Annotated in this window: 52 protein-coding genes (1 of these 52 cut by a window edge); 38 read left to right on the top strand and 14 right to left on the bottom strand. The window is 72.0% G+C overall.

All coding sequences use genetic code 11. From position 1 onward, the window contains the following. Positions 1-106: 106 nt before the first annotated feature. From IE308_RS16025 to IE308_RS16000, 6 genes are all read left to right on the top strand, one after another. Positions 107-1,114 carry an ABC transporter permease gene (locus IE308_RS16025; RefSeq protein WP_190218481.1) on the top strand — a complete coding sequence of 336 codons (1,008 nt, stop codon included), beginning with the start codon at positions 107-109 and terminating at the stop codon, positions 1,112-1,114. 69 nt (positions 1,115-1,183) lie between these two features. Then, a complete protein-coding gene (locus tag IE308_RS16020; RefSeq protein ID WP_190218480.1) occupies positions 1,184-2,977 on the top strand; it encodes an ABC transporter substrate-binding protein in 1,794 nt (597 codons plus the stop codon). A 111-nt stretch (positions 2,978-3,088) separates the two neighbouring features. After that, positions 3,089-4,090: an ABC transporter permease gene (locus IE308_RS16015; RefSeq protein WP_110630851.1), complete on the top strand. Its 1,002-nt coding sequence runs from the start codon at positions 3,089-3,091 to the stop codon at positions 4,088-4,090. Then, the gene (locus IE308_RS16010) at positions 4,087-5,184 is read left to right on the top strand and encodes an ABC transporter ATP-binding protein (RefSeq protein ID WP_110630854.1); all 1,098 of its coding nucleotides are present in this window, start codon (positions 4,087-4,089) and stop codon (positions 5,182-5,184) included. Before IE308_RS16015 ends, IE308_RS16010 begins: the two co-directional genes overlap by 4 nt. 23 nt (positions 5,185-5,207) lie before the next feature. Further along, positions 5,208-6,497: an ABC transporter ATP-binding protein gene (locus IE308_RS16005; RefSeq protein ID WP_229908898.1), complete on the top strand. Its 1,290-nt coding sequence runs from the start codon at positions 5,208-5,210 to the stop codon at positions 6,495-6,497. Between the two features lie 64 nt (positions 6,498-6,561). Beyond that, complete coding sequence (locus IE308_RS16000) at positions 6,562-7,215, top strand: trimeric intracellular cation channel family protein (RefSeq protein WP_110630858.1); 654 nt, start codon at positions 6,562-6,564, stop codon at positions 7,213-7,215. On the opposite strand, the gene IE308_RS15995 is transcribed toward IE308_RS16000, so the two are convergent. Beyond that, positions 7,124-8,353: an alpha/beta hydrolase gene (locus IE308_RS15995; RefSeq protein ID WP_190218478.1), complete on the bottom strand. Its 1,230-nt coding sequence runs from the start codon at positions 8,351-8,353 to the stop codon at positions 7,124-7,126. The two genes, IE308_RS16000 and IE308_RS15995, sit on opposite strands and share 92 nt — an antisense overlap. A gap of 98 nt (positions 8,354-8,451) precedes the next feature. On the opposite strand from IE308_RS15995, the gene IE308_RS15990 reads away from it, so the two are divergent. Then, on the top strand, positions 8,452-9,312 hold the full coding sequence (locus IE308_RS15990; RefSeq protein WP_190218477.1) for a thioesterase family protein: 861 nt from the start codon (positions 8,452-8,454) through the stop codon (positions 9,310-9,312). On the opposite strand, the gene IE308_RS15985 is transcribed toward IE308_RS15990, so the two are convergent. Further along, positions 9,299-9,886: a TIGR03086 family metal-binding protein gene (locus IE308_RS15985; protein ID WP_190218476.1), complete on the bottom strand. Its 588-nt coding sequence runs from the start codon at positions 9,884-9,886 to the stop codon at positions 9,299-9,301. The two genes, IE308_RS15990 and IE308_RS15985, sit on opposite strands and share 14 nt — an antisense overlap. 101 nt (positions 9,887-9,987) lie before the next feature. Between IE308_RS15985 and IE308_RS15980 the strand changes: the two genes are divergently transcribed. Beyond that, positions 9,988-10,959 (top strand): helix-turn-helix transcriptional regulator, encoded by a 972-nt coding sequence (locus tag IE308_RS15980; RefSeq protein ID WP_190218475.1) that lies wholly within the window; start codon positions 9,988-9,990, stop codon positions 10,957-10,959. A gap of 14 nt (positions 10,960-10,973) precedes the next feature. Here the strand turns inward: IE308_RS15980 and IE308_RS15975 are convergent, their stop codons facing one another. Then, positions 10,974-11,603 carry a TetR family transcriptional regulator gene (locus IE308_RS15975; protein ID WP_190218474.1) on the bottom strand — a complete coding sequence of 210 codons (630 nt, stop codon included), beginning with the start codon at positions 11,601-11,603 and terminating at the stop codon, positions 10,974-10,976. 122 nt (positions 11,604-11,725) lie between these two features. On the opposite strand from IE308_RS15975, the gene IE308_RS15970 reads away from it, so the two are divergent. The 3 genes from IE308_RS15970 (at position 11,726) to IE308_RS15960 (ending at position 13,447) form a co-directional block, all read left to right on the top strand. After that, positions 11,726-11,893, top strand: a complete 168-nt coding sequence (locus tag IE308_RS15970; protein WP_110630870.1) for a hypothetical protein — start codon at positions 11,726-11,728, stop codon at positions 11,891-11,893. A 53-nt stretch (positions 11,894-11,946) separates the two neighbouring features. Then, positions 11,947-12,213: a DUF4190 domain-containing protein gene (locus IE308_RS15965; protein ID WP_110630872.1), complete on the top strand. Its 267-nt coding sequence runs from the start codon at positions 11,947-11,949 to the stop codon at positions 12,211-12,213. A gap of 70 nt (positions 12,214-12,283) precedes the next feature. Further along, positions 12,284-13,447, top strand: coding sequence for a cysteine desulfurase family protein (locus tag IE308_RS15960; RefSeq protein ID WP_110630874.1), 1,164 nt, complete (start codon positions 12,284-12,286; stop codon positions 13,445-13,447). Positions 13,448-13,696: 249 nt separating this feature from the next. Here the strand turns inward: IE308_RS15960 and IE308_RS15955 are convergent, their stop codons facing one another. After that, the gene (locus IE308_RS15955; RefSeq protein WP_190218473.1) at positions 13,697-14,401 is read right to left on the bottom strand and encodes an N-acetylmuramoyl-L-alanine amidase; all 705 of its coding nucleotides are present in this window, start codon (positions 14,399-14,401) and stop codon (positions 13,697-13,699) included. A 60-nt stretch (positions 14,402-14,461) separates the two neighbouring features. Between IE308_RS15955 and mnmA the strand changes: the two genes are divergently transcribed. Then, a complete protein-coding gene (gene mnmA / locus IE308_RS15950; protein WP_190218472.1) occupies positions 14,462-15,595 on the top strand; it encodes a tRNA 2-thiouridine(34) synthase MnmA in 1,134 nt (377 codons plus the stop codon). A gap of 21 nt (positions 15,596-15,616) precedes the next feature. Here the strand turns inward: mnmA and IE308_RS15945 are convergent, their stop codons facing one another. Then, entirely contained in the window at positions 15,617-16,399 is a 783-nt protein-coding gene (locus tag IE308_RS15945; RefSeq protein ID WP_190218471.1) for an alpha/beta fold hydrolase, read from the bottom strand. A 37-nt stretch (positions 16,400-16,436) separates the two neighbouring features. After that, positions 16,437-16,760, bottom strand: coding sequence for a DUF427 domain-containing protein (locus tag IE308_RS15940; protein ID WP_110630882.1), 324 nt, complete (start codon positions 16,758-16,760; stop codon positions 16,437-16,439). Between the two features lie 50 nt (positions 16,761-16,810). Here IE308_RS15940 and IE308_RS15935 point away from each other — a divergent pair, with 50 nt between their 5' ends. The 10 genes from IE308_RS15935 (at position 16,811) to gatB (ending at position 28,378) form a co-directional block, all read left to right on the top strand. After that, positions 16,811-17,350 carry an LOG family protein gene (locus IE308_RS15935; protein WP_110630885.1) on the top strand — a complete coding sequence of 180 codons (540 nt, stop codon included), beginning with the start codon at positions 16,811-16,813 and terminating at the stop codon, positions 17,348-17,350. 17 nt (positions 17,351-17,367) lie between these two features. Then, positions 17,368-18,066: an SDR family oxidoreductase gene (locus IE308_RS15930; RefSeq protein ID WP_190218470.1), complete on the top strand. Its 699-nt coding sequence runs from the start codon at positions 17,368-17,370 to the stop codon at positions 18,064-18,066. Between the two features lie 32 nt (positions 18,067-18,098). Continuing rightward, positions 18,099-19,106 carry a methionine synthase gene (locus IE308_RS15925; protein WP_190218469.1) on the top strand — a complete coding sequence of 336 codons (1,008 nt, stop codon included), beginning with the start codon at positions 18,099-18,101 and terminating at the stop codon, positions 19,104-19,106. A 15-nt stretch (positions 19,107-19,121) separates the two neighbouring features. After that, on the top strand, positions 19,122-21,317 hold the full coding sequence (gene ligA / locus IE308_RS15920; RefSeq protein WP_190218468.1) for an NAD-dependent DNA ligase LigA: 2,196 nt from the start codon (positions 19,122-19,124) through the stop codon (positions 21,315-21,317). Positions 21,318-21,584: 267 nt separating this feature from the next. Next, positions 21,585-23,825: a putative bifunctional diguanylate cyclase/phosphodiesterase gene (locus tag IE308_RS15915; protein WP_110630893.1), complete on the top strand. Its 2,241-nt coding sequence runs from the start codon at positions 21,585-21,587 to the stop codon at positions 23,823-23,825. Positions 23,826-24,040: 215 nt separating this feature from the next. Next, complete coding sequence (locus IE308_RS15910) at positions 24,041-24,541, top strand: cupin domain-containing protein (RefSeq protein ID WP_190218467.1); 501 nt, start codon at positions 24,041-24,043, stop codon at positions 24,539-24,541. Between the two features lie 268 nt (positions 24,542-24,809). Next, positions 24,810-25,106 (top strand): Asp-tRNA(Asn)/Glu-tRNA(Gln) amidotransferase subunit GatC, encoded by a 297-nt coding sequence (gene gatC, locus IE308_RS15905; protein WP_004925108.1) that lies wholly within the window; start codon positions 24,810-24,812, stop codon positions 25,104-25,106. Positions 25,107-25,111: 5 nt separating this feature from the next. Beyond that, complete coding sequence (gene gatA, locus IE308_RS15900; protein ID WP_190218466.1) at positions 25,112-26,611, top strand: Asp-tRNA(Asn)/Glu-tRNA(Gln) amidotransferase subunit GatA; 1,500 nt, start codon at positions 25,112-25,114, stop codon at positions 26,609-26,611. Beyond that, positions 26,608-26,847 (top strand): hypothetical protein, encoded by a 240-nt coding sequence (locus IE308_RS15895; protein ID WP_110630899.1) that lies wholly within the window; start codon positions 26,608-26,610, stop codon positions 26,845-26,847. Before gatA ends, IE308_RS15895 begins: the two co-directional genes overlap by 4 nt. A gap of 16 nt (positions 26,848-26,863) precedes the next feature. Then, positions 26,864-28,378: an Asp-tRNA(Asn)/Glu-tRNA(Gln) amidotransferase subunit GatB gene (gene gatB / locus IE308_RS15890; protein ID WP_190218465.1), complete on the top strand. Its 1,515-nt coding sequence runs from the start codon at positions 26,864-26,866 to the stop codon at positions 28,376-28,378. Positions 28,379-28,435: 57 nt separating this feature from the next. Here gatB and IE308_RS15885 read toward each other — a convergent pair whose 3' ends face one another. After that, on the bottom strand, positions 28,436-29,212 hold the full coding sequence (locus IE308_RS15885) for an SAM-dependent methyltransferase (RefSeq protein WP_190218464.1): 777 nt from the start codon (positions 29,210-29,212) through the stop codon (positions 28,436-28,438). Between the two features lie 72 nt (positions 29,213-29,284). On the opposite strand from IE308_RS15885, the gene IE308_RS15880 reads away from it, so the two are divergent. From IE308_RS15880 to IE308_RS15850, 7 genes are all read left to right on the top strand, one after another. Then, the gene (locus IE308_RS15880; RefSeq protein WP_110630905.1) at positions 29,285-29,593 is read left to right on the top strand and encodes a hypothetical protein; all 309 of its coding nucleotides are present in this window, start codon (positions 29,285-29,287) and stop codon (positions 29,591-29,593) included. Positions 29,594-29,785: 192 nt separating this feature from the next. Then, a complete protein-coding gene (locus IE308_RS15875) occupies positions 29,786-32,020 on the top strand; it encodes an MMPL family transporter (protein ID WP_190218463.1) in 2,235 nt (744 codons plus the stop codon). After that, positions 31,998-32,573 carry a GNAT family N-acetyltransferase gene (locus tag IE308_RS15870; protein WP_190218462.1) on the top strand — a complete coding sequence of 192 codons (576 nt, stop codon included), beginning with the start codon at positions 31,998-32,000 and terminating at the stop codon, positions 32,571-32,573. The genes IE308_RS15875 and IE308_RS15870 overlap by 23 nt, the downstream gene beginning before the upstream one ends. Positions 32,574-32,608: 35 nt before the next feature. Then, on the top strand, positions 32,609-33,181 hold the full coding sequence (locus tag IE308_RS15865) for a hypothetical protein (RefSeq protein WP_190218461.1): 573 nt from the start codon (positions 32,609-32,611) through the stop codon (positions 33,179-33,181). Positions 33,182-33,357: 176 nt separating this feature from the next. Then, on the top strand, positions 33,358-33,543 hold the full coding sequence (locus IE308_RS15860) for a hypothetical protein (RefSeq protein WP_190218460.1): 186 nt from the start codon (positions 33,358-33,360) through the stop codon (positions 33,541-33,543). A 62-nt stretch (positions 33,544-33,605) separates the two neighbouring features. Then, the gene (locus IE308_RS15855; protein ID WP_190218459.1) at positions 33,606-36,647 is read left to right on the top strand and encodes a helix-turn-helix transcriptional regulator; all 3,042 of its coding nucleotides are present in this window, start codon (positions 33,606-33,608) and stop codon (positions 36,645-36,647) included. 38 nt (positions 36,648-36,685) lie between these two features. Beyond that, entirely contained in the window at positions 36,686-36,871 is a 186-nt protein-coding gene (locus IE308_RS15850) for a DUF6191 domain-containing protein (RefSeq protein ID WP_110630918.1), read from the top strand. Positions 36,872-36,884: 13 nt separating this feature from the next. Here the strand turns inward: IE308_RS15850 and IE308_RS15845 are convergent, their stop codons facing one another. Both IE308_RS15845 and IE308_RS15840 read right to left on the bottom strand, forming a co-directional pair. Next, positions 36,885-38,054, bottom strand: a complete 1,170-nt coding sequence (locus IE308_RS15845) for a PQQ-dependent sugar dehydrogenase (RefSeq protein ID WP_190218458.1) — start codon at positions 38,052-38,054, stop codon at positions 36,885-36,887. Between the two features lie 109 nt (positions 38,055-38,163). Continuing rightward, the gene (locus IE308_RS15840; RefSeq protein WP_110630922.1) at positions 38,164-39,162 is read right to left on the bottom strand and encodes an aldo/keto reductase; all 999 of its coding nucleotides are present in this window, start codon (positions 39,160-39,162) and stop codon (positions 38,164-38,166) included. Positions 39,163-39,236: 74 nt separating this feature from the next. Between IE308_RS15840 and IE308_RS15835 the strand changes: the two genes are divergently transcribed. The 6 genes from IE308_RS15835 (at position 39,237) to serA (ending at position 49,157) form a co-directional block, all read left to right on the top strand. Then, complete coding sequence (locus IE308_RS15835) at positions 39,237-40,178, top strand: 2-hydroxyacid dehydrogenase (protein ID WP_110630924.1); 942 nt, start codon at positions 39,237-39,239, stop codon at positions 40,176-40,178. A 435-nt stretch (positions 40,179-40,613) separates the two neighbouring features. Next, positions 40,614-43,604 (top strand): putative bifunctional diguanylate cyclase/phosphodiesterase, encoded by a 2,991-nt coding sequence (locus IE308_RS15830; RefSeq protein ID WP_373314507.1) that lies wholly within the window; start codon positions 40,614-40,616, stop codon positions 43,602-43,604. A gap of 218 nt (positions 43,605-43,822) precedes the next feature. Next, complete coding sequence (locus IE308_RS15825; protein WP_190218457.1) at positions 43,823-45,673, top strand: acetolactate synthase large subunit; 1,851 nt, start codon at positions 43,823-43,825, stop codon at positions 45,671-45,673. Between the two features lie 21 nt (positions 45,674-45,694). Further along, entirely contained in the window at positions 45,695-46,219 is a 525-nt protein-coding gene (gene ilvN / locus IE308_RS15820; RefSeq protein ID WP_030942875.1) for an acetolactate synthase small subunit, read from the top strand. Positions 46,220-46,341: 122 nt separating this feature from the next. Next, positions 46,342-47,340, top strand: a complete 999-nt coding sequence (gene ilvC / locus IE308_RS15815; RefSeq protein ID WP_110630930.1) for a ketol-acid reductoisomerase — start codon at positions 46,342-46,344, stop codon at positions 47,338-47,340. 227 nt (positions 47,341-47,567) lie between these two features. Then, positions 47,568-49,157: a phosphoglycerate dehydrogenase gene (serA, locus tag IE308_RS15810; RefSeq protein WP_190218456.1), complete on the top strand. Its 1,590-nt coding sequence runs from the start codon at positions 47,568-47,570 to the stop codon at positions 49,155-49,157. Between the two features lie 74 nt (positions 49,158-49,231). Here the strand turns inward: serA and IE308_RS15805 are convergent, their stop codons facing one another. Then, positions 49,232-50,767, bottom strand: a complete 1,536-nt coding sequence (locus IE308_RS15805) for an MFS transporter (protein ID WP_190218455.1) — start codon at positions 50,765-50,767, stop codon at positions 49,232-49,234. Between the two features lie 97 nt (positions 50,768-50,864). Here IE308_RS15805 and IE308_RS15800 point away from each other — a divergent pair, with 97 nt between their 5' ends. Continuing rightward, on the top strand, positions 50,865-51,455 hold the full coding sequence (locus tag IE308_RS15800; protein ID WP_190218454.1) for a TetR/AcrR family transcriptional regulator: 591 nt from the start codon (positions 50,865-50,867) through the stop codon (positions 51,453-51,455). A gap of 12 nt (positions 51,456-51,467) precedes the next feature. On the opposite strand, the gene IE308_RS15795 is transcribed toward IE308_RS15800, so the two are convergent. Then, positions 51,468-52,649 carry a PucR family transcriptional regulator gene (locus IE308_RS15795; protein ID WP_190218453.1) on the bottom strand — a complete coding sequence of 394 codons (1,182 nt, stop codon included), beginning with the start codon at positions 52,647-52,649 and terminating at the stop codon, positions 51,468-51,470. Between the two features lie 162 nt (positions 52,650-52,811). Between IE308_RS15795 and IE308_RS15790 the strand changes: the two genes are divergently transcribed. Together IE308_RS15790 and pruA are read left to right on the top strand one after the other, a co-directional pair. Continuing rightward, positions 52,812-53,738 (top strand): proline dehydrogenase family protein, encoded by a 927-nt coding sequence (locus tag IE308_RS15790; RefSeq protein ID WP_190218452.1) that lies wholly within the window; start codon positions 52,812-52,814, stop codon positions 53,736-53,738. 48 nt (positions 53,739-53,786) lie between these two features. After that, a complete protein-coding gene (pruA, locus tag IE308_RS15785; protein ID WP_190218451.1) occupies positions 53,787-55,418 on the top strand; it encodes an L-glutamate gamma-semialdehyde dehydrogenase in 1,632 nt (543 codons plus the stop codon). A gap of 75 nt (positions 55,419-55,493) precedes the next feature. Here the strand turns inward: pruA and IE308_RS15780 are convergent, their stop codons facing one another. The 3 genes from IE308_RS15780 to IE308_RS15770 form a co-directional block, all read right to left on the bottom strand. Next, positions 55,494-55,700 (bottom strand): DUF5988 family protein, encoded by a 207-nt coding sequence (locus tag IE308_RS15780; protein WP_110630948.1) that lies wholly within the window; start codon positions 55,698-55,700, stop codon positions 55,494-55,496. 84 nt (positions 55,701-55,784) lie between these two features. Then, positions 55,785-56,669, bottom strand: a complete 885-nt coding sequence (locus tag IE308_RS15775; RefSeq protein ID WP_190218450.1) for an alpha/beta fold hydrolase — start codon at positions 56,667-56,669, stop codon at positions 55,785-55,787. A 96-nt stretch (positions 56,670-56,765) separates the two neighbouring features. Further along, positions 56,766-57,158: the final stretch of an NADP-dependent oxidoreductase gene (locus IE308_RS15770; RefSeq protein ID WP_190218449.1), read on the bottom strand. The gene runs 603 nt beyond the window's last position; the window shows 393 of its 996 coding nt (coding positions 604-996); the start codon falls outside the window, past its right edge; it ends in the stop codon at positions 56,766-56,768.

Genomic DNA, 57,158 nt, shown 5'->3' with positions numbered 1-57,158 from the left:
GACTCCGGCGACAGGGGTGTTTCGCCCCTGTGTACGACGGACTGACCACGCCGCTACAGCGGCAAGTGCGGGCCGGCTACCGCCGGTTGAGAGGGGTCCCTGCCAGATGACGGCACCATTGCACGAGCCGACCGCGGAAGCGGCCCCGAGCGCGGCCGACGAAGCGGCGGTAGCCAGCGCCGACGCCAAGGCCGTCCAGGGCCGGTCGCTGGGCCGGATCGCCTGGGAGCGCCTGAAGCGGGACAAGCTCGCCCTGACGGGCGGCGTCGTGGTGCTCGTCCTCATCGTGATCGCCCTGCTCGCCCCGGTTCTCACCAACCTGCTCGGACAGGATCCGAACGAGTATCACGAGAACCTCATCGACCCGCTGTTCGGCACGCCCAAGGGCAGCATGGGCGGCATGAGCGGCGACCACCTGCTGGGCGTCGAGCCGGTCAACGGCCGCGACATCCTCGCCCGCATCCTCTACGGCGCCCGCATCTCCCTGCTGGTCGGCTTCCTGTCAGCCCTGGTGGCGGTCGTCCTCGGCACCGTCCTCGGTGTCCTCGCCGGCTTCTTCGGCGGCTGGATCGACTCCCTGATCAGCCGCATCATGGACGGCCTGCTGGCCTTCCCGCAGCTACTCTTCATCATCGCGCTGGTGTCCGTCATGCCGGACAAACTGCTCGGCCTGAGCGGCTCGAGCGTCCCCGTCCTGGTGATGGTCCTGGTCATCGGCTTCTTCGGCTGGCCCTACATCGGACGAGTGGTGCGCGGCCAGACGCTGTCGCTGCGCGAGCGCGAGTACGTCGAGGCGGCCCGTTCGCTCGGCGCCGGGCGGATCTACATCCTGTTCAAGGAGCTCCTGCCCAACCTCGTCGCCCCCATCATCGTGTACACGACGATGATGATCCCCACGAACATCCTCACCGAGGCGGCACTCAGCTTCCTGGGCGTGGGCGTCAAGCCGCCCACGGCCTCCTGGGGGCAGATGCTCTCGAGCGCGCTCGACTACTACCAGTCGGACCCCATGTACATGGTGGTCCCCGGTGTGGCGATCTTCATCACCGTCCTTGCCTTCAACCTCTTCGGTGACGGCGTCCGGGACGCGCTGGACCCGAAGGGCTCCCGCTGACCTGCCGTACCCCAACGTCCCGTGGCACCTGACACGGGGTCTCTCATCAAATCCGGAGGATCCGAGACCGTGACTACCCAACGCACCTCAGGGCGGCGCAAGCAGGCCTTGGCCGCTGCCATCGGGGTCGCCGCGCTGCTGACCACGGCGGCGTGCGGCGGTGGCGACGACAACGGCGGGGGCTCGAAGACCGGCGCCGCCGGCTTCGACGCCGCGAACAACAAGGTCGCCCAGGCCGACCTGGCCAAGAAGGGCGGCACCCTGAAGTTCGGCGCCGCGCAGGACGCCGACTCGTGGGACACCACGCGTGGCTACTACGGCTTCATGTGGAACTTCTCGCGCTACTACAGCCGTCAGCTCGTCACGTTCAAGACCTCGCCGGGCCAGGAGGGTGCCACCCTCACCCCCGACCTCGCGACCGGCCTCGCCAAGGTCTCGGACGGCGGCAAGACCTACACCTACACCCTGCGTGACGGGGCGACCTGGGAGGACGGCAAGCCCGTCACCTCCAAGGACGTCAAGTACGGCATCGAGCGCGTGTGGGCGCAGGACGTCCTCTCCGGCGGCCCGACCTACCTGAAGGACGTCCTCGACCCCAAGGGCGAGTACAAGGGTCCCTACAAGGACACCTCCGCCGACAAGCTCGGCCTGAAGGCGATCGAGACCCCGGACGACAAGACCATCGTCTTCCACCTCCCGACGCCCAACGCCGACTTCGAGGCCATGGTCGGCCTGACCTCCGCCTCGCCGGTGCGCCAGGACAAGGACACCAAGTCCAAGTACGGCCTGCACCCGTTCTCCTCGGGCCCGTACAAGTTCCAGTCCTACAGCCCGGGCAAGAGCCTCACGCTGGTCCGCAACGAGAACTGGAAGCAGTCCTCGGACCCGGTCCGCAAGGCGTACCCGGACAAGATCACCGTCGACATCTTCTCCAACGCCAACGACCTGGACCAGCGTCTGATCACCGGCGACCTGGACCTCGACATCAACCAGACCGGCATGTCGCCGCAGGGCCGCACCACCGCCCTGAAGCAGCACAAGGCCAACCTGGACAACCCGGTCTCCGGCTTCATCCGCTACGCGGTCTTCCCGCAGAGCGTCAAGCCGTTCGACAACATCCACTGCCGCAAGGCCGTGATCCTCGGCGCCGACCACGAGTCGCTCCAGACCGCGCGTGGCGGCCCGCTGGCCGGTGGTGACATCGGTACCAACATGCTGCCTCCGGGCATCCCGGGCGGCGAGGGCCAGAAGTACGACCCGTACCAGCTCAACGGGGCCAACAAGAACGGCAACGTCGCCCAGGCCAAGGAAGAGCTGAAGCAGTGCGGCAAGCCGAACGGCTTCTCCACCACCATCGCGGTGCGTAACAACAAGCCGGTCGAGGTGGCCACCGCCCAGTCGCTCCAGGCGTCGCTGAAGAAGATCGGCGTCAACGCCCAGATCCACCAGTACGACGGTTCCCAGACCGCCGGCATCATCGGCAGCCCCTCGAACGTCCAGAAGAAGGGCTTCGGCATCATCATCATGGGCTGGGGCGCCGACTTCCCGTCGGTCCAGGGCTTCGGTCTGCCGCTGTGGGACAGCAAGTACATCCTGGAGAGCGGCAACAACAACTACGCGCTGATCAAGGACAAGTCGATCGACGGCCTGTTCGACCAGTACAACAAGACGCTCGACGACGCGGGCAAGACGCAGATCGCCACCCAGATCAACCACAAGGTCATGGACGGCGCCTACTACCTGCCCTTCGTCTTCGAGAAGTTCATCAACTGGCGCTCCAGCCGGCTGGCGAACGTCTACACGACCGACGGCTACAGCGGTCAGTACGACTTCGTCAACCTCGGTCTGAAGTCCGCCTCCTGACAACCGGCACACCCGCCGTACGGCACGAAAGGCAGGTGAAGGCCGGCGCGGCGTGACCGCGGGCCATCGGACGATCTCCGGTGGCCCGCGGTCCGCGGCGGGCCGAGAGCTGTGCTCGCTTACCTCATCAGGCGGTTGTTCGCCGCCGCTGTGATGCTGGTGGTCATCATCACGGTGGTCTTCAGCATCTTCTTCATCGTCCCCAAGTGGGCGGGCGTCGACATCGCCCTGAGCTTCGTGGGCAAGCAGGCCGACCCCGCCGCCGTCGAGGGGGTGCGGGAGAAGCTCGGTCTGGGCGACCCCGTCTTCGTCCAGGTCTGGGAGTTCTTCAAGGGCCTCTTCGTGGGGCGCACGTACTCGGGCGGCGGCGACACGATCAACTGCTCGGCGCCCTGCTTCGGCTACTCCTTCCGCAGTGAGCAGGCCATCTGGCCGGTGCTGAAGGACCGTTTCCCGGTGACCCTGGGACTCGCGCTGGGCGCCGCCGTGCTGTGGCTGATCCTCGGTGTCGCGGCGGGCGTGCTCTCCGCGCTCAAGCGGGGCTCCCTGTGGGACCGCGGCGCGATGGTCGTCGCCCTCGCGGGTGTCTCCCTGCCCATCTACTTCACGGGCATGCTCACCCTGGCGATCTTCGTCTACGGACCGCTGAACTGGTTCAGCTCGGACTACGTGCCCCTCGCGGACGACCCCGCCAAGTGGTTCAGCGCGATGATCCTGCCCTGGGTCACCCTCGCGTTCCTCTACGCGGCCATGTACGCGCGCATCACGCGGGCCACGATGATGGAGATCCTCGGCGAGGACTACATCCGTACCGCGCGCGCCAAGGGTCTGCGGGAGGGCATCGTCATCCGCAAGCACGCCATGCGCTCCACGATGACGCCCATCCTCACCATGCTCGGCATGGACCTCGGCGCCCTCATCGGCGGCGCGATCCTGACCGAGTCCACGTTCAACCTTCCCGGCCTGGGCCGTGAGGTGCTGCTCGCCATCAGGAACCAGGACCTGCCCATCATCGTGGGCGTCACCCTGATCACCTCGCTGGCGGTGCTCTTCGCCAACCTCGTGGTGGACATCCTGTACGCCGTGATCGACCCCCGAGTGAGGCTCGCATGACCGAACTCAGCAAGAGCGGAGCAGCCGTGGGCGAGCCCACGTCCGCCTCGCGTCCGCCGTCCGCCTTCCTGGAAGTGCGCGACCTGAAGGTGCACTTCCCGACCGACGACGGCCTGGTCAAGTCCGTCGACGGGCTGAGCTTCCAGCTGGAGAAGGGCAAGACCCTCGGCATCGTGGGCGAGTCGGGTTCCGGCAAGTCGGTGACCTCGCTCGGCATCATGGGCCTGCACACCGCCGGCCAGTACGGCAAGCGCAAGGCGCAGATCTCCGGTGAGATCTGGCTGGACGGCACCGAGCTGCTGTCCGCCGACCCGGACCACGTGCGCAAGCTGCGCGGCCGTCAGATGGCGATGATCTTCCAGGACCCGCTGTCCGCGCTGCACCCGTACTACACGATCGGGCAGCAGATCGTGGAGGCGTACCGGATCCACCACGACGTCGACAAGAAGACCGCCAGGCGCCGCGCGGTCGAGATGCTCGACCGGGTCGGCATCCCGCAGCCGGACAAGCGCGTCGACAGCTACCCGCACGAGTTCTCCGGCGGTATGCGCCAGCGTGCGATGATCGCGATGTCGCTGGTCAACAACCCCGAGCTGCTCATCGCGGACGAGCCGACGACCGCCCTGGACGTGACCGTCCAGGCGCAGATCCTGGACCTGATCCGGGACCTGCAGAAGGAGTTCGGCTCCGCGGTCATCATCATCACCCACGACCTGGGTGTCGTCGCCGAACTCGCCGACGACCTGCTGGTGATGTACGGCGGCCGGTGCGTCGAGCGCGGCCCCGCCGACAAGGTGTTCTACGAGCCCCGCCACCCCTACACCTGGGGTCTGCTCGGCTCGATGCCGCGCCTGGACCGCGAGCAGCAGGAACGGCTGATCCCCGTCAAGGGATCCCCGCCGTCCCTGATCAACGTCCCGTCCGGCTGCGCCTTCAACCCGCGCTGCCCGTACGCCGACATCCCCAAGGACAACGTCACCCGCACGGTCCGACCCGAGCTGACCGAGGTCGGCAGCAAGCACTGGGCCGCCTGCCACATGACCCGGGAGCAGCGGGAGCGTATCTGGGCCGAAGAGATTGCGCCGAAGCTGTGAGCGAGAACTCCAAGGACACGGCCGTGACCACCGCGGACGCCGCCGCCGACGGCGACGTGCTGCTGAAGGTGACGGGGCTCCAGAAGCACTTCCCGATCAAGAAGGGCCTGCTCCAGCGGCAGGTCGGCGCGGTGCACGCGGTCGACGGCATCGACTTCGAGGTGCGGCGGGGCGAGACGCTGGGCGTCGTCGGCGAGTCCGGCTGCGGCAAGTCGACGATGGGCCGGCTGATCACCCGGCTGCTCGAACCGACCGGCGGCAAGGTCGAGTTCGAGGGCAAGGACATCACGCACCTCGGGGTGTCGGGCATGCGCCCGATGCGCCGCGACGTGCAGATGATCTTCCAGGACCCGTACTCGTCGCTGAACCCGCGCCACACCATCGGCACCATCGTCGGCGCCCCCTTCCGGCTCCAGGGCGTCACGCCCGAGGGCGGCATCAAGAAGGAAGTGCAGCGGCTGCTGTCGGTGGTCGGGCTCAACCCCGAGCACTACAACCGCTACCCGCACGAGTTCTCCGGCGGTCAGCGCCAGCGCATCGGCATCGCCCGCGCGCTCGCGCTCAGCCCCAAGCTCGTGGTGGCCGACGAGCCCGTCTCCGCGCTGGACGTGTCGATCCAGGCGCAGGTCGTGAACCTGCTGGACGACCTCCAGCAGGAGCTGGGCCTGACGTACGTGATCATCGCGCACGACCTCTCGGTCGTCCGGCACGTCTCGGACCGGATCGCGGTGATGTACCTCGGCAAGATCGTGGAGCTGGCCGACCGCGACCTGCTCTACAAGTCGCCGATGCACCCGTACACCAAGGCGCTGATGTCCGCGGTGCCGATCCCGGACCCGCGGCGCAAGTCGGAGAAGAGCGAGCGCATCCTGCTCAAGGGCGACGTGCCCTCGCCGATCTCCCCGCCGAGCGGCTGCCGCTTCCACACCCGGTGCTGGAAGGCGACGGAGATCTGCAAGACCACCGAGCCGCCGCTGCTGGAGCTGCGCCCGGGACAGCGGGTGGCCTGCCACCACCCGGAGAACTTCGAGGACCAGCAGCCGCAGGACACCGTCCTGCTGTCCGCCGCCAAGGAGGCGGCCGAGCTGGTGTCCGAGGAGGTCCTCGCGGAGTCGGCGGAGACGTCGGCGGCGGTGGCCAAGGCGGTCGAGGAGGGCGAGCTCGCGGTCGAGGAGCCGGCCGCCGAGGAGCCCGCCGAGGACGACGCGCCGTCCGCCGAGGAGCCCGCCGAGGCGTCGGAGGAGTCCGCCGAGGCGTCGGAGGAGTCCGGTGAGCCCGAGGCGCCGACCGAGGCCCCGTCCAAGAAGAAGTAGCTACACCCCGAGCCCCCGCCTTGCTTTGTAAGGCGGGGGTTCGTCGTCGGGTGAGAATGCTGGGGTGTACCAGTTCTTCAGCCCGTCCGTCCAGCACACCCTCGACCTGGTCGGCATCTTCGTCTTCGCCATCTCCGGCGCGCTGCTGGCCGTCCGCAAGAACTTCGACGTCTTCGGCATCGCCGTCCTCGCCGAGGTCACCGCGCTCGGCGGCGGGCTGTTCCGCGACCTGATCATCGGCGCCGTACCCCCCGCCGCCTTCACGGACCTCGGGTACTTCGTGACGCCGCTGCTCGCGGCCCTGCTGGTCTTCTTCCTCCACCCCCACGTGGAGCGCATCCAGACCGGCGTCAACGTCTTCGACGCGGCCGGGCTCGGCCTGTTCTGTGTCGCGGGCACCACCAAGGCGTACGACTACGGGCTCGGCCTCACCCAGTCCGCGGCGCTCGGGCTCGCCACGGCCGTCGGCGGCGGTGTGCTGCGCGACGTCCTCGCCAACGAGGTGCCGTCGCTGCTGCGCTGGGACCGCGACCTGTACGCGGTGCCCGCCATGGTCGGCGCCACGATGGTCGTCGTGTGCATCCGCTACGACGCCCTGACCCCGACCGCCAGCGCGCTCGCCGCCGTCACCGCGTTCGTGCTGCGCCTGCTGGCGATGCGGTACCACTGGCGGGCTCCGCGGGCGTGGAACCGGCGCTCGACCGTGCGGGAGGAGTAGCCCCGGGGGCGGGGGGCCGGCCGTCCAGCTGCTCGGTGAGCCAGCGGAACGCCGGGACCACCTGCGGCCGCCACAGTCCCATCGTGTGGCCGCCGGCGCTGCGCGGCAGGTACACCACGCGCACGGTGGTCGGCGCCTTCGCGAGCCGCGCCAGGGCCAGGCCGGCCTCGTACCCGTCGTGCGGCTGCCCGGAGACGTACAGCGCGACGCGCGGCGGCACGGCCGCCTTCTGCAGCAGCAGGTACGGGTTGTTCGCGGCGCGCAGCGCGGGCGTGCGCGCGGCGAGCGAACCGCTCTCTCCGATCGGGTCGTTGTAGCCGGACATGCTCACCGCCGCCCGGTAGCGGTCCGGGTGGGCGACGGCCAGCTTGGCCGCGCAGTGCGCGCCCGCGGAGTACCCGGCGACCGCCCAGCCGGCCGGGGCGGGCCGGGCGCGGAAGTTGTCCATGACCATCTTCGGCACGTCGAGGCTCAGCCAGCTGTCGGCGTTGACCCGGCCGGGGACGTTGGCGCAGCCGGTGTCCCGGCCCGCCAGCAGGTTGGTGCGGGGCGCGACCAGGATGAACGGCGCGATCCGGCCGGAGCGCATCAGCGGCAGCAGCTGCTCGTGCGCCTTCAGGGAGCCGAACCAGGCCTTGGCGGAGCCCGGGTAGCCCGGCAGCAGCTCCACGACGGGGAAGGTGCGGTCGCGGTAGGCCGGGTCGTCGTACTGCGGTGGCAGCCAGACGTACACCTCCGCGGTCACGCCCGAGATGCGCCCCTTGAGCTGGGTGACCCGGACACCGCCGGCCGCGTGCATCCCGGGGCCCTTCGCCTGCCGGAACGTCTGCTTCACCTTGGGCAGCTTCTCCGGGGCGATACCGCCCTTGCCGTCGGCGCCCAGGTCCTCCGCCCGCTGCACATGGCCGCCGGTGCCGAGCAGGTCGCCCCAGGTGTCGTACAGGTTGTTGGCGTTGTTGACCAGCGTGAAGACCAGGGCGACGGCGGTGAGCTGGGCGAACAGGAGCATCAGCACGCGGGCCGCGGCGCGCAGCGGGCGCGGCCCGCGCAGTCGTGACCACAGGGCCAGCGGCAGCGCCAGGGCGACGACGGCCAGCACGATCAGCGTGGCGAGGAAGGGAGTCCCGGTCAGGCTCATGTCCCAGGAGAGGGAAAGCCAGGGCCCGGGGTTCACCACTGGGCTGCATCTCACGCAAAAAGCTACCGCTTAGTATTTTCTCGTTGTAATGTTCAGCCATGCCAGAAGCAGCTTCCGCCGCGGCCGAGCGGGCCGTGATCGGCGACAGCGAGTTCGACCGGGACACGGCCGTCACCCGCCGAGAGCCCGGTTTCTACGACATCGACCTCTCGGCCGGCTGGACGATCATCAACGCCGTCAACGGCGGCTATCTGCTGGCCGTCCTGGGCCGTGCCCTCGCGGACGCCCTGCCGCACGCCGACCCGTTCACCATCTCCGCGCACTACCTCACCGCGTCCCAGCCGGGCCCCGCGGTGGTCCGCACGGACGTGGTGCGCACCGGCCGCACCCTCTCCACCGGCCAGGCCTCCCTCTTCCAGTACGCCGAGGACGGCACCGAGGTCGAGCGGATCCGCGTCCTCGCCTCCTACGGCGACCTGGACACCCTGCCCGACGACGTGCGCACCACGGCGAAGCCGCCGGCCATCCCGCCCATGGAGCAGTGTTTCGGCCCCGAGGACGGGCCGGCGCCGGTGCCCGGCAGCTCCGCCATCACCGACCGGCTGATGCTCAAGCTCGACCCCGCCACCCTGGGCTGGGCGCTCGGACAGCCGTCCGGGAAGGGCGAGATGCGGGCCTGGTTCGGGCTGGCCGACGGCCGCGACCCCGACCCGCTCTCCCTGCTCCTCGCGGTGGACGCCCTCCCGCCCACCGCCTTCGAGATCGGCCTGTCCGGCTGGGTGCCCACGGTCGAGCTGACCGTCCACGTCCGCTGCCGCCCGGCACCGGGCCCGCTGCGCGTCTCGATCACCACCCGCAACCTCGCCGGCGGCTTCCTGGAGGAGGACGCCGAGGTCTGGGACAGCGCCGACCGGCTGGTGGCCCAGTCCCGGCAACTGGCCCGCGTCAGACTCGGCTGAGCGGCGCGCGGCCCAGCCAGGCCGCGAGCCGGGCGTAGACGTCCGCCCCCTCGGGGGCGGGCCGCACCGCCTCGAACGGCGTCTCGCCGCCGCGCCGGGTCGGCGGCAGCACGCGCTCGGCGGTGGCCAGGGCGAACCCGGCCGGTTCCGGGTCGAGTTCCAGCGGGTGGCCGACCGCCTCGGACAGGTCCCAGGTGTGCGTGACGATCTCCATCACGTACCCCGACAGCGCCTGCCGGCCCGGCACCTCGCCCCACGGCACCCGCACCGGCGCGTCCATCCGCTCGTCCGACGCCCAGGCCTTCAGCGCCCGCGTGCGGACCTCGTCGTACGCCTCCGGCCAGCCGGTGTCCGCAACTCCCTCCGCGAACGGCCGTACGGCCATGCCGTCGCCGCCCTCGCCCACCACCGCGATCCGCAGCGTGCCGCCGACCATGTGGCTCAGCAGCCGCCGCACGTCGAACTCGGTACAGGGGGTGGGCCGCTCCAGCTGCTCGGGCCGGACGGCGCGGATCAGGGCGGCGGCCTGCTCGGTGGCGCGGGCGTAGACGGGGCGCGGGTCGATGGTGTTCATCGGGTACCTCTCTCTCGGTCGGTACGCCGATACTCGGCCCATAACCTGACAGTTCCCGTCAGCATTTGCGCCGGGTTCTCCGGCGGCGGGATGCTGGGGCCGTGAAGTCCGACCGCCTGCTGTCGATCCTGCTGCTCCTGCAGACCCGCGGCCGGGTCCCCGCCCGTGAACTCGCCGACCGGCTGGAGGTGTCGGTCCGCACGATCTACCGCGACATCGAGGCCCTGTCCGCCTCCGGCGTCCCCGTGTACGCCGAGCGCGGCCGGCACGGCGGCATCGAACTCCTCGCCGGTTTCCGCACCGACGTCACCGGACTGACCGCCGACGAGTCCCGCGCGCTGTTCATCCTCGCCGCGCAGGGCGCGCACGCCGCGCTCGGCCTGGACGCGGCGCTCGGTTCGGCGCTGCGCAAGGTGATGGCCGCGCTTCCGGCGCCGTACCGCCCGGCCGCGGAGGTCACCAGCCGGCGCATCCTGGTCGACGCCACCCGCTGGCGCGGCGGCCCGCGGCAGGCCGTCGACCTGGACGTGCTCCAGGACGCCGTCTTCACCGACCGGCGCCTGCGGCTGCGTTACCGGCACAGCGGTCAGAGCGCGGACCGGACGTACACCGTCGACCCCTACGGGCTGGTCTCCAAGGCGGGCGTCTGGTACCTCGTCGCCGACCGGCGGGCGAAGCCGCAGCTGTTCCGCGCCGACCGGGTGCGCTCGGCGACCGTCCTCGACGACCCCGTACGGCGCCGTCCGGGTGTCGAGCTGGCCGACGCCTGGGAGGTGCTGCGCCGTCAGGTCGAGGACCGGCCGGGCGGCCTGGAGGTGACCGTGCGGGTGCGGCGCGACCGGCTCGGCATGTTCCAGCGGATGACGGCCGCCTCGCTGGTCGACCTGCCCGACGACGACGGGACGAGCGAGTGGGTCACCGCCCGCCTGTCGTACGGCATCGTCCGCGAGGCCCGCCAGCTCCTCGCCTTCTCCGACCGCGTGGAGGTCCTCTCACCGCCCGAGGTCCGCGCCGAACTCGCCCGGGCGGCGGCGTCCGTGGCGCGGCTGTACGGCGGTCCGGCGGCTTCCTGAACCCCGGGCCGCCGTCAGCCGCCGTTCCAGTGCAGGCGGCCGAGGCTGATCAGGCGCAGCCGGCGACGGGCCAGGCCGGCGACCCGGGCCCGCTCGTCCTCGGGGGCGTCCAGGGTCTCCAGGAAGAGGGAGGCGGTGCTGAGCATCTGGTCGACGTAGAGGTGGGCGAGCATCAGCAGGTCGTCGTCGCTCCAGCCCGCGGAGACCGGGTCCTTGGCCAGCTCGGCCCGCACCTCCTCGGCGAACCGGGCCAGTTGGTCGCGGATGGCCTCCCGCACCGGCTGGACGCCGCCGTGCCGTTCCCGGGCGATGAATCTCACGTGTGCGGGGTACGCGTCCACATGACGGGCGATCAGCTCGACGGCGCGCTCGATGCGCTCCGCACTGTCGCCCGCCGTGGACACCGTCGTCCGGATCATCGGGTGCAGGCTGCCCAGCGCCTCCTCGACCAGGGCCACACCCAGGTCCGCCGTGGACCGGAAGTGCCGGTAGAAGGCGGTCGGGGCGACGCCGACGGCGCGGGTGACCTCGCGCAGGCCCAGGCTGCTCAGGCTCTGCTCCTCCAGCAGCTGCAAGGCCGCGTCCTGGAGCGCCTGACGGGTCTTCTGCTTCTGCGCCTGCCGGATGCCGAGGGTGTGACTCATGCCATGCAGTTAACAACTGTTCTCTGGAATTGGAAAGCCGTGCGACGCGCTAGACTGGGTAGTCAGTGAACAAGTGTTACTACAACCGTTCACCGAAACTTCACGGAGGGGGATCCGTCCCAATGCTGTTCCTCGTCGCCGCACTCCTGCTGCTCGGCGTCGTGATGGGCACCGTGGCGCACGCACCGCTGACCTTCACGCTCGTCGCGGCCGCCGTCATCGCCGCCTGGCTCGGGGTCTTCGCGCTGCGCGAGCGCCACGCCCGCCGCCGCGGCACGTCGGCCCACTGAGCCGGCCACCCTGTCCGACCGACCACCCACCGACCGTCGGGAGCTGACCCGTCATGCACCTCACCGCACCGGCCACACGCCGCACCGGTATCCGCGACACCGACGGCATGGCCGTCGCGTCCTTCATCCTCGGCCTGCTGGGCCTGCTCGTCCTGAACCTCTTCCTCGGCCCGATCGCCATCGTGCTGGCCTCGATCGCCCTGTGGCGCGGCACCAACCGCCGCGGACGCGCCCTGCTCGGCCTCGGCCTCGGCATCGCCGACCTCGCGGTGCTGCTCGCCTTCATGCAGGCGGACCACACGGTCTCCTGGAGCTTCTAGGCCGGCCCCCGCGGCAGGCCGGCTCTCGCCGCCGGGTGACCGCCGGCGGCCCCGTAGAATCGGCCACACCATGGCTTACCTCGACCACGCCGCGACCACGCCGATGCTCCCCGAGGCGGTCGAGGCACTCACCGCCCAGCTGAGCGTCACCGGCAACGCGTCCTCCCTGCACGCATCCGGACGCCGCGCCCGGCGCACCGTCGAGGAAGCCCGCGAGACCCTCGCGGAAGCCCTCGGCGCCCGCCCCAGCGAGATCGTCTTCACCTCCGGCGGCACCGAGGCCGACAACCTCGCGGTCAAGGGGCTGTTCTGGGCCCGCCGCGACGCCGATCCGGCCCGCACCCGGGTGCTGGCCAGCCCCGTCGAGCACCACGCCGTGCTGGACGCCGTCCACTGGCTGGGCGAGCACGAGGGCGCCACCGTCGAGTACCTCCCGGTCGACGCCCACGGCCGCGTCCACGCCGACGCGCTGCGCGAGGCCATCGCCCGCAACCCCGACGACGTCGCCCTCGCCACCGTGATGTGGGCCAACAACGAGATCGGCACGGTCATGCCGGTCGCCGGACTGGCCGCCGCGGCCGCCGAGTTCGGCGTCCCGCTGCACGCCGACGCGGTCCAGGCCTTCGGCCAGGTCCCGGTCGACTTCGCCGCCTCCGGCCTCGCCGCGATGACCGTCTCCGGCCACAAGATCGGCGGCCCGTACGGCATCGGCGCGCTCGTCCTCGGCCGCGAGTACAGCCCCGTGCCCGTCCTGCACGGCGGCGGCCAGGAGCGCCACGTCCGCTCCGGCACCCTCGACGTCCCGGCCGTCGCCTCCTTCGCGGTCGCCGGCCGGCTCGCCGCCGAGCAGCGCGAGTGGTTCGCCCGGGAGATCGGCGGCCTGCGCGACGCCCTGATCGACGCCGTCCGTACGGCCGTACCCGACGCGATCCTCGGCGGGGACCCGGTGGACCGCCTCCCCGCCAACGCCCACTTCACCTTCCCCGGCTGCGAGGGCGACTCCCTGCTGCTCCTGCTGGACGCCCAGGGCATCGAGTGCTCCACCGGCTCCGCCTGCACCGCGGGCGTCGCCCAGCCCAGCCATGTCCTGCTGGCCACCGGCACCGACCCCGACCTGGCCCGCGGCACCCTGCGCTTCTCCCTCGGCCACACCTCCACCGAGGCGGACGTCGAGGCGGTCGCCAAGGCCATCGGCCCGGCGGTGGAACGCGCCCGGGCGGCCGGGCTGACCTGAGCCGGCTGAGCGCCCGGAGGGCACAAAAAAGCGACCTACGAGACGGGTTCCCTTCGCCGGTATGGTCCGGATCAGGTTCTGGGGGTCGCCTTCCGGCAGCTGCCTTCCGGCCTCTCAGCCCGACCGTCGACGTCGGCACCGGCGGAAACGCAGGTTTCGCGCCAGAGTCGGCTACGCCGCTCGGACTCCCTCACTCATCCCGTAGGTCTTGCATCCAGGATAGAACGCCTGATTCCGGACGGAAGAGGCCTATTCTTGATTTTTCTCCGCATTCTTCGCCGGGTTCTTCGCGGCGTTCTCCGCGGCCGTGTACTCCCGTCGCACCAGCCCCATGTACCGGTCCCAGTCCCAGTGCGGCCCCGGGTCGGTGTGGTCCGTCCCCGGCACCTCCACATGCCCGATGACGTGGTCCCGGTCGACGGGTATGCCGTACCGCCGGCAGATCCCGGCCGTCAGCCGCGCCGAAGCGGCGTACATCGCCGCCGTGAAGTCCTGCGGGCGGTCCACGAATCCCTCGTGCTCGATCCCCACACTGTGCTCGTTGTACTCCCGGTTGCCCGCGTGGAACGCCACGTCCAGCTCGCGGATCATCTGCGTGATCCGGCCGTCCTGGCCGACGATGTAGTGCGCCGCCGCCTTGTGCCCCGGGTCCTGGAAGGCCTTCACCGCGCTGGCCCGGCTGCCCTGGGTGACATGGATGACGACCCGGTCGATCCCGTAGTCGTCCGGCCGGTCCGCGCGCCGGTAGTTCGCCGTCGACGCCGCCACCCAGCGCGCGCCCCGGAAGTCGACCGCGCCCGCCACCCGCGGCTTCTCCACCCCCGGCAGCCGCCACCACAGATGGGCCAGCTCGTCGCGGGCCAGCACCGCCGTGCCCACCGCGGCCGCCGCGCCGCCGATGAGCAGGGCCCGCCGCCCGATCCGCCGGTCCGCCTCGCCCTTCGCATCCCCCATGTGATCGACAACGCATATCCGCGGGATCCGGTTCCCGCGCCCCCGTACCCTGGAAGGGTTATGACTGACACCCCGCAGCGCTCCCGCCCCCTCCGCGTCCTCGCCGCCATGTCCGGCGGGGTCGACTCCGCCGTCGCCGCCGCACGCGCGGCCGAAGCGGGCCACGACGTGACCGGCGTCCACCTGGCGCTCTCCGCGAACCCGCAGTCGTTCCGCACGGGCGCGCGGGGCTGCTGCACCATCGAGGACTCCCGCGACGCCCGCCGCGCCGCGGACGTCATCGGTATCCCGTTCTATGTGTGGGACCTCGCCGACCGCTTCCGCGAGGACGTCGTCGAGGACTTCGTCGCCGAGTACGAGGCGGGCCGCACCCCCAACCCGTGCCTGCGCTGCAACGAGAAGATCAAGTTCGCGGCGCTGCTCGACAAGGCCCTCGCGCTCGGCTTCGACGCCGTCTGCACCGGCCACTACGCGAAGATCGTCACCCTGCCCGACGGCGGCCGCGAGCTGCACCGCGCCTCCGACCTCGCCAAGGACCAGTCGTACGTGCTCGGCGTCCTGGACGAGCAGCAGCTCGCCCACGCGCTCTTCCCGCTCGGTGACACCATCACCACCAAGGAGGAGATCCGAGCCGAGGCCGAGCGCCGCGGCCTCGCCGTCGCCAAGAAGCCGGACTCGCACGACATCTGCTTCATCGCCGACGGCGACACCCAGGGCTTCCTGGCCCGCCGGCTCGGCAAGGCCGAGGGCGACATCGTCGACGAGGCGGGCAACAAGGTCGGCACCCACGAGGGCGCGTACGGCTTCACCATCGGCCAGCGCAAGGGCCTGCGCATCGGCACCCCGGCCGCCGACGGCAAGCCGCGCTACGTCCTCGACATCTCCCCGGTGAACAACACCGTCACCGTCGGCCCCGCCGAGGCCCTCGACGTCACCGCGCTCACCGCGATCCGCCCCCGCTGGTGCGGTGCCGCCCCCACCGGGCCCGGCACCTACACCGCCCAGCTGCGCGCCCACGGCGGCGAGACCGAGGTGACCGCGGAACTCGTCGACGGCGAGCTGCGGGTCACCTTCACCGAGCCGGTCCGCGGCGTCGCCCCCGGCCAGGCGATCGTGCTGTACGACGGCACGCGCGTGGTCGGCTCGGCGACGATCGCCTCGACCACGCGCGCGAAGACGGCCGCGACCGTCTGACCCGCTCCCCGCCCCGCCGGCTCAGCCCGTGACGAACTCGGCCAGCACCGGCCCCAGCACCTCCGGCTCCACCATGTGGGTCTGGCCCTCCAGCTCGCGGAACGTGCCCCGGGGCACCGCCTCGGCGATGTCCCGGGCCGCCCGCAGCATCCACTGCGGGCTCGCCCCGCCCCCCACCGACAGCACGGGCACCTCGACCGCGGCCAGCAGCTCGCGGGGGACCAGGCCGTCGCCCATGACGGCGTTGTCGTAGGCGAGGCTCGGCGCGATCGTCTCCATGCCCGCCCACATCGGGGACTGGCGGGCCCCGCGGATCATCTCCTCGCCGAGCCCGGTCAGCCGCAGGAACAGCTCCACCGCGTCCCCGCGCCGCCCCTCGCCGAGCGCCTCACGGAGGTCCTCCGTGTACCGCGCGTGCTGCTCGGCGCCGCCCGCCAGATGGTCGGCGTACGGCACCTCGTAGACGGCGACGCGGCGCACCGGCACCCCGCTCGCCGCCGCCCGCAGGACCAGGGCGCCGCCCGAGGAGACCCCGAACAGCGCCGCGTCGCCGCCCACCGCCTCGATCAGCGCCGCCAGGTCCTCGACCTCACGCTCCACGGCGTAGGGGGCCGTGTCGCCGCTCTCACCGCGGCCGCGGCGGTCGTACACCACGGCCGTGCACTGGCCGGAGAGCCGGTGGGCCAGCGGGGCCACCGTGCCCCCGGTGGACATGGCGCCGCTCACCAGGATCACGGCGGGCCCCTGACCGGTCACGTCGTACGCGAGGGACGTACCGTCGCGCGAAACCGTCTTCTTCTCCATGGCAGAGCAGACTGCCGCAGGAGACGGGGTTCACCGGTCACGACACTTCGACGTCGTAGAAGCACAGGTGACCCTTGATCGCCGCCACGTCCGGCTTCGGATCGGGATACGACCAGACCAGGTCCGGCGCGCCCGGCAGCGACCAGTAGGACGCCGTCCCCTTGAACGGGCAGTGGGTGTGGGTGTCGGAGGGGGTCAGCAGGTCGAGACGGACGTCCTCGGCGGGCAGGTAGTAGCGGACCGGACAGCCCGTCTCGCGCAGCACGAGCGGCCGGTCGCTCTCCGCCAGGACCCGCCCGTCGTGCACCACGCGCACGTGCAGGTCGCCTTCTTCGATGGTGATCGTGTGTCCCTTGGCCATGACCGGACAGCGTTTTCCGGGCGCGCGTTCTTCCCGCGTACGGTGGCGCCATGCGTATCTGTGTCTTCCTCTCCGCCGCCGACCTCGACGACCGCTACACCCGGCCCGCCCGCGAGTTCGCCGAACTCCTCGGCAAGGGCGGCCACACGCTGGTGTGGGGCGGCTCGGACGTCGGTCTGATGAAGGTGGTCGCCGACGGCGTGCAGGAGGCCGGCGGCCGGCTGTGCGGGGTGTCCGTGGAGTTCCTGTCGGCCAAGGTGCGCCACGGCGCCGACGAGATGGTCGTCGCCCGCGACCTCGCCGAGCGCAAGCGGCTGCTGCTGGAGAAGGCCGACGCGGTGGTGATCATGGTCGGCGGGACCGGCACCCTCGACGAGGCGACCGAGATCCTGGAGCTGAAGAAGCACGGGCACACCGACAAGCCGGTGGTGCTGCTCAACACCGCGGGCTTCTACGACGGCCTCAAGGAGCAGTTCCGGCGCATGGAGGACGAGGGCTTCCTGCCGCGCCCGCTGAGCGAGCTGGTCTTCTTCGCCGAGGAGCCGGTCGGGGCGCTGGCCTACCTGGAGGAGAGCCAGGGCATCGTCTGATCCGGCGTGATGCGACCATGGCGGGCATGGCTACACATGTGATCACCGGGGCCGGATCCGGCATCGGCGCGGCCGTCGCCCGCCGCCTGCACGCGCGCGGGGACGACCTCGTCCTGCACGCGCGCGACGCGGGCCGCGCCAAGGAACTGGCCACCGAGTTCCCCGGGGCGCGCACCCTGGTCGGCGACCTCGCCGACCCCGACCGGCTGAGCTGGGCCTTCTCCCACCAGTCGCTCCCGGACCGGGTGGACTCCCTGCTGCACATCGCGGGCGTCGTCGACCTCGGCAAGATCGGCGACCTCACCCCGAAGACCTGGCACCACCAGCTGAACGTCAACCTCGTCGCGCCCGCCGAGCTGACCCGGCACTTCCTGCCGCAGCTGCGCGCCGCCCGCGGCCACGTGATCTTCGTGAACTCCGGCGCCGGACTCAACGCCCACGCCGAGTGGTCCGCGTACGCCGCCTCCAAGCACGGCCTGAAGGCCCTCGCCGACTCCCTGCGCCACGAGGAGCACGCCAACGGCGTCCGCGTCACCTCCGTCTACCCCGGCCGCACCGCCAGCCCCATGCAGGCCAAGGTGCACCAGCAGGAGGGCAGGGAGTACGACCCGGAGCAGTGGATCGACCCCGAGTCGGTCGCCACGACGATCCTCATGGCCCTCGACTTGCCCCGGGACGCGGAGGTCAACGACCTCACGGTGCGGCCGGGCCGGTGAAACCCGGGCCGGGCATTCCGTAGGCTTCCCGGGTGAGCGACAACACCCAGTTCAGCTTCGGCGCGGCCACCGGCGTCGGCTCCCTGCCCGGGGGCGACGCCCGGGAGGCCGCCAAGACGGCCACCGGTTCCTTCGAGGACTTCCCGTTCCTGCCCGAGCTGCCCGCGCGCGGACCCGGCGCCGACATGATCGGGCGCACGGCGGGGATGCTCGTCGAGCTGTACGCGCGCGTGGAGCCCAGCGGCTGGCGCATCGGCGACCGGCCGGGCCGCGACACCAAGCGGGCCCGCTCCTGGCTGGGGGAGGACCTGGACGCCCTGGAGGAGTTCACCCAGGGCTGGGAGGGGCAGCTCAAGGTCCAGGCCGTCGGCCCCTGGACGCTCGCGGCGGGCCTGGAGCTGAAGAACGGCGAGGCCGCCCTCTCCGACCCCGGCGCCTGCCGTGACCTCGCCGCCTCCCTCGCCGAGGGGCTGCGGCTGCACCTGGCGGAGGTGCGCCGCCGCGTCCCCGGCGCCCAGGTCGTCCTCCAGCTCGACGAGCCCTCCCTCACCGCCGTGCTGCGCGGGCAGGTGCGGACCGCCAGCGGCTACCGCACCCACCGCGCCGTCGACCGGCAGCTCGTCGAGGCCACGCTGCGGGACGTGATCGGGGTGCACGACGGCGGACCCGTCGTCGTCCACTCCTGCGCCCCCGACGTGCCGTTCGCGCTGCTGCGCCGGGCGGGCGCGGCGGCCGTCTCCTTCGACTTCTCGCTGCTCACCGAGCGTGACGACGAGGCGATCGGGGAGGCCGTGGAAGCGGGTACCCGGCTCTTCGCCGGTGTCGTCCCCGGCACGGACGGCCCGTTGTCAGACCCTGCCGGTAGCGTCATGGGTGTCAGGACGTTGTGGCGCAGGCTGGGGCTACGTCCTGGGCTGCTCGCCCAGGCGGTGACGATCACCCCGGCATGCGGCCTCGCGGGCGCATCCCCCGGGTACGCACGCCAGGCGCTCGCCCACTGCGCCCGGGCGGCGAGATCCCTCGCAGACAACCCAGAGTAACGGGAGGACAACACGGTGGCCGGCGACAAGCAAGCGGAGACGACGACGGTGCCCGCCGAGGCACGGGAGAAGCACGCGCGGCTGGCGGAGCAGATCGAGGAGCACCGCTTCCGGTACTACGTGAAGGACGCTCCCGTCATCAGCGACGCGGAGTTCGACAAGCTCCTGAAGACTCTGGAGGCGCTGGAGGAGGAGTATCCGGAGCTGCGGACGCCGGACTCGCCGACCCAGAAGGTCGCGGGGTCCTACGCGACGGAGTTCACGGCGGTGGAGCACCGCCAGCGGATGCTGTCGCTCGACAACACCTTCAACGACGAGGAACTGGCCGCCTGGGCCGACCGCATCCACCGCGAGCTGGGCGACCAGGAGTTCCACTTCCTGTGCGAGCTGAAGGTCGACGGCCTCGCGGTCAACCTCACCTACGAACGCGGCCGCCTCACCCGCGCCGCCACCCGCGGCGACGGCCGCACCGGCGAGGACATCACCCCCAACGTCCGCACGATCGCGGAGATCCCGGACCGCCTCGACGGCGACGAGGTGCCCGACCTCGTGGAGATCCGCGGCGAGGTCTACTTCCCGGGCGAGAAGTTCGAGGAGCTGAACGCCCGCCTGGTCGCGGCCGGTGACAAGCCGTTCGCCAACCCGCGCAACGCGGCGGCCGGATCGCTGCGCCAGAAGGACCCGCGCGTCACCGCCACCCGCCCGCTGCACATGGTGGTCCACGGCATCGGCGCCCTGGAGGGCTACAAGGGCATGACCCGGCTCTCCCAGGCCTACGACCTGCTGAAGACCTGGGGCCTGCCCACCTCCCCGCACGCCCGCGTCGTCGACGGCCTCGACGGCGTACGGGAGTTCATCGCCTACTACGGCGAGAACCGCCACTCCGTGGAGCACGAGATCGACGGCGTGGTCGTCAAGCTGGACGAGATCCCGCTCCAGGGCCGGCTCGGCTCCACCTCCCGCGCCCCGCGCTGGGCCATCGCGTACAAGTACGCGCCGGAGGAGGTCAACACCAAACTGGTCAACATCCGCGTGGGCGTGGGCCGCACCGGCCGCGTCACGCCGTACGCGCAGGTCGAGCCGGTGACCGTGGCCGGTTCGGAGGTCGAGTTCGCCACACTGCACAACCAGGACGTGGTCAAGGCCAAGGGCGTCCTCATCGGCGACACCGTGGTGCTGCGCAAGGCCGGTGACGTCATCCCGGAGATCCTCGGCCCGGTCGTCGACCTGCGCGACGGCAGCGAGCGCGAGTTCGTGATGCCGGACGAGTGCCCCGAGTGCGGTACGCCGCTCAGGCCGATGAAGGAGGGCGACGTCGACCTGCGCTGCCCGAACGCCCGCACCTGCCCCGCCCAGTTGCGGGAGCGGCTGTTCTACCTCGCGGGCCGCAAGGCCTTCGACATCGAGCACTTCGGCTATGTGGCGGCGGCCGCGCTCACCAAGCCGCTGGAGCCAGAGGAGCCGCCGCTGAAGGACGAGGGCGACCTGTTCGACCTCGGCATCGAGCGACTGCTGCCCATCCGGGCGTACGTCCTCGACCAGGACAGCGGTCTGCCCAAGCGAGACCCGGAGACCGGCGAGGAGAAGACCGCCCTCATCTTCGCCAACAAGGAGGGCGGCCCGCGCAAGAACGCCCTCGCCATGCTGGAGAACATCCAGGCGGCCAAGACGCGCCCGCTCGCCCGGGTCCTGACCGGTCTGTCGATCCGGCACGTGGGACCGGTCGCCGCCGAGGCGCTGGCCCGGGAGTTCCGCTCCATCGACCGCATCGAGCAGGCGAGCGAGGAGGAGTTGGCGAACACCGAGGGCGTCGGCCCGATCATCGCCGCCTCGCTCAAGGAGTGGTTCGCCGAGGAGTGGCACCAGGAGATCCTGCGCAAGTGGCGGGCCGCGGGCGTGCGCATGGAGGAGGAGTCCACCGGCGAGGACGAGGGCCCCCGCCCGCTGGAGGGCCTCACGGTCGTCGTCACCGGCACGCTGGAGAACTACACCCGGGACGGCGCCAAGGAGGCGCTCCAGACCAGGGGCGCGAAGGTGACCGGTTCGGTCTCCAAGAAGACCTCGTTCGTCGTGGTGGGTGACAACCCCGGATCGAAGTACGACAAGGCGATGCAGCTGAAGGTTCCCGTTCTGAACGAGTCCGGCTTCGGCGTCCTGCTCGAACAGGGGCCCGAGGCGGCGGCCGAAGTCGCACTCTCGTCCGAGGAGTAGCGGTTGAAGGCCACCCGATCGGCGCATATCAGATGCATACGGGTGGCCGGGGTTCAAACGGGCAACCGCCGACGACCGGTGCCCGTGGAAGCCTTCTGCGGCCTACTGTTGAGGTGTGCGCCTGCCGTGCCCAGCTGCGGCCGGGGCATCCCCTTGTTCCGGACGGCTCGGGAAGGACAGGGGCACGGTTCCCGGCGCGGAGCCGCTGATGGATGTCGGGCATCGGGCCGCGTGGCGTGGGCACCGCCGGCTGTGAGAGGGACGGGAATGGAACCGACCGAGAGCGTCGCCCCGGACTCACGGCTGCGTCTGCGCCGTATGGCCGGCGCATGGCGTGGTTGGGCGACGCGGACATCGGAGCGCGACGGCGCGCAGGGGCGCGCCGCCACAGCGCACGGCGCGCCGGACACGCTGTGCGGCCCCGGACGCTCGGAGGGCCTGCCCGGCGCCGAGCACGAACGGCACCTGTCGTGGCCGCCGCTGCCCGCCGCGGTCGTCGCGGCGGCCGGGTTCGCCCTGGGCGCCGGCTTCCTGAGTGCCTTCACCGGCGGCCACGCCCTCTTCCCGTCCGGCACGGTCGGCTGGTCACTGGCCGTGCTGACCGGCGTCATCGTCGGCCACCTCGTCATGCTGGGCCGCGCCCGCTGGTGGGGCGGCACCGGCTCGGGCGCCGCGCTCACCCTGGCGGTCCTGCTGCTGTACGGCTGGGTGCCGGCGGGCATGGTCAGCCTCACCGTCGTCGTCCTGGTCGGCGTAGCCCGCCGCCACCGCTGGCGGCAGGGCATCCTGCACGGCGCGGTGGACATCCTCGGCATCGGGGCGGGCGCCCTGGTCCTGGCCGCCTTCGGCGCCGTCCCGAGCGTCGAGGAGCCCTGGGACCCCGCCCGCTGGACCCTCTACACCGCGCCCGAGGTGGTGCTGGTCGCGGCGGCCTATCTGCTCGTCACCCGCACCCTGCTGTGGTACCTGCACGCGCCGCGTTCCGGCGGACTGCCCACCGTGGCGCGTACCGCCCTGGTCAGACAGGGCCTGGTCGCGGTCGCCCTGCTCGGCATCGCGCCGCTGGTCTGCGTGGTGGCCGTGGCCAAGCCGATCCTGCTGCCGCTGTTCTCCATTCCGCTCATCGCCCTCGACTCCACCCTGTGGATAGCCAGGGCCCGGGCGGAGGAGCAACTGCGCGATCCGCTGACCGGGCTGCCCAACCGCCAGTGGCTCCTGGAGCGCATCTGGACGGCCCTGGACGACGCCGAGCGCATCGACGCCCGCGCCGCCCTCATGCTGATCGACCTCGACCGGTTCCGTTCGGTCAATGACACGCTCGGTCATCTCGCCGGTGACCGGCTGCTGCTCCAGACGGCCGACCGGCTCCGGCTCGCCCTGCCGCGCGGGGCGGAGGTCGCCCGGCTCGGCGGCGACGAGTTCGCCGTCTTACTGCCGGTCGCCGACTCCACGACGTCCGCGACCCGCATCGCCCGCGGCCTGGTGGCCGCCCTCAGCTCCCCGCTCGACCTCGACGGACTGACCCTCGTCCTGGAGGCCAGCGCCGGTGTCGCCGTCTTCCCCGACCACGCCCTCGACGCCGAGGGGCTGCTGCGGCGGGCGGACGTGGCCATGTACCAGGCCAAACGCGACCGGACCGGCGTCGAGGTCTACGAGTCCAAACGCGACTCCAACACCCCCGACCGGCTCGGCCTCCTCGGCGATCTGCGCCGGGCGCTCGACGCCCACGAGGTCGAACTGCACTACCAGCCCAAGGTCCGCTTCGACGGCCAGGTGGCCGGCCTGGAGGCCCTGGTCCGCTGGGTGCACCCCGAGCGCGGCAAGGTCCCGCCGGACGAGTTCATAGCCATCGCCGAGTCCTCCGGGCTCATGCCCCACCTGACCGAGTACGTGCTGGAGACCGCCCTCGGCCAGGTCGCCCGCTGGCGCTCCCAGGGCCTGTTCGTCCCGGTCGCCGTGAACGTCTCCCCGCGCGATGTGCACACCCCCGGCTTCGCCGGTTCCGTCGCCGCCCGCCTCGCCCGGCACGGGGTGCCCGCCGGGGCGCTCCAGCTGGAGATCACCGAGCACGTCCTCCTCGAAGACCCGCAGCGTGCCGCCGACACCCTCGCCGGTCTCACCGGCCACGGCGTGAAGATGTCCCTCGACGACTTCGGCACCGGCTACTCCTCGCTGGTGCACCTGCGCCGGCTGCCCGTCAGCGAGCTGAAGATCGACCGCTCCTTCGTCGCCCGGCTCGCCGTCGACACCGAGGACGCCGAGATCGTCCGCTGCACCGTCGACCTCGCCCACTCCCTCGGCCTGCTCGTCGTCGCCGAGGGCGTCGAGGACGACGAGACCTGGGAGCGGCTGCGCGACCTCGGCTGCGACGCGGTCCAGGGCTGGCTGGTGGCCGCGGCGATGCCGCCCGAGGAGACCACGGCCTGGCTGCGCGCCCGCGGCTCCCGAGGCTGGCAGCGCCCGGCGGCGGCCCTCCCGGCGGCCACGGCGGAGGAACCGGGCCGCTGAACACCGCGCCGTACCGCGCGGGCCGCCGGGAAGGCCCGGCCCATGGTCCGCGCGGCCCTCGTCCCCGCTCCTGGACACGGTGCTCGTGGTGCGCGACGGCGGCGCGCGAGCCGCCGGGGGAGGAATTCCCCTCGCCACCGCCGCCGTTGTGATCATCAGCGCCGGACCGCTTCGCACGGCCTGACGCCACAGGCACACCACGAGGGAGCCCCGCCATGTCACTGTTCGTACCGAAGTTCGACGACACCGTGCTCGTCCGCGAGGCCGAGGCCGAACTGCTCGGCGACGAGAACACGCCCGTGACCATCCGGCTGCTGGCCGACAGCAGCGCCGCCGGCGGGGCCCTGTCCACCGTGCGCGCCACCCTCGCCGAGGGCGCGGACGGCGCCAGGCCGCACGTGCACCACAACTCCGCCGAGATGTTCTACGTCCTCGACGGCGAGGCCGAGGTCCTCTCCGGCGACGACGTCGTGATCGCCGAGCGCGGCGACCTGATCATCGTCCCGCCGGACCGCCCGCACGCCTTCGCCGCCGCCCCCGGCAGCACCGCCGACCTGCTCATCGTCATCGCGCCGGGCGTCGAGCGCTTCGAGTACTTCCGCCACCTGCAGCGCATCCGCCTCGGCGAGGCCACCCCGGAGAGCCTGCTGGAGGTGCAGGAGCTGTACGACAACCACTTCCTGAAGAGCGCGGCGTGGGACGGACGGCACCGGTGACGGAGGGCCCAGGGGAAACCGTTTAACAGCCGGGGCTCCGCGACCCATAGGATTGGGGCCAGTCGTCACATTCCCGTCTGTCACGCGACGCCTGGCACGCGCGCTCGCCGCGTTGCCGAATCGGCCACGTGGCTCCGCCACGAGGCCGCTCCGGCGCCTTGCGATCGCACGCACCAGACGCCGCGTGACCCGCCCTTCGGGCGGACGACGGGAATGTGACGACTGGCCCCCGCCCAAACCACACACACTCACCCCAGAGGATCGCTGCATGCCTGGCATCACGCGCGAGGAGGTCGCCCACCTCGCCCGGCTGGCGCGTCTGGAGCTGAAGCCCGAAGAGCTCGACCACTTCGCAGGCCAGCTGGACGACATCATCGGCGCGGTGGCCCGCGTCAGCGAGGTCGCCGACCAAGACGTACCGCCGACCTCGCACCCGCTCCCGCTGACGAACGTCATGCGCCCGGACGAGGTCCGTCCCTCGCTCACCCCCGAGCAGGCGCTCTCCGGCGCCCCGGCCCAGGAGCAGCAGCGTTTCAAGGTGCCGCAGATCCTGGGGGAGGAGTGACCACCATGACGGACAACACCATCATCAAGCTCACGGCCGCGCAGATCGCCGAGAAGATCGCCTCCGGCGAGCTGACGGCCGTCGAGGTCACCGAGGCCCACCTCGCCCGGATCGAGGCCGTCGACGAGAAGGTGCACGCCTTCCTGCACGTCGACCGCGAGGGCGCCCTCGCCCAGGCCCGCGCCGTGGACGAGAAGCGGGAGCGGGGCGAGAAGCTCGGCCCGCTGGCCGGCGTTCCCCTCGCGCTCAAGGACATCTTCACCACCGAGGGCGTGCCCACGACCGTCGGCTCGAAGATCCTCGAGGGCTGGATCCCGCCGTACGACGCGACCGTCACGCGCAAGCTGAAGGCCGCGGACGTCGTCATCCTCGGCAAGACCAACATGGACGAGTTCGCCATGGGGTCCTCGACCGAGAACAGCGCGTTCGGCCCGACCGGCAACCCGTGGGACCTCACCAGGATCCCCGGCGGCTCCGGCGGCGGTTCCTCCGCCGCGCTGGCCGCCTACGAGGCCCCGCTCGCCATCGGCACCGACACCGGCGGCTCCATCCGCCAGCCGGCCGCCGTCACCGGCACGGTCGGCGTCAAGCCGACGTACGGCGCGGTCTCCCGGTACGGCATGGTCGCCTTCTCCTCCTCCCTCGACCAGGGCGGCCCCTGCGCCCGCACGGTCCTGGACGCGGCCCTGCTGCACGAGGTGATCGCCGGCCACGACCCGATGGACTCCACCTCCATCGACGCCCCGGTCCCGGCGGTCGTCGAGGCCGCCCGCAACGGCAGCGTCGCGGGCATGCGTGTCGGCGTGGTCAAGCAGTTCCGCGGCGAGGGCTACCAGGCCGGCGTCATCCAGCGGTTCGACGAGTCCGTCGCGCTGCTGAAGGAGCTGGGCGCCGAGATCGTCGAGCTGGACTGCCCGTCCTTCGACCTCGCCCTGTCGGCGTACTACCTGATCGCGCCCTCCGAGTGCTCCTCCAACCTCGCCCGCTTCGACGGCCTGCGCTACGGCCTGCGGACCGGCGACGACGGCACCCACTCGGCGGAGGAGGTCACCTCCCTCACCCGTGAGGCGGGCTTCGGCCCCGAGGTCAAGCGCCGCATCATGCTGGGCACGTACGCGCTGTCGAGCGGTTACTACGACGCGTACTACGGCTCCGCGCAGAAGGTCCGCACGCTCATCAAGCAGGACTTCGACAAGGCCTTCGAGCAGGTCGACGTGATCGTCTCCCCGACGACCCCGACCACCGCCTTCCCGATCGGCGAGCGCGCCGACGACCCGATGGCGATGTACCTCGCGGACCTGTGCACCATCCCGACCAACCTGGCGGGCAACGCGGCCATGTCCCTGCCCTGCGGTCTCGCCCCGGAGGACAACCTCCCGGTCGGCCTGCAGATCATCGCCCCGGTGATGAAGGACGAGCGCCTGTACAAGGTGGGCGCGGCCGTCGAGGCCGCCTTCGTGGAAAAGTGGGGGCACCCGCTCCTGGAGGAGGCTCCGTCGCTGTGAGTGCACTGAACAAGGCCAAGGGCTTCAAGAAGTCCAAGTCCGGCACCTACCTGACCATGGCCACGACCGCGTTCGGCGCGTTCGGCGTCGCCAAGCAGATCAAGAAGGCCCGCGCCGAGAGCGACACGCTCCGGCTCATCGACGCCACCGTGTCCGCCGTCGCGATCGTCACCGGCCTCGCCGTCCTCTACCGCGAGCTGAAGCGGCTGGGCGACGACGACGTCCTGCTGGGCTGAGAGGGAAGTTTTCACCGTGACCACCACGACCGACCTGGTGTCGTACGAGGACGCGCTGGCGTCGTACGACCCCGTCATGGGCCTTGAGGTCCATGTCGAACTCGGCACCAAGACCAAGATGTTCTGCGGCTGCTCGACCGCGCTCGGCGCCGACCCGAACACCCAGACCTGCCCGGTCTGCCTCGGCCTGCCCGGCGCGCTCCCGGTCGTCAACGCGACCGGCGTGGAGTCCGCCATCAGGATCGGCCTCGCGCTGAACTGCGAGATCGCCGAGTGGTGCCGCTTCGCCCGGAAGAACTACTTCTATCCGGACATGCCGAAGAACTTCCAGACCTCCCAGTACGACGAGCCGATCGCCTTCAACGGCTACCTCGACGTGCAGCTGGAGGACGGCGAGGTCTTCCGCGTGGAGATCGAGCGCGCCCACATGGAGGAGGACACCGGCAAGTCGACGCACGTCGGCGGCGCCACCGGCCGTATCCACGGCGCGTCCCACTCCCTGCTGGACTACAACCGCGCCGGCATCCCCCTCATCGAGATCGTCACCAAGCCGATCACCGGTGCGGGCGAGCGCGCCCCCGAGGTGGCGAAGGCGTACGTCCGCGAGCTGCGTGAGCTGATCCGCGCGCTCGGCGTGTCCGAGGCCCGCATGGAGATGGGCCAGATGCGCTGCGACGTGAACCTGTCGCTGATGCCGAAGGGCGCCGACAAGTTCGGCACCCGCAGCGAGACGAAGAACGTCAACTCGCTGCGTTCGGTGGAGCGTGCGGCCCGCTACGAGATCCAGCGGCACGCGGCCGTGCTCTCGTCCGGCGGCACGATCGTGCAGGAGACCCGCCATTTCCACGAGGACACCGGCTCCACCACCTCGGGCCGGGTGAAGGAGGAGGCCGAGGACTACCGGTACTTCCCCGAGCCCGACCTGGTCCCGGTCGCGCCCTCGCGCGAGTGGGTCGAGGAGATCCGCGCGGCCCTGCCCGAGCTGCCGCTGGTGCGCCGTAACCGGCTGCGCGAGGAGTGGGGCATCTCCGGCACGGACATGCAGGCCATCCTCAACGCGGGCGCGCTGGACCTGATCGTCGCGACGATCGAGGCCGGCGCGGACGCCGCGTCCGCCCGCAAGTGGTGGATGGGCGAGCTGGCCCGCAGCGCCAACGAGTCCGGCAAGGCGCTGGACGAGCTGGCGATCACCCCGGCCCAGGTGGCCCGGGTGACCGAGCTGGTGGCGTCCGGCGACCTCAACGACAAGCTGGCCCGCCAGGTCATCGAGGGCGTCCTCGCGGGCGAGGGCACCCCGGACGACGTCGTCGAGAAGCGCGGCCTGAAGGTCGTCTCCGACGAGGGCGCGCTGACCGCCGCCGTCGACGAGGCCATCGCCGCCAACCCGGGCGTCGCGGAGAAGATCCGCGGCGGCAAGGTGGCCGCGGCCGGCGCCCTGGTCGGCGCGGTCATGAAGGCCACCCGCGGCCAGGCCGACGCGGCCCGCGTCAAGGAGCTGATCCTGCAGAAGCTGGGCGTCAGCGAGGGCTGACCCGCCCTGAGTCCGCCGGAGGGGACGCGCCGTTCGCGGTGCGTCCCCTCCGGCCTGTCACGGGCGCCGGCCCACGACCCGTACGAACCCCAGCGTCCGTCCCTCGTCGGCGCGCAGCAGCTCCACCGAGTCCCGCGCCAGCCCCCGCATGAACTCGCTGGAGCTCTCCTCGGCGCACACCTCGGCCCACAGCAGCCACTCCCGCCAGCCGTCCTCCAGCCAGTCGGCCGCCTCCACGGTCACGGCCCCGCCGCGCGTCCAGTGGCGCCGCCACCAGGCCGCGGAGTGGAAGCACCAGAACGCGGGCTCCCAGTGCGGCTTCAGATGCTCCGGCGGCTCCACGCCGTCGATCTCCTCCCGCAGCGCCGGTACGACGACCCCGATCCGCCCGCCCGGCTTCAGCAGCCGGGTCAGGGACGGCAGATAGAGGTCGTCGGTGCCGAAGTACTGGTAGGCGTCGATGGAGACGATCGCGTCGAAGGACGCCTCCCCGAACGGCAGGTCGTGTGCCTCGGCGTACACCGGCAGTACCCGGTCGGCGACGCCCGCCTCGGCGAGCCGTGCCGCGTTCTCGTCCGGCTTCACCCACAGGTCGGCGGCGGTGACCTGGACGCCGTACTCCCGGGCGAGGAAGACCGAGGTCATCGCCCGCCCGCAGCCCAGGTCGAGGACGCGCGCGCCCGGCGGGAGGTCGGCGAGGCCCAGGGCGGGGGCGAGCCATTCCAGCAGCCACAGCGCGTGCGGGCCCATCTGGTTCTCGATCGTCCAGCGCACGTCGTAGCGGGCGCTGCGCGGGTAGCGGGGGAGGGAGAGGCGCTCTGCGAGATCGGTCATGCGGCCCTGCCTAGCAGCCGGCCCGAGGCCCCGCACCTGATTAACCCGCCCGAGGCGCTACGCTCCCGCGGCATGAGTGGACGAGCCGATTCCGATACCGACCCCGAGATAGTCCCCGAGGGCGAGGAGCGGGCCGAGGACGCGCGGCGGGCCCGCTGGACGGCCGCCGGCACCGGCGCTCTGCTGGCGCTCGCGGGGCTGGCCGCGGCCCTGCTCAGACTGGCCGGCGCCGCGCCCGCCCTGGTGCCCGCCGCGTACGCCGCCGGCGGCGCGGTGTGCGCCTGCGGTGCCCTCCTCGGCTCGCGCGGCCGCACCCGGCGCGCGCTGTGGCTGCTGATCGCCGGAGTGATGGTGATGGCACTCGGAGACCAGTTCGACTGAGCGACAGAGTTCACCTGATTGTCCTGTGAGCTGCCTCCCAGTCCTGTGAATAAGCCCACGAATGCGGCAAACGATCACTTCTGCCTGCAAGAGTGTTCTTCGCATTGCTCATGCGTTCTTTGCGGGCCGTTCACCTCATGAACGACTGTTCCCGACCAAAGATCCACCATCAGTCATACCGGGAGCACGTTCGTGGCAGCCCTTGCACGCTGGTGTGTACAACGCCGCCTCGTCGCCGTACTGCTCTGGCTCCTCGCCTTCGGCGGGGTGGCCGCGGCCGCCGCCGTCACCGGCTCCGCCTACAGCAACGACTACGAGGTCCCCGGAACCGAGTCCGGCCGCGCCACCCAGCTGCTCCAGGAGGGCTTCCCGGGCCTCGGCGGCGACAGCGACACCGTCGTCTGGCACACCGCCTCCGGCACCGTCCGCGCCGCCGACGTCGAGCAGACCATGTCCCGCGCCCTGGACCGGATCGCCGACCTGCCGGGCGTCGCCTCGGTGAGCGGGCCGTACGCCGGCAAGGGCGACGCGAGCCGCATCAGCGAGGACGGGCACACCGCGTACGCCACCGTCACCTTCGACGACTCCGCCGAGAACATCACCGCGGGCGAGGCCCGGGCCGTCGTCGACACCGCCAAGGCGGCCGAGGGCGACGGGCTCCAGGTGGAGCTGGGCGGCAGCGCCATCGCGCTCACCGAGCCGGCCGGCGGCCACCTCGCCGAGATCGTCGGCGTGGTCGTCGCCGCGGTCGTGCTGTTCCTCGCCTTCGGCTCGCTCGCCGCGTCCCTGCTGCCCATCGCCACCGCGCTGGTCGGCGTCGGCACCGCCTACGCCGGGATCGCGCTGCTCGGGCACGCCATGACCGTCGCCGACTTCGCGCCCATGCTGGGCCTGCTGATCGGACTCGGCGTCGGCATCGACTACGCCCTGTTCATCGTCACCCGGCACCGGCGCGGACTGAAACGCGGGCTGAGCGTCACCGAGGCCGCCACCAACGCCGTCGCCACCACCGGACGCGCCGTCGTCTTCGCGGGTGCGACCGTCTGCATCGCCCTCCTCGGCATGCTGATCCTCCGGCTGAGCTTCCTCAACGGCGTCGCCGTGGCCGCCTCGCTGACCGTGGTCCTCACCGTCGCCGCCTCCGTGACCCTGCTGCCCGCCCTGCTCTCCTTCCTCGGCATGCGCGCGCTCAGCCGCCGCGAGCGGCGCCGGCTGGCCGAGCACGGACCCGAGCCGGAGGTGCCGACCGGGCTCGCCGCCCGCTGGTCCGCGTTCGTCGAACGCCACCCCAAGCTGCTCGGCTCGCTCGCGCTCGGCGTCGTCACCCTCCTCGCGCTGCCCACGCTCTCCCTCCACCTGGGCACCTCCGACCAGGGCAACGGCCCGACCACCGCCACCACCCGGCAGGCCTACGACCTGCTCGCCGACGGCTTCGGACCCGGCGTCAACGGGCCGCTCACGCTGGTGACGCGCGTAGACGGCGCCGAGGACCGGCTCGCCCTGGACAACCTCGACACCTCCCTGCGCGCCACCGAGGGCGTCGCCGCCGTTACCCCGGTCACCTACAACTCCGGCGGCACGACCGCGTACCTCGGCGTCGTCCCCGAGTCGGCCCCGCAGTCCCGCGCCACCAGCGACCTCGTCGACCGGCTGCGCACCGAGGTGCTGCCCCGCGCCGAGTCCGGCACCTCCCTCGACGTGCACGTCGGCGGCGTGACCGCGTCCTACGACGACTTCGCCGAGGTGATCGTCGGCAAGCTGCCGGTCTTCGTCGGCGTCGTGATCGGGCTCGGCTGCGTACTGCTGCTGCTCGCCTTCCGGTCCGTCGGCATCCCGCTGAAGGCCGCCGCCATGAACGTGGCCGCCGTCGCCGCCGCCTTCGGCGTCGTCGTCGCGATCTTCCAGTGGGGCTGGGGCAGCGAACTCCTCGGCCTCGGCCGCGCCGGGCCCATCGAGCCCTTCCTCCCCGTGATCATGGTCTCGGTCCTCTTCGGCCTCTCCATGGACTACCAGGTCTTCCTGGTCAGCCGGATGTACGAGGAGTGGCTGGAAACGGGCGACAACCGGCGCGCGGTGCGCGTCGGCCTCGCCGAGACCAGCCGCGTGATCAACTCCGCGGCGGTCATCATGATCTCCGTCTTCCTCGCCTTCGTGCTCAGCGGCGACCGCGTCATCGCCATGTTCGGCATCGCGCTGGCCGCCGCCGTCGCCCTGGACGCCTTCGTCCTGCGCACCCTGCTCGTCCCCGCCCTGATGCACCTCCTCGGCGGCGCCAACTGGTGGCTGCCGCGCGGCCTGGACCGCGTCCTGCCCCGCATCAGCATCGAGCCGCCCGAGTGCCGCGCCGCCGCCCATGAGAGGCTCACGGACGCAGTGGAGGAGATGGAGAAGGAGCGGCAGCGGGATGTACGCGATATCGCTGGGTGACGACGGCGCCGAACTGCGCCCGCTGGAGCCCTGGCACGCCGAGGAGTTCCTCGCCCACCTGGACCGCGGGCGGGATTTCATCAACCAGTACGTGCCCTTCGGCTCCCAGGTCACCGACCTCGACGCCGCCCGCGAGGCCCTGAAGCGGTACGCCGGGATGCGCGCCGCCGACACCGCCTGCCACCACGGCATCTGGCAGGACGGCAAGCTCGTCGGCGGGGTCCTCGCGCTGAACGTCGACGCGGCGGCCGGCACCTGCGAGGTCGGCTGCTGGCTGGAGCCCGCCGCCACCGGACGCGGGCTGATCACCCGCGCGATGCGGCACCTCATCGACTGGGCCGTCGAGGAACGCGGCATCCACCGCATCGAGTGGGTCGCCGCCTCCGGCAACGTACCCAGCCTCAACGTGGCCCGCCGGCTCGGCATGACCTGCGACGGCGTGCGCCGCGAGGCCCACCTCCACCACGGCGTACGGCACGACCTTGAGGTGTGGTCGCTGCTCGCCCCGGAGTGGCGGGCGGCACGCGCGCGTACCGCCCACAACGATCATTAAGGGACCTCTCAGACTCGCTCCGTACGGTGCGGGGCATGGCAACGAAGACTGAGGACCAGGCCGCGGACACCCCGGCCGCCGGGACGACCGCGGACGAGGGCACGACAGAGGAGGAGACGGCCGCCGAGGAGGCCGCGCCGGAGCAGGCGGGCACCGGGGAGGCGGCCGCCGAGGAGCCGGAAGGCCACGACGAGACCCCCGCCGGCCAGGACGGCCCCTCGGGCGTCGGCCAGGGCGCCGGTGCCGTCGTCGCCGCCGCGCTCGGCCTCGTCTCGCTCACCGGCAGCTGGATCGGCACCGTCGCCTCCGCGCGCGAGTCGCTCATCGGCCAGCTGCAGACCTCCTCGTCCTCCAGCGTCGCCACGATGGTCAAGGAGGGCTACGGCGACGCCTGGCACGCCAACGCCCTGTGGGCCGGACTGTTCGCGCTGCTCGCCCTGGTCACCGGCGTGGTCGTCCTCGCCCGGCCCGCGTTCGGCGCGCCCGGCAGGCCGCAGGCCCCCTGGATCAAGTCGGTCGCCTGGGCGGGCGTCGCACTCGGCGTCCTCGGCCTGCTCCTGGCCGTCCTGAAGTACACCGACGTCCTGCTCGGACTGCCGTCCGCCTAGACACGCCTAGGCACCCCCTAAGGACCTCAGGCGGGCCTAAGGCCCGTCACCCGCGTCTAAGGCCCCGCACGCGGGCCCAAGATGCGGAGGTCTCCCGATGTGGCGGACCCCCCTGGGAGACGAGAGTTGAGGCATCGCGAAAGACGCGGTACCTCAACCGGATCCCAGGGGGAACCATGTACGAGTACGAGATCCAGCAGGCCCGTTCCGCCGAGCTGCTGCGCAAGGCCGAGCACGAGCGGCTGGTCCGCGAGGCCGTCCGCACCCGGCGCGAGGCCCGCCGCGCAGCACAGGAACGGACCGCCGGAACCGAGTCGCATACCGACCGGCCCCGGCGGCGCTGGTCCACCCGCGCCGCGTGAGCGCGCCGCCGGCGCCGCCGGGGCTGTGGAAAACCCCTGCCGCGCTGTCAGCGCCCCATGCGATGCTCGGGACCGTGGAGATCAGTTCCGTCAGTCCCGTGTTCGTCGGCCGCACCGACGAGTTGGACGTCCTGCACGACGCGCTCGCCCGCGCACACGCGGGCGAGCCGCAGGCGTTGCTCATCGGCGGCGAGGCCGGCGTCGGCAAGACCCGGCTCATCGAGGAGTTCACCGCGGCCGCCGGCCGCGCGGGCGCCGTCGTCGCGGTCGGCGGCTGCGTCGAGATCGGCGCCGACGGACTGCCCTTCGCCCCGTTCTCCACCGCCCTGCGCACCCTGTACCGCGAGCTGCCCGCCGAGCTCTGCGCGGCGGCCGCAGGACAGGAGGAGGAACTGGCCCGGCTGCTCCCGGAGCTGGGGGAGACCGGCAGCGGAGGCCATGACGAGGAGGGCGTGGCCCGCCTGTTCGAGCTGACCGCCCGCCTGCTGGAGCGCGTCGCCGCCGAGCGCACGGTCGTCCTCGCCCTGGAGGACCTGCACTGGGCCGACGCCTCCACCCGCCACCTGCTGTCCTACCTCTTCCGCACCCTGCGCGCCGGCCGCCTCGTCGTCCTCGCCACCTACCGCTCCGACGACATCCACCGCCGGCACCCGATGCGCCCCCTGCTCGCCGAGCTGGACCGGCTGCGCACCGTGCGCCGCCTGGACCTGGCCCGCTTCAGCCGCGACGAGGTCGGCCGCCAGATCGCCGGCATCCTCGCCGCCGAACCCGACCCCGCCCAGGTCGACGACATCTTCCAGCGCTCCGACGGCAACGCCTTCTTCGTCGAGGAACTCGCCGTCGCCGCCGCCGAGGGCTGCCGCACCGGTCTCACCGACACCCTCCGCGACCTGCTGCTGGTCCGCGTCGAAGCGCTGCCCGAGAGCGCCCAGAAGGTCGCCCGCATCGTCGCCGAGGGCGGCTCCACCGTCGAGTACCGGCTGCTGGCCGCCGTCGCCCGGCTCGCCGAGGACGACCTCATCGAGGCGCTGCGGGCCGCCGTCAACGCCAACATCCTCATCGCCGCGCCCTCCGGCGACGGCTACCGCTTCCGCCACTCCCTGGTCCGCGAGGCCGTCGGCGACGATCTGCTGCCCGGCGAGCGCTCCCGCCTCAACCGCCGCTACGCCGAGGCCCTGGAGACCGACCCGACGCTGGTCCCCGCCGACCAGCGCGCCATGCGCCTGGCCACGTACTGGTACCACGCGCACGACCCGGCCAAGGCCCTGCCCGCCGTCCTCGACGCCTCCGTGCAGGCCCGCGCCCGGCACGCCTACAGCGAGCAACTCCACCTGCTGGAGCGGGCGATGGAGCTGTGGGACGCCGCCCCCGAGGAGGTCAGGGCCGGGCTCCGGCTGGCCGGGTACGCCGAGGCGTACCCGGAGTGCGGCTGCGACCCCGCCACCACACCGCTGCGCTTCCTCGACCTCATGGCGGAGGCCGCCTGCGCGGGCCGCTTCGGCGGCGAACGCGAACGCGCCCTGAAGATCACCAAGAAGGCGCTGCGGCTCCTGGAGGACGAGCACGACCCCCTGCGCGCCGCCTGGTTCTGGATCCAGCGGTCCCGGCTGGTGCAGTCCCTCGCCCGGGGCGACGGACGGCAGGAACTGGCCACCGCCCAGGAGCTGGTGCGCGGCCTGCCGCCGTCCCGGGTGCACGCCGAGGTGCTCACCAACGTCGCCAACTGGTCGATGCTGCACGAGCCCGGCCCCGACGCCCTCGCCGCCGCCGAACAGGCCGTGAGCTACGCCCGCATGGTCTCGGCCCGCGAGACCGAGCTGAACGCGCGCCTGACCCTGGGCGCCCTCACCGTCGGCGCCGGCGACATCGAGGCGGGGCTCGCGCTGATGGAGGAGGTCAGACAGCAGGCGGTGGCGGAGGGACACGCCTTCGAAGCGGGCCGCGCCTATGTGAACCTGCCCAACGACCTGGAGAGCGTGGGCCGTTCCCGGGAAGCGGTGCGGATCCTGACCGAAGGCGTGACCTACACCCGGCGCTTCGGGCTGCTGGACTCCGAGGCCTGGGTGTGGGGCAACCTCGCCGAGTCCCGGTTCTCGCTGGGCTGCTGGGACGAGGCCACCGAGGCCGCCGCCGCCGCGCTGCGCCGCGGACAGAGCACCAAACCCAAGGGCTGCGGCGCGATGTGCCTCGCGCTGCTCGCCCTGGGCCGCGGCGACCTCGCCGAGGCGAGCCGCCAACTGGCCGCCGCACACGCCTTCTTCGGCACCCACGACCCGATGCCCCAGCAGTGGATCGTCCTCGCCCACGTCGGCCTGTGCATCGCCGCCGCCGAGGGCCGTCACACCGACGCCCGCGCCGAACTCGCCGCCGCCCTGGACGCCGGCGTCCCGCCGGGCACCCACCGGTACGGCTGGCCGCTGCTGCTGGCCGCCGCCACCGCCGAGGCCGACGCCCGGGCCCTGCCCGCCGCGCTGCCGGGCCGCGAGGAGGCCCTCGACCGCATCGCCGCCGCGCTGAAGCGGCTCACCACCGACGCACCCGTCTGGCACGCCCACGAGGCCTGGGTCCGCGCCGAGCTGCTGCGCGCCGAGGGCCGGGACACCACCGCCGTCTGGTCGGACGTGGTCACCGCCTTCGAACCACTGGAGCGGCCCTACGACCTCGCCCGGGTCCGCCACCGCCTGGCCGTCGCGCTGCTGGCCGACGGCGGCGACGACGAGCGCGCCCGCGCCACCGAGCTGCTGCGCCTCGCCCACGCCGTCGCCGGCCACCTCGGCGCCCGGCCGCTGGCCGACGCCGTCGCCCGCGTCGCCCAGCGGGCCCGGCTCCCCCTCACCGCCGCGGCCTGCCCCGAGCCGTCCGCCGACCCGGTGGAGTCGCTCGGCCTGACCAGCCGGGAGCACGACGTGCTGCGCCTGGTCGCCGCGGGCCGCACCAACCGCCAGATAGCCGAGGAACTGTTCATCTCCCCGAAGACCGCCAGCGTCCACGTCTCCAACATCCTCGCCAAGCTCGGCGTGGCGGGCCGCGGCGAGGCGGCGGCGGTGGCGCACCGGCTGGGCCTGTTCCCGGCCGAATCTCTCCCGGTGCGCGCCACGGGGTGAGCCGTACGCTGTAAGAGACCTGCGACCCGGGAGGAACCGTGTTCAACGTCTTCGAGGAACTGTTCGCTCCCGGCCGCAAGCACACCCGCGACGAGGAGAAGCGGCTGGCGCTGACCCGGGAGGACGTCGGCGACGGGGACCCGGGGCGCGGCCCGATAGACCTGGCGTCGGGGAAGGTCACCATACGGCTGCCGGAGCCGTCGGACGACGACCCCGGCGCGTAGTCCGGCAGCGGGCTCAGCTCACCCGGAGTTCCAGGATCCGGTCGTCGCCGTCCTTCGGGTGGCCGCGTCCGTCGGTGTTGCTGGTCGTCACCCACAGCTTGTCCCCGCCCGCCGCGACGACCGTGCGCAGCCGGCCGTACGCGCCGTCCAGGAAGGCCTGCGGGGCGGCCGAGGCCTCGGTGCCCTTCAGCGGGATGCGCCACAGCCGCTGTCCGCGCAGCCCCGCCATCCAGATCGAGCCCTCGGCCCAGGCGATGCCGCTGGGGGAGGCCTCGTCGGTGTGCCACTGCGCGAGGGGGTCGTGGAAGCCGTCCTTGCCGGACCTGCCCTCCGCCTCCGGCCAGCCGTAGTTGTCGCCCGGCTTGATCGCGTTCAGCTCGTCCCAGGTGTCCTGGCCGAACTCGGAGGCGAACAGCCGCTGCTTGTCGTCCCAGGCCAGGCCCTGCACATTGCGGTGGCCCCAGGAGTAGACGGGGGAGTCCGGGAAGGGGTCGCCAGGGGCCGGTTCGCCCTCCGGGGTCAGGCGGAGGATCTTGCCGCCCAGGGACTCCTTGTCCTGGGCGAGACCGCGCTGCCCGCTCTCGCCCGTGCCCACGTAGAGCATGCCGTCGGGGCCGAAGGCGATCCGGCCGCCGTTGTGGATGAAGCCCTTCGGGATGCCCTTGAAGACGGTGTCGGGCGCGCCGAGCTGCTCACCGGCGGGCTTCTTCGCGTCGTAGAGCATGCGCACGACGCGGTTGTCGGAGGCCGAGGTGAAGTAGGCGTAGATCATGTGGTCGGACGCGTAGTCCGGGGAGAGCGCGATGCCGAGCAGGCCGCCCTCGCCCTCCGGGGAGACCCCCGGCACCTCGCCCAGCACGGTCTTGCGGCCGGTCCCGGTGTCGACGCGGGTGATCGTCGCCCGGTCCCGGGAGGCCACCAGCAGGCCGCCGTCGGGCAGCGGGGCCAGCCCCCACGGCGTGTTCAGGCCGGTGGCGACGGTCCGCAGCACCTTCACCGAGCCCTTGGCGGGCGGCGTCGGCTCGGCCGCCGCGGAACCGGTCGGCGAGGCCTGCGCGCTCGTACGGCCCGGGGAGGCGGCCGCGCCGCCCGGGGACCCTCCGCCGTCCCCGGAACAGCCCGCCGTGAGCAGGAGCGCGGCAGCGGCCAGCAGGGCCGGGACAGCTCGACGTCGCACGATCATGGTCCCCCTTCGAGACGCGGCTTCTCCCTGTCATACACCGCGCGCGCCTCACAGGTTCCCGATCACCCCGACCCGATGCCGGGAGGGGCCGTCGGACGGTCCGCCGCGGTCAGTCCCAGGACCCCTGCGCCGCCGGCAGCGCCGCCACCTCCGCCAGGTCCTCGGCCGTGAGCCGCAGCCCGGCCGCGCCCGCGTTCTCCGTCACCCACCGCTCCCGCTTGGCGCCCGGCACCGGCACCACGTGCCGACCCTGCGCCAGCACCCAGGCCAGCGCCACCTGCGCGGGCGTGACGTGCGGCCCGTGCCGGGCGGCGATCCGCCGCAGCCCGGCCACGATCGGCTGGTTGGCGGCCATCATCTCGGCCGTGAACCGCGGATGCCGGGCCCGCATGTCGTCCGGCTCGAACCCCTCGCCCGGGGTGAGCGTGCCGGTCAGGAAGCCGTTGCCGAGCGGCATCGCCGCCAGGAACCCGATGCCGCGCTCCGCGCACCACGGCAGCAGCTCCCGCACCGCCTCCGGCGACCACACCGACAGCTCGGCCTGCACCGCGCTCACCGGGAAGACCTGCTGCACCCGGCGCAGCTGCCGCAGGGTCGCGTCGTACAGGCCGCCGCCCGGGCGGCGGCCCCCGCGCACCCCGACCGCGCACAGCCCCAGCGCCCGCACCTTGCCCGCCCGCACCAGCTCCGCCATCGCCCCCCAGGTCTCCTCCACGGGTACCTCGGGATCGGCGCGGTGCAGCTGGTACAGGTCGATGACGTCGGTCTGGAGCCGGCGCAGCGAGGCGTCGCAGGCCCGCCTCACATAGCCGGGGCGGCCGTTGGCCACGATGTGCTGCTCGCCGACGAGCAGGCCGACCTTGGTCGACACGAACGCGTCCGCGCGGCGCTCCTTCAACACGCGCCCCAGCAGCAGCTCATTGGTGAACGGGCCGTACATGTCGGCCGTGTCCAGCAGCGTCGAGCCCAGATCCAGCGCCCGGTTGACCGCCCTCAGCGACTCCTCGCCCCGCTGCCGGGACGCGCTGTAGGCCCAGCTCATCGGCATGCACCCGAGTCCGACGGCCCCCACGGAGAGTGCCGTCGCGCCGATCGTCCTGCGCTCCACCTGCTCGTGACCCTCCCTCTCGTGGCACCCAACCTAACCTCTGGGCTGTCCGGGCCCTGACATAGCCTCCTGACATGACTGCTGACGTGTGGCTGCCCATCCCCGCGGACGAGATCGAAGGGCTCCCCGAGGGGCCGAACTACCGGTTCTGGAACGGCGGGCCGGACTTCCCCGCCGACCCCGCGGACTGCGCGTACTACGTGGTGCCGTACATGAAGCCGTCCGACGTCGGCGTGCGGCCGCTGCCGCGGATGACCTCCGTCGAGGTCGTGCAGACCCTGTCCGCCGGCATCGACCACGTGCAGCCGGGCCTGAAGCACCTGCGGCCCGGGGTGCGGCTGTGCAACGCGCGCGGTGTGCACGAGGCCAGCACCGCCGAGCTGACGCTGACCCTGATCCTCGCCTCGCTGCGCGGAATCCCCGACTTCGTCCGCGCCCAGGACCGCGGCGCCTGGCTCGGCGGCTTCCGGCCCGCCCTCGCCGACAAGACCGTCCTCATCGTCGGCTACGGCTCGATCGGCGCCGCCATCGAGGACCGGCTCGCGCCCTTCGAGCTCGCGCGGGTGGCGCGCGTCGCGCGCTCCGCGCGCACGACGGCGCGCGGCCCCGTGCATCCGCTCACCGATCTGCCCGCACTGCTGCCCGAGGCGGACGTCGTCGTCCTCTCCACGCCGCTGACCGACGCCACCCGGGGCCTCGTGGACGGCGCCTTCCTGGCCCGCATGAAGGACGGCGCCCTGCTGGTCAACGTCGCCCGCGGGCCCGTCGTCGACACGAAAGCGCTGCTGGCCGAGGTGGAGACCGGCCGGATCACCGCCGCCCTCGACGTCACCGACCCCGAGCCGCTGCCCGCCGACCACCCCCTGTGGCGCGCCCCGGGCGTGCTCGTCACCCCCCACGTCGGCGGCCCCACCTCCGCCTTCATGCCGCGCGCCAAACGGCTCCTGGTGGACCAGTTGACGCGCTTCGTGAACCGCGAGCCGCTGCGCAACGTGATCCTCACGACGGGCGCCTGACCCGCCGCGCCGTCGCCGCGCGTACCCTCCGCAGTCCTGGGAACGCGGTCCGTGCCCACGTTCCCGCTGGTCGTCACGGAGCGTAGAGAAGCTATGTCCCTGAGTGACGAGACTGGTGTATCGTCCCGACAGGGGATGCGCCGCGCACCGTTCGGCGCCGGGGACGGACATTTCAGACTTGTGAGGGGGGCGACGGGCGATGCACGGCCTATGGACGAACGATCCGACGCGGCAGGGCAGCCGGCGGCGACCCTGGCGCACGGCCGCGCGCAGACGCGGTCACCACGCCGATCACAGGGAGTACCGCAGCCATCCGCATCGGCACAGCGGCCGGCCGACCCCGCACCGCCGGCCGACCGGCCGCCGCAGGCATGCGCACCCAGTGCACCGCACCCCCCGGGACCGGGGGGCGGCGGCGCGGACCGGGAGGGAACGGTGAACTCGCCGCCGCCTCCCGTGACCGCCTTCGGGTCGACGCTGCGCCCGCAGCCGTCCGCGCACGTGCCCCTGCCCCGCCCGCCGGCCCCCGCCACCGGGGGGAACATGGTCCACCAGATGCTGCTGGCCCTGGTGTGCGGGGGATACGCCGTCGGCTCCGCGCTCGGCTGGGGATCGAGCGAACTCGCCCTGATCATGGGCGACTTCGGACTGGCCGGGGCCGCCGGCACCGCCGCCGTCTCCTGCCTGCTGTACGCGCGCTCCCGCCGCGTCCGGTTCCGGGCCGCCTGGATGCTCTTCGCCCTCTCCTCGGCGATGGCCGCCCTCGGCAACGGCGTCTGGGGGTGGTACGAGGTCGTGCTCGACCGGCCCGTGCCCAGCCCCTCCTCCGCCGACCTGTTCTTCCTGTGCTTCGCGCCGCCCGCCATCGTGGGACTGCTCGTGCTCGCCAAGCGGCCCATGACCAAGGCCGGCTGGATCTGCCTCGCGCTGGACGCCTGGCTGATCGCGGGCTCGCTGCTCACCCTGGCCTGGAGTCTCGCGCTCGCCCAGGCCGCCCGGTCCGACGGTCCGAGCGTCGCGCACGTCGCGCTGTCGCTGGCGTATCCGCTGCTCGACATCGCCCTCGTCAGCATGGTGCTGGTGCTGCACTTCCGCCGCTCGGCGGTGAACCGCAAGGCCGTCAACACGGCGATCGGCGCGCTCGCCCTGACGGTGATGTGCGACGCGATGTTCACCTCGCCGCTGCTGCACAACAACTACCGCTCCGGCCAGCTCCTCGACGCGGGCTGGTTCGCCGGTTCCCTGCTCCTCGCCTACGCCCCCTGGGCCGCCCGCCACACGCGCGACGGCGAGGGCCACACCCGCGTCGTCCACGAGCACCTGCCCGGCCGCCGCACACCCGGCCGGCCCCCGGCGGCACCCCAGCCGGGCGGCGAGCAGGGGCGGTATCCGGCCACCCGGCCCATCACCGGCTCCCTCGCCGCGCTCACGCCGTACCTCGCCGCCGCGGTGTGCACCCTGGGGATCCTCTACAACGTCCTCAACGGCCACAGCGTCTCCCGCGTGGTCCTGCTGACCGGCGGCACCGTCGTGCTCGCCCTCGTGGCCCGCCAGGGCATCATGCTGCTCGACAACATGACCCTCACCCAGGAACTCGCGCAGAAGGAGAACCACTTCCGCTCCCTGGTACAGGGCTCCAGCGACGTCATCATGATCGCCGCGCCCAACGGCATCCTGCGGTACGTCTCCCCGGCCGCCGCCGGGGTCTACGGCCGCCCCGCGGAGGACCTGGTGGGCACGGAACTGGCCAACCTCATCCACCCGGAGGACCTGGGCTGCGTGGTGCACGAGATCCGCCGCTTCCTCGCCGCCAGCCCCCAGGAGGAACCCACCACCCGCATCGAGTGCCGCTTCCGCTCCGGCGAGGGAGGCTGGCTGAACGTCGAGTCGACCGTCAACCGCCACCACGGCGGCCTGATCTTCAACAGCCGGGACGTCACCGAGCGCGTGCGCCTGCAGGCACAGCTCCAGCACAACGCCGAGCACGACCCGCTCACCGACCTGCCCAACCGCGCCCTGTTCACCACCCGCGTCCAGCAGGCGCTGTCCGGGCGCCGCTCCTCCGACCGCGGCCTCGCGCTGCGCAACACCGCCGTGCTCTTCATCGACCTCGACGGCTTCAAGGCCGTCAACGACACCATCGGGCACCAGGCCGGCGACGAACTGCTCGTCCAGGCCGCCCGCAGACTCCAGGACGCCGTCCGGCACGGGGACACCGCGGCCCGGCTCGGCGGCGACGAGTTCGCGGCCCTGATCGCGGGCGACACCACCCGTGACCGCTCCGCCCGAGAGCGCCACATCCTGGAGCTCGCCGACCGCCTCAGGGTCACGCTCTCGCAGCCGTACGCCATCGACGGCAACGACGTCCGGGTCAACGCCTCCATCGGCGTCGCCTTCGCCGAGCCGGGTCTCGGCGCGGGGGAGCTGCTGCGCAACGCCGACCTCGCGATGTACCGGGCCAAGGCGGGCGGCAAGGGCCGCGTCGAGCTGTACAAGCCACAGATGCAGCAGGACGTCGTGCGCAAGGCCGAGCTGGCCACCCGGCTGCGGGCCGCGCTGCACGACGGCGAGTTCACGCTGCTGCACCAGCCCGTGGCGCGGCTCGTCGACGGCCGGATCACGGCCGTCGCCGCGCAGGCCCGCTGGCGCTCCTCGCAGGGCGTGCTCTTCACCCCCGCCGAGTTCCTGCGGGTGGCCGAGGACAGCGACAAGACCGCCGAGCTGGGCCGCTGGATGCTCCAGGAAGCCGTCGAGCAGGCCGCCGAGCGCCACGCCTCCGGTGTGACCGTGCCGGTCGCGGTCCGGATGCCCGCCCGGCGGCTGCTGGACCGGTCGATGCCGTTCGGCTCGATCGAGGCGCTGCTGACCCGGCACGGGCTGCCCTCCGGGTCGCTCGTGATCGAGCTGGCCGACCTCGACCCGGGGGTGCCGCTGGACGAGCTGGAGCGGCGTCTGACGGCGCTGCGGCGGCTCGGGGTCCGGATCGCCCTGGACGGCTTCGGCACCGGCTGGGCGGCCCTCACGGCGCTGCGCAGGCTCCCGCTGGACGTGCTCAAGGTCGACCGCACCCTGGTCGAGGGCGTCGTGGAGTCCGCCCGGCTGCACAAGATCACCGGCGGTCTGCTCCGGATCGCCGGCGACCTCGGCCTGCAGACCGTCGCCGAGGGCGTGGACCTGCCCGAGCAGGTCGTCGCCCTGCGCGCGATGGGCTGCACCCACGGGCAGGGCATGGCGTTCGCCGGACCGCTGGACGAGTACCGGCTGCGCAGAGCGCTCGGAACCGGCCATCTCCCGGTCCCGCACGGCCCGGCCGAACCGGCTCTCGCGGGCGGCGGATCCGGGGTGTACACCAGTGGCGTCTCGGTCGTTGTGGGAGGCGGGACGGCCCTCCGCTCACATAATGAGACTCCCGTCCCACCCACTTGACACCGGGTGCGTGCCGGGGGGAGGGTCAGTGCCATGCGCACCCGAATTCTCGTACTTGGAAAGCGCGTCGGCTGACGCTGAGCCCTGATCGCTCAGCACTCCCACCCGGCGCGCTCCCCTCGCTTGCCTTACGGCACGAGGGGTTTTTTGTTGCACCAGCAGCAGTCGTACATCGCCCAAACTTCGCAAAAACCCTCAGCATCGAGAAGAGAATGCCGATGACCGAGCAGGCCACCGGGGCCCATCATCCGCAGCCGCGGCCCCGATCCGGAGGACAGCAGCCCTCGCCCGTCGAGCACGTCACGGGTGCGCAGTCCCTCATCCGCTCTCTCGAGGAGGTCGGCGCCGACACGGTATTCGGCATTCCCGGCGGTGCCATCCTTCCCGCGTACGACCCGCTGATGGACTCGAGCCGGGTGCGCCACGTCCTGGTCCGCCACGAGCAGGGCGCCGGCCACGCGGCCACCGGCTACGCGCAGGCCACCGGCAAGGTCGGCGTCTGCATGGCCACCTCCGGCCCGGGCGCGACCAACCTGGTCACCCCGATCGCCGACGCCCACATGGACTCGGTGCCGCTCGTGGCGATCACCGGGCAGGTGGCCTCCAAGGCGATCGGCACGGACGCCTTCCAGGAGGCGGACATCGTCGGCATCACCATGCCGATCACCAAGCACAACTTCCTGGTCACCAAGGCCGAGGACATCCCGCGGGTCATCGCGCAGGCCTTCCACATCGCCTCCACCGGCCGGCCCGGCCCGGTCCTGGTCGACATCGCCAAGGACGCCCTGCAGGCGAAGACGACCTTCTCCTGGCCGCCCGTCATGGACCTGCCCGGCTACCGCCCGGTGACCAAGCCGCACGCCAAGCAGATCCGCGAGGCCGCGAAGCTCATCACCGGCGCCAAGCGGCCCGTCCTGTACGTCGGCGGCGGTGTCCTCAAGGCCCGGGCGACGGCCGAGCTGAAGGTCCTCGCCGAACTCACCGGAGCGCCCGTCACCACCACCCTGATGGCGCTCGGCGCGTTCCCCGACAGCCACCCGCTGCACGTGGGAATGCCGGGCATGCACGGTGCGGTCACCGCCGTCACCGCGCTGCAGAAGGCCGACCTGATCGTCGCCCTCGGCGCCCGCTTCGACGACCGCGTCACCGGCAAGCTGGACAGCTTCGCCCCGTACGCCAAGATCGTCCACGCCGACATCGACCCGGCGGAGATCGGCAAGAACCGCGCCGCGGACGTGCCGATCGTCGGTGACGCCCGCGAGGTCATCGCCGACCTGATCCAGGCCGTCCAGAAGGAGCACAGCGAGGGCCACAAGGGCGACTACAGCGCCTGGTGGAAGGACCTCTCCCGCTGGCGCGACACCTACCCGCTCGGCTACGACCAGCCCGAGGACGGCTCGCTGTCCCCGCAGCAGGTCATCGAGCGCATCGGGCAGCTCGCCCCCGAGGGCACGATCTTCGCCGCGGGCGTCGGCCAGCACCAGATGTGGGCCGCGCACTTCATCCAGTACGACAAGCCCGCCACCTGGCTGAACTCCGGCGGCGCCGGAACCATGGGCTACGCCGTCCCGGCCGCCATGGGCGCCAAGGCCGGCGCCCCCGGACAGACGGTCTGGGCGATCGACGGCGACGGCTGCTTCCAGATGACCAATCAGGAGCTGACCACCTGCGCCCTGAACAACATCCCGATCAAGGTCGCCGTCATCAACAACGGCGCCCTCGGGATGGTCCGCCAGTGGCAGACCCTCTTCTACAACCAGCGCTACTCCAACACCGTGCTGCACAGCGGCCCCGACGACATCAACCCGGAGGCCAGGGGCACCCGCGTCCCCGACTTCGTGAAGCTGTCGGAGGCCATGGGCTGCGTGGGCCTGCGCTGCGAGCGCCCCGAGGACCTGGACAAGGTCATCGAGGAGGCGAACTCCATCAACGACCGCCCGGTCGTCATCGACTTCATCGTCCACGAGGACGCCATGGTCTGGCCGATGGTCGCCGCCGGCACCTCCAACGACGAGATCATGGCCGCCCGGGACGTCCGCCCCGACTTCGGCGACAACGAAGACGACTGAGCGAGAGAGACGTAAAAGATCATGTCCAAGCACACGCTCTCCGTCCTGGTGGAGAACACGCCGGGCATCCTCGCCCGGATCGCCGCCCTGTTCTCCCGCCGCGGCTTCAACATCGACTCGCTCGCCGTGGGCGTCACCGAGCACCCCGACATCTCCCGCATCACCATCGTCGTGGGCGTCGAGGACCTGCCTCTCGAACAGGTCACCAAGCAGCTCAACAAGCTGGTGAACGTCCTGAAGATCGTCGAGCTGGAGCCGTCGCAGGCCGTGCAGCGCGAACTCGTCCTGGTGAAGGTCCGCGCCGACAACGAGACGCGCTCCCAGATCGTCGAGATCGTCCAGCTGTTCCGCGCCAAGACCGTCGACGTCTCCCCGGAGGCCGTGACCATCGAGGCCACCGGCAGCAGCGAGAAGCTGTCCGCCATGCTCAAGATGCTGGAGCCGTACGGCATCAAGGAGCTGGTCCAGTCCGGCACCATCGCGATCGGCCGGGGCGCCCGCTCGATCACCGACCGCTCGCTGCGCGCCCTCGACCGCAGCGCCTGACGCGGCCGTACGGGCGGCTTCCGGACGACGGGGCCGCCCGTATACCGAGACCCCGAAACCTCCCTTCCCCCCGCCGTCATACGGTGGGACGCAACACCAGCACTCCAAGGAGAGAACCCAAAGTGGCCGAGCTGTTCTACGACGCCGACGCCGACCTGTCCATCATCCAGGGCCGCAAGGTCGCGGTCATCGGTTACGGCAGCCAGGGCCACGCCCACGCGCTGTCGCTCCGTGACTCGGGTGTCGACGTGCGTGTCGGTCTGCACGAGGGCTCCAAGTCCAAGGCCAAGGCCGAGGAGCAGGGCCTGCGCGTGGTGACGCCGGCCGAGGCCGCCGCCGAGGCGGACGTCATCATGATCCTGGTGCCGGACCCGATCCAGGCCCAGGTCTACGAGGAGTCCATCGCCCCGCACCTGAAGGACGGCGACGCGCTGTTCTTCGGCCACGGCTTCAACATCCGCTTCGGCTTCATCAAGCCCCCGGCCGGCGTGGACGTCTGCATGGTCGCCCCGAAGGGCCCGGGCCACCTGGTGCGCCGTCAGTACGAGGAGGGCCGCGGCGTTCCGTGCATCGCCGCCGTCGAGCAGGACGCCTCCGGCAACGCCTTCGCGCTGGCCCTGTCGTACGCCAAGGGCATCGGCGGCACCCGCGCCGGCGTCATCAAGACGACCTTCACCGAGGAGACCGAGACCGACCTGTTCGGTGAGCAGGCCGTGCTGTGCGGTGGCACCGCCGCGCTGGTGAAGGCGGGCTTCGAGACGCTGACCGAGGCCGGCTACCAGCCGGAGATCGCCTACTTCGAGTGCCTGCACGAGCTGAAGCTGATCGTGGACCTCATGTACGAGGGCGGCCTGGAGAAGATGCGCTGGTCGATCTCCGAGACCGCCGAGTGGGGCGACTACGTCACCGGCCCGCGGATCATCACCGACGCCACCAAGGCCGAGATGAAGAAGGTCCTCGCCGAGATCCAGGACGGCACCTTCGCCCAGCAGTGGATGGACGAGTACCACGGCGGCCTGAAGAAGTACAACGAGTACAAGCAGCAGGACTCCGAGCACCTGCTGGAGACCACCGGCAAGCAGCTGCGCAAGCTGATGAGCTGGGTCGACGAGGAGGCGTAAGCCTCGCCGACAGGGGCTGGAGCGGACCGCTCCGGCCCCTGTTGTCCACCCCGTCCAGCCACGGACGGGTGATCCTTCCGTAGAGGCGAAGAACGCACGGCGTGGCGCCACTACACTGCTCAACAACAACGCGTCAGGCCCACAGCGTCGTGCGTCTTCCGCGGCTAGCCCCCTCCTCCGCCTGCGGCCGTCGGGACGGCCGTCCGCATCGCACATGTGAGGACCACGTGAGCTCGAAACCCGTCGTACTCATCGCTGAAGAGCTGTCGCCTGCGACCGTCGACGCGCTCGGCCCGGACTTCGAGATCCGGCACTGCAACGGTGCGGACCGCGCCGAACTGCTCCCCGCCATCGCCGACGTCGACGCGATCCTGATCCGCTCGGCGACCAAGGTCGACGCCGAGGCGATCGCCGCCGCGAACAAGCTGAAGGTCGTCGCACGCGCCGGCGTCGGCCTGGACAACGTCGACGTCTCCGCCGCCACCAAGGCCGGCGTGATGGTCGTCAACGCCCCCACCTCCAACATCGTGACCGCCGCCGAGCTGGCCTGCGGTCTGATCCTCGCCACCGCCCGCAACATCCCGCAGGCCAACGCCGCGCTGAAGAACGGCGAGTGGAAGCGCAGCAAGTACACGGGCGTGGAGCTGGCCGAGAAGACCCTCGGCGTCGTCGGCCTCGGCCGCATCGGCGCCCTGGTCGCCCAGCGCATGTCCGCCTTCGGCATGAAGGTCGTCGCCTACGACCCCTACGTGCAGCCCGCGCGCGCCGCGCAGATGGGCGTGAAGGTGCTGAGCCTGGACGAGCTGCTGGAGGTCTCCGACTTCATCACCGTCCACCTGCCGAAGACGCCCGAGACCCTCGGCCTCATCGGCGACGAGGCGCTGCGCAAGGTCAAGCCGAGCGTGCGCATCGTCAACGCCGCGCGCGGCGGCATCGTCGACGAGGAGGCGCTGTACTCGGCGCTGAAGGAGGGCCGGGTCGCCGGCGCCGGCCTCGACGTGTACGCCAAGGAGCCCTGCACGGACTCCCCGCTGTTCGAGTTCGACCAGGTCGTCGCCACCCCGCACCTCGGTGCGTCCACGGACGAGGCGCAGGAGAAGGCCGGTATCGCCGTCGCCAAGTCGGTGCGCCTCGCGCTCGCCGGTGAGCTGGTGCCGGACGCGGTGAACGTCCAGGGCGGCGTCATCGCCGAGGACGTCAAGCCGGGCCTGCCCCTCGCGGAGCGCCTCGGCCGTATCTTCACCGCGCTCGCGGGCGAGGTGGCCGTACGGCTGGACGTCGAGGTGTACGGCGAGATCACCCAGCACGACGTGAAGGTGCTGGAGCTGTCGGCCCTCAAGGGTGTCTTCGAGGACGTCGTCGACGAGACGGTCTCCTACGTCAACGCCCCGCTGTTCGCGCAGGAGCGCGGTGTCGAGGTCCGCCTGACCACCAGCTCCGAGTCGGCCGACCACCGCAACGTGGTCACCGTGCGCGGCACGCTCGGCACCGGCGAGGAGGTGTCGGTCTCCGGCACGCTGGCCGGCCCGAAGCACGTGCAGAAGATCGTGGCCGTCGGCGAGTACGACGTCGACCTGGCGCTCGCCGACCACATGGTGGTGCTGAAGTACGAGGACCGTCCCGGTGTCGTCGGCACCGTCGGCCGCATCCTCGGCGAGGCGGGCATCAACATCGCCGGCATGCAGGTCGCCCGCGCGGCGGCCGGCGGCGAGGCGCTGGCCGTGCTGACCGTCGACGACACGGTGAACCCTGGCGTGCTGACCGAGCTGGCGGCGGAGATCGGGGCGACGTCCGCCCGGTCCGTGAACCTGGTCTGACCCGGCTCTGAAACGCCGGGAGAGCCGAGGCCCTCGCCTCGGCTCTCCCGGCGTTCGTCGTTTCGAGGGGTGTCTCAGCGGGCGGCCGCCTCGGCCGGCTCCTCGGCCGCCGCCTCCTCCCTCACCGGCACCCCGCGCAGTGCGCGCACCGCCAGGACCGCCGCCCCCAGCAGCAGCACCGCCCCCGCGATCGCCGCGCCCTGCATACCGGCGGTGAACGCCTCCCGCGCCGCGGTCGCCAGGCCCGGGACGCGGTCGGCGACAGCCAGCGCCCCGCCCAGGGTCTCCCTGGCCACGGCGGGCGCGGACTCCGGCATCTCGTGGCGGTACACCGCCGTACCGATGGAGCCGAGGACCGCCATGCCCAGCGCGCCGCCGAACTCGCCGCCGGTCTCCATCAGCGAGGACGCGGAGCCGGCCCGTTCCACCGGCGCCGCGCTCATCGCGAGGTCGGTGATCTGGGAGATCACGGTGACGATCCCGCAGGCGAGCACCGCGCAGGCGGTCAGCACCAGCCACAGGGAGTCGGTGCCGGCGAGGGCCAGCAGCCCGTACCCGGCCGCGCCGGTCAGGAACCCGGCGCCGACGACGGTGGCCCGGCCGACGCCCCTGCGCACCAGGGCGGTGGCCGCCGGGGCCGCCATGCCGATCGGCACCGAGGGCAGCAGCGCCCACAGGGCCGCCTCCAGTGCGCTCCTGCCGAGCACCGACTGCAGGTACTGCGTGGTGAAGAAGGCCGAGCCCATCATCGCGAACGACGACACCAGGTTGAGCACGACCGCCGGGGCGAAGCCGTGGGCGCGGACCAGGGCGGGGGAGATCATCGGGGAGGCCGCGGTGCGCTGGCGGTGGACGAAGAGCGCGGCGAAGAGCAGGCCGACGGTGACCGAGACGACGTACAGCGGGTGCCAGCCCTCGGACGCGATCTCCTTCAGGCCGTAGATCACCGGGAGCACGGCGGCCAGCGACAGCGGGACGCTCGGCCAGTCGAAGCGACCGGGGCGCGGGTCCTTGGACTCCGGCAGCAGGACGGGGCCGAGGACCAGCAGCAGGACCATCGCGGGCAGGTTGACCAGGAAGACCGAGCCCCACCAGAAGAACTCGACGAGCACCCCGCTGAGCACCGAGCCGAGCGCGATGCCGGCCGTCATCACGCCGGACCACAGGCCGATCGCCTTGGCGCGCTGGCCGGCGTCGGTGAACATCGTGCGGATCAGCGCCATCGTCGACGGCATCAGGGTCGCCCCGCCGACGCCGAGGACCGCGCGGGCGGCGATCAGCGTCTCGGCGCTGTCGGCGTACGCCGCGACCAGGGAGGCGGTGCCGAAGGCGGCGGCGCCGATCAGCAGGAGCCGGCGGCGGCCGATGCGGTCGCCCAGCGATCCCATCGTCATCAGCAGGCCAGCCAGCACGAACGCGTAGATGTCGAAGATCCACAGCTGCTGGGTGCCGCTCGGCTCCAGGTCGGCGCCGATCGCCGGGATGGCGAAGTACAGCACCGAGACGTCCATCGAGACCAGCATCAGCGGCAGCATCAGCACGGCCAGGGCGGTCCATTCGCGGCGTCCGGCCCGGGAGGAGGGGTCAGAGGAGGGGAGGGGGTTCGTCATGCCGAGGACTGTACGCATGTATTAAACGACTGTCTAGAACGCTCGTATAAATCATGCGTATGGGACGGCTGTATGGATCGGCGGTAGGCTGCCCGGCATGGGACACCGTGAGGATCTGCTCGAAGGCGCCAAGCGCTGCCTGCTCCAGAAGGGCTTCCTGCGCACGACGGCGCGCGACATCGTCAAGGAGTCGGGGACCAACCTGGCCTCGATCGGCTACCACTACGGCTCGAAGGACGCGCTGCTCGTGCAGGCGTACGTGGCGCTGATCGAGGGCGTGGGGGAGAGCTTCGACCCGCGGGCGGACGCGGGCGCCGGCGTGACGTCGCCCGCCGGGTCGCTGGAGCGCTTCCAGGAGGTCTGGGCGGGCATCATCCGGGCCGTGCCCGAGTCGCGGGCGGTCTGGCTGCTCAGCTTCGAGCTGCTCTTCCAGGGCGACCGGCTGCCGGAGGTCCGCAAACTGCTGGCCGAGGCCCAGGTGGAGGGCCGCAAGGGCATCCTGTCCCTGTTCAACGGCGTACCCGAGGACGAACTGGACGCCGGGGACGTCGAGACCGAGGGCCGTTTCTACCAGACCCTGCTCAACGGCCTGATGGTCCAGTGGCTGTTCGACCCCGACTCGGCGACCGACGCCGCACAGCTCACCGAGGGGCTGCGCCGGGTGATCGAGGGCGCGACGGCACGCTGAACCCGCGGCCCCCTACAGCCGCGCCCCCTTCAGCGCCATGTGCAGCAGCAGGCGGTCCTCGCCGTCGTCCAGGTCCAGGCCCGTCAGCTGCTCCACCCGGGACAGCCGGTAGTACAGGGTCTGGCGGTGGATGCCGAGGGCCGCGGCGGTGCGGCCCGCCTGACCCGCGTGGTCGAGGTACGACTCCGCCGTGCGGGCCAGCTCCCGGTGGGCGGGGGCGAGCAGCGGGGCCACGGCCGGGTCGTGCGCGGCGGGCGCCGACAGCGCCGTCAGCAGCCGGTACGGGCCGATCCGGGACCACTCGGCGACCGGCCCGAGGCGGGGCTCGGCCAGCGCGGCCCGGGCCGCCGCCGACGCCTCCCGCCAGGAGGCGCCCAGCTCGGCCAGGCCGGTGCGGACCTCGCCGACGCCCGCCGCGCGGGCGCCCTCCCGCAGCAGCCGCGTCGCCGCCGTCAGCGCCGGGACGCGCACGTCCGTCGAGCGCAGCCGCACCAGCAGCGCCAGACACTGCCCGCCGGCACCCCACGGCACCGTGCACAGCGCGGTCGCGTGCGGCACCGTACGGGCCGACGGCGCGTCGTCGGGGTCGGCCGACGGCCACGGCGCGACGCACACCACCGTGTGCGGGCCCTCGCCGCGCGGGCCCAGCGCGGTGCGCAGCGCGGCCACCGCCGCCTCCTGCCGCCAGCCGGGCTCGGCGGTGAGCACCGCCCGGAACTCCCGGGTCAGGTCGGCGCCGTACTGCGCCTCGTCCGCGAGCAGGTCGCCGATCCGCGCCGTCACCTCCATGGCGGCGGCCAACTGGGCGTCGGTGGGGCCCGGGTCGTCGTCCAGCAGCCAGACGTAACCGAGGACGACACCCCGGTGCCGTACCGGCAGACAGATCCGGCCCCGGTACACCCCGGCCTCCGGGGTGGGCGGGATGCGGACCGGGCCGGTCGCGCGGGCGATGCCGAAGCCCTCGAACCAGGAGCGGACCGCGGCCGTGGAGCGCCGGGTGAGGATCGAGCGGGTGCGGACCGGGTCCAGGGCCGTGGGGTCGAGGTCGCCCTCGTCGTCGTACGCCCCGAAGGCGATCAGCTCGAAGTCCCGGTTCTCCAGGGTCGCCGGGGCGCCCAGCAGCTCCGAGATCTCGTCGACCAGCTCCTGGTAGTCACCCCTGTGTTCCGCCGCCACCCCGGCATTGTCCCGCATGGCCGAAGGCTTCTCATACATCTGTCTGAGATCCCGGGCACGGATGCGTGACAGCTGTCGATGGCCCAGGATCGGAGGGATCCTTAGGTTTCACGGTGGTTCTCCGTGCCGTTCCCGGACGTTGGGTTTCGGCCGTCCTGTTGCACTTTGTGGAGGTGCCCCGTGCTGGGTCCCGTGATTCTCGCCGCGTCGCGCAGCGACCGGATGCGACGCCTGATCTCGGCGGCCCCGGTGACCAAGCAGGTCGTCGACCGCTTCATCCCCGGCGAGACCGTCGACGACATCGTGCCGATCATCAAGGACCTGACGGCCAAGGGCCTGGAGCTGACGATGGACGTCGTCGGCGAGGACATCACCACCCCCGAGCAGGCCGCCGCCGCCCGCGACGCCTACCTGGAGCTGATCGGCCGGCTGAAGGACCTCGACCTCGGCGAGAGGGTCGAGATGTCCGTCAAGCTGTCCATGTTCGGCCAGGCGCTGCCCGGCGGCCACGAGCTGGCCCTCGCCAACGTCCGCCCGGTCGTCGAGGCCGCCGCCGCCATCGGCACGACGGTCACCCTCGACGCGGAGGACCACACCACCCTCGACTCGATGTTCGCCATCCACGAGGAGCTGCGGAAGGACTTCCCGCAGACCGGCTGCGTCATCCAGGCCTACCTCTTCCGCACCGAGGCCGACGCTCGCGGCCTCGCGGAGTCCGGCAGCCGGGTCCGCCTCGTCAAGGGCGCCTACAAGGAGCCCGCCGAGGTCGCCTACCAGCAGAAGCACGAGATCGACAAGGCGTACGTGCGCATCCTGCGGATCCTGATGGAGGGCGAGGGCTACCCGATGATCGGGTCCCACGACCCGCGCCTGATCTCCATCGCCCAGGAGCTGGCCCGGCAGGCCGGCCGCAAGCTCGACGAGTACGAGTTCCAGATGCTGTACGGCATCCGCGGCGAGGAGCACCTGCGGCTGGCCGCCGAGGGCCACCGCATGCGCGTCTACACCGCCTACGGCACCGACTGGTACGGCTACTTCATGCGCCGTCTCGCGGAGAAGCCGGCGAACCTGCGCTTCTTCCTGCGCTCGATGGTCAGCAAGGGCTGAGCCCGCACCCGCTCGCAACACCGCTCAAGTCAAGGAGTTACGGAACCCATGGACGCTGTGACCCAGGTCCCCACCCCCGTCAACGAGCCGGTGCACGGCTACGCCCCCGGCTCGCCCGAGCGTGCCCGCCTGGAGGCCAAGCTGAAGGAGCTGGCCGACAACCCGATCGACCTGCCCTGCACCATCAACGGTGAGAAGCGCATGGGCGGCGGCGAGTCCTTCCAGGTCGTGCAGCCGCACAACCACAAGGCCGTCCTCGGCACGTACCGCAACGCCACCCAGCAGGACGCGCAGGACGCCATCGACGCGGCGCTCGCCGCCGCGCCGGCCTGGCGCGCGCTCTCCTTCGACGACCGCGCGGCGATCTTCCTGCGCGCCGCCGAGCTGCTGGCCGGGCCGTGGCGCGAGACCATGGCCGCCTCCACCATGCTGGGCCAGTCCAAGACCGCCCAGCAGGCCGAGATCGACACCCCCTGCGAGCTGGTCGACTTCTGGCGCTTCAACGTCGCCTACGCCCGCCAGCTCCTGGCCGAGCAGCCCCCGGCCAACTCCCCGGGCGTGTGGAACCGCCTGGACCACCGCCCGCTGGAGGGCTTCGTCTACGCGATCACGCCGTTCAACTTCACGGCCATCGCCGGCAACCTGCCGACCGCCCCGGCCCTCATGGGCAACGTCGTCGTCTGGAAGCCGTCCCCGACGCAGACCCACGCCGCCGTGCTGCTGATGCAGCTGCTGGAGGAGGCGGGCCTGCCCAAGGGCGTCATCAACCTGCTCACCGGTGACGGCATCGCCGTCTCCGAGGTCGCCCTGAACCACCGGGACCTCGCCGGCATCCACTTCACCGGCTCGACCAAGACCTTCCAGTACCTGTGGAAGACGGTCGGCCAGAACATCGAGAAGTACCGCTCCTACCCGCGTCTGGTCGGTGAGACCGGCGGCAAGGACTTCGTGGTCGCCCACCCGTCGGCCGACCGCGCGGTGCTGAAGACCGCGCTGACCCGCGGTGCCTTCGAGTACCAGGGCCAGAAGTGCTCGGCGACCTCCCGCGCCTACATCCCGGCGTCCATCTGGAACTCCGGCTTCAAGGAGGAGTTCGCCGCCGAGGTCGACTACCTCACCATGGGCGACGTCACCGACCTGTCGAACTTCATCGGCGCCGTCATCGACGAGCGCGCCTTCGCCAAGAACAAGGCCGCCATCGACCGCGCCAAGGCCGACCCGGCCTGCACGATCGTCGCGGGCGGCTCCTACGACGACTCGGTGGGCTACTTCGTCCGCCCGACCGTCATCGAGTGCTCCGACCCGGAGAACGAGGTGTTCACCACCGAGTACTTCGGCCCGATCCTCGCCGTGCACGTCTACGAGGACGACAAGTACGACGAGATGCTGGAGCAGATGGAGTCGGTCTCCGACTACGCCCTGACCGGCTCGGTCATCGCCAACGACCGCGCCGCCGCCGCGTACACGGCGCAGAAGCTGCGCTACGCCGCCGGCAACTTCTACATCAACGACAAGTCGACCGGCGCCGTCGTCGGCCAGCAGCCCTTCGGCGGCGGCCGCGCCTCCGGCACCAACGACAAGGCCGGCGCCCCGCAGAACCTGATGCGCTGGACCCTGACCCGCGCCATCAAGGAGACGCTGGTCCCGCCGACCGACTACACGTACCCGCACATGGGCTGACGCCCACGGCGTGCCGGACGGGCCGGGTCCCTCGCGGGGCCCGGCCCGCCGTGCTGCCGGCGCCCGGGGAACGCGCTACTCGGCCACCTCCGTGCGCTCCCACCACTCGAACACCGGGAGGTGGCCCTCCTCGGTGTCCTCGTGGCGTCCGGTCACCTTGAAGTGTTCGTAGCCGCCCTTGTGGGGGATCTTCAGTTCCGTGCCCGGAGGGGTGATCGGGACGATCCGTCGTTCCAGGTCCTCCGGTCCGCCGTGGAGCACTGCCTTCGCCGCGTGGGTCATGACGTCACCGTCCCGCTCGCTGCCGTGTCGCGATGTCCCCCCGTCCGGCAGGATCGGCCGACCGGGCCCGTGCCGCAACCGGGCTCAGGCCGTCGGCAGGTGCCGGCCGAGGAAGTCCCGCATCAGGCCGGCGATCTGCCCGGCGTGTGTCTCCAGCGCGAAATGGCCGGTCGGGAGCAGGTGCACCTCCGCCCGCGGCAGGTCCCGCAGGAAGGCGAGGGCGCCGGCCGGCACGAAGATCTCGTCGTGGGCGCCCCACACCGCCAGCAGGGGGACCCGGCTGGTGCGGAAGTACTCCTGGAAGGCCGGGTAGAGGGCGAAGTTCGCGCCGTAGTCGGAGATCAGGTCGAGCTGGATCTCCGCCTGGCCGGGGCGGGCCAGCCGGGCCGCGTCGTGCTCGTAGGCGTCCGGGCTGACCAGGTCCAGGAAATCCTCCGGTACGCCGTGCAGGTACTGCCAGGTGATGCCCTCCAGCGTGTAGATCTCCCGCACGGCCGCCTCGGTGGCCGGTGTGCGCTCCTCGATCAGCGCCCGCACCGGCGCCCAGGCCCGCTCGCCCAGGCCCTCCTCGTAGGCGTTGCCGTTCTGCGTGACGATCGCCGTGACCCGGTCGGGGTGGGCGAGCGCGAGGCGCAGGCCGATGGGGGCGCCGTAGTCCTGGATGTAGAGGGCGTACTCCTTCAGGCCGAGCTGCTCGGTGAACTCCTCGGTCACGGCGGCGAGTTCGTCGAAGGTGTAGCGGAAGCCGGCCGCCGCGGGGGCCGCCGAGCGGCCGAAGCCGATGTGGTCGGGGGCGATCACCCGGTAGGTGTCCGCGAGCAGCGGGATCAGGTCCCGGAACATGTGCGAGCTGGTCGGGAAGCCGTGCAGGAGCAGCAGGACGGGCGCGTCGGCGGGCCCGGCCTCGCGGTAGTACACCTCGTGGCCGCGGACGGTGGTGGTGCGGTGGTGGACCTGGTGGGCGGACATGACGCCACCTTTCTAACCAGTTAAGAGGTGTTGAGCGGTTGCACGTGGCCGCAGTCCATCACGAGGCGTGCTAACTGGTCAAGTCACTTACGGGGGTTAGGTTGCCGCGCGCACCAGCATCTTGCCGGTGTTCCCGCCCCGCAGCATCGACAGGAACGCCTCCACGATGTGCTCGAAGCCGTCCACCACCGTCTCGTCCGGCACGAGCGCGCCGCTCTGCAGATGCGGTACGGCGAACGCGTACAGCTCCTCCTGTACGGCCGTGTAGTCGCGCACCAGGAAGCCCTCGATGCGCAGGCTCCTCTCCACCACGGCGGCGTGATCGAACGCCGCCGGCGCGGCGCCCGGCGTGTTGTACTGGCCCACCGTGCCGACGCGCACGATCCGCCCGCGCTCCCGCAGCGCCCCGACCGCCGCGGCCAGCTGCTCGCCGCCGACGTTGTCCACGGCGATGTCGACGCCCGTCGGCGCGGCCTTCGCGAGCAGCTC

It is taken from the genome of Streptomyces griseosporeus, assembly GCF_014656055.1.
Lineage (GTDB): Bacteria > Actinomycetota > Actinomycetes > Streptomycetales > Streptomycetaceae > Streptomyces > Streptomyces griseosporeus.
Note: the sequence above shows the minus strand (reverse complement) of the source record. Positions and strands in the feature narration are given on the sequence as shown.

Excerpts from the sequence above, each read along its gene's own strand:
- IE308_RS15995 (WP_190218478.1), bottom strand. The coding sequence starts at position 8,353 with ATGAGCCTGACCGGGACTCCCTTCCTCGCCACGCTGATCGTGCTGGCC.
- IE308_RS15955 (WP_190218473.1), bottom strand. The coding sequence starts at position 14,401 with ATGGGGGATGCGAAGGGCGAGGCGGACCGGCGGATCGGGCGGCGGGCC.
- IE308_RS15975 (WP_190218474.1), bottom strand. The coding sequence starts at position 11,603 with ATGAGTCACACCCTCGGCATCCGGCAGGCGCAGAAGCAGAAGACCCGT.
- IE308_RS15945 (WP_190218471.1), bottom strand. The coding sequence starts at position 16,399 with ATGGAGAAGAAGACGGTTTCGCGCGACGGTACGTCCCTCGCGTACGAC.
- IE308_RS15780 (WP_110630948.1), bottom strand. The coding sequence starts at position 55,700 with ATGACCCACGCGGCGAAGGCAGTGCTCCACGGCGGACCGGAGGACCTG.
- IE308_RS15805 (WP_190218455.1), bottom strand. The coding sequence starts at position 50,767 with ATGACGAACCCCCTCCCCTCCTCTGACCCCTCCTCCCGGGCCGGACGC.
- IE308_RS15855 (WP_190218459.1), top strand. The coding sequence starts at position 33,606 with ATGCTCGGGACCGTGGAGATCAGTTCCGTCAGTCCCGTGTTCGTCGGC.
- IE308_RS15915 (WP_110630893.1), top strand. The coding sequence starts at position 21,585 with ATGGAACCGACCGAGAGCGTCGCCCCGGACTCACGGCTGCGTCTGCGC.
- IE308_RS15940 (WP_110630882.1), bottom strand. The coding sequence starts at position 16,760 with ATGGCCAAGGGACACACGATCACCATCGAAGAAGGCGACCTGCACGTG.
- gatC (WP_004925108.1), top strand. The coding sequence starts at position 24,810 with ATGCCTGGCATCACGCGCGAGGAGGTCGCCCACCTCGCCCGGCTGGCG.
- IE308_RS15800 (WP_190218454.1), top strand. The coding sequence starts at position 50,865 with ATGGGACACCGTGAGGATCTGCTCGAAGGCGCCAAGCGCTGCCTGCTC.
- mnmA (WP_190218472.1), top strand. The coding sequence starts at position 14,462 with ATGACTGACACCCCGCAGCGCTCCCGCCCCCTCCGCGTCCTCGCCGCC.
- IE308_RS15910 (WP_190218467.1), top strand. The coding sequence starts at position 24,041 with ATGTCACTGTTCGTACCGAAGTTCGACGACACCGTGCTCGTCCGCGAG.
- IE308_RS15870 (WP_190218462.1), top strand. The coding sequence starts at position 31,998 with ATGTACGCGATATCGCTGGGTGACGACGGCGCCGAACTGCGCCCGCTG.
- IE308_RS15795 (WP_190218453.1), bottom strand. The coding sequence starts at position 52,649 with ATGCGGGACAATGCCGGGGTGGCGGCGGAACACAGGGGTGACTACCAG.
- IE308_RS15845 (WP_190218458.1), bottom strand. The coding sequence starts at position 38,054 with ATGATCGTGCGACGTCGAGCTGTCCCGGCCCTGCTGGCCGCTGCCGCG.
- IE308_RS15880 (WP_110630905.1), top strand. The coding sequence starts at position 29,285 with ATGAGTGGACGAGCCGATTCCGATACCGACCCCGAGATAGTCCCCGAG.
- gatA (WP_190218466.1), top strand. The coding sequence starts at position 25,112 with ATGACGGACAACACCATCATCAAGCTCACGGCCGCGCAGATCGCCGAG.
- IE308_RS15885 (WP_190218464.1), bottom strand. The coding sequence starts at position 29,212 with ATGACCGATCTCGCAGAGCGCCTCTCCCTCCCCCGCTACCCGCGCAGC.
- IE308_RS15775 (WP_190218450.1), bottom strand. The coding sequence starts at position 56,669 with ATGTCCGCCCACCAGGTCCACCACCGCACCACCACCGTCCGCGGCCAC.
- IE308_RS15960 (WP_110630874.1), top strand. The coding sequence starts at position 12,284 with ATGGCTTACCTCGACCACGCCGCGACCACGCCGATGCTCCCCGAGGCG.
- IE308_RS16010 (WP_110630854.1), top strand. The coding sequence starts at position 4,087 with ATGACCGAACTCAGCAAGAGCGGAGCAGCCGTGGGCGAGCCCACGTCC.
- IE308_RS15965 (WP_110630872.1), top strand. The coding sequence starts at position 11,947 with ATGCACCTCACCGCACCGGCCACACGCCGCACCGGTATCCGCGACACC.
- IE308_RS15835 (WP_110630924.1), top strand. The coding sequence starts at position 39,237 with ATGACTGCTGACGTGTGGCTGCCCATCCCCGCGGACGAGATCGAAGGG.
- ilvN (WP_030942875.1), top strand. The coding sequence starts at position 45,695 with ATGTCCAAGCACACGCTCTCCGTCCTGGTGGAGAACACGCCGGGCATC.
- IE308_RS15970 (WP_110630870.1), top strand. The coding sequence starts at position 11,726 with ATGCTGTTCCTCGTCGCCGCACTCCTGCTGCTCGGCGTCGTGATGGGC.
- IE308_RS16025 (WP_190218481.1), top strand. The coding sequence starts at position 107 with ATGACGGCACCATTGCACGAGCCGACCGCGGAAGCGGCCCCGAGCGCG.
- IE308_RS15935 (WP_110630885.1), top strand. The coding sequence starts at position 16,811 with ATGCGTATCTGTGTCTTCCTCTCCGCCGCCGACCTCGACGACCGCTAC.
- IE308_RS15860 (WP_190218460.1), top strand. The coding sequence starts at position 33,358 with ATGTACGAGTACGAGATCCAGCAGGCCCGTTCCGCCGAGCTGCTGCGC.
- IE308_RS15985 (WP_190218476.1), bottom strand. The coding sequence starts at position 9,886 with ATGAACACCATCGACCCGCGCCCCGTCTACGCCCGCGCCACCGAGCAG.
- IE308_RS15990 (WP_190218477.1), top strand. The coding sequence starts at position 8,452 with ATGCCAGAAGCAGCTTCCGCCGCGGCCGAGCGGGCCGTGATCGGCGAC.
- IE308_RS15930 (WP_190218470.1), top strand. The coding sequence starts at position 17,368 with ATGGCGGGCATGGCTACACATGTGATCACCGGGGCCGGATCCGGCATC.
- pruA (WP_190218451.1), top strand. The coding sequence starts at position 53,787 with ATGGACGCTGTGACCCAGGTCCCCACCCCCGTCAACGAGCCGGTGCAC.
- IE308_RS15865 (WP_190218461.1), top strand. The coding sequence starts at position 32,609 with ATGGCAACGAAGACTGAGGACCAGGCCGCGGACACCCCGGCCGCCGGG.
- IE308_RS15825 (WP_190218457.1), top strand. The coding sequence starts at position 43,823 with ATGACCGAGCAGGCCACCGGGGCCCATCATCCGCAGCCGCGGCCCCGA.